Genomic DNA, 54,811 nt, shown 5'->3' with positions numbered 1-54,811 from the left:
GGCGCTGACCGAGCCCGTGATCGCCACCCTCACCCAGCTGGCCACCACCACCGACATCGACCCATCCGTCCGGGCGCAGGCGGGATCCGCGCTGGCCTCCGGAGAGGCGCTGACCGAGCCCGTGATCGCCGCCCTCACCCAGCTGGCCACCACCACCGACATCGACCCATCCGTCCGGGCGCAGGCGGGATCCGCGCTGGCCTCCGGAGGGGCGCTGACCGCGCCGGTGATCGCCACCCTCACCCAGCTGGCCACCAGCGACACGGAGTGGTTTGCACGGCGAGACGCCGTGCGTGCTCTCAAAGCCGCCCCGCCCCTTCAACACCTCCAGAACGTATTGTTTTCATTGCTTAACGACAGCGACAATGATGTACGACGTGAAGCGGGACGCGTTTTGGTCGAAATCTCCCTGCAGCATCCGGAAACTGCTCCCGTCGTGCGTGCAAGGCTCGCTAGTGCGTGTATCGACCCGCATCTGAGCAAGAAGGACGACCACGAGTCACGGCCAGGATGGGACTACGCATACGATGCCCTACAAGACCACATCGACAGGCTGACACAACCGATGAGCGCGAACTAATCTCCGCGCATTGTTCTGCCGCCGACAATGCGCGGCGCATGGCTTTGGGGCGGCAGTGCGACCTGCCGAAAGCAATTCGTGCCGCCCAGTAAGCCTGCCCGGGCGGCGCAAGTTGTGATCAGGGCAGTGTGTTCGGTGGGGGTGCCGAAGCGGGTGCGGGCCGAGCCAGTCGCAGCGCGGTACGAGGTCGACCCGCCGCGCGCGCACCACGTCGGCGCCTTTCTCGCGCTGGAGGACCGTCTGACCGTGGACGCCGGAGTACGCCAACTCCCTGGACTGGCCCGACGCCTCGTGCACGGCGTCACTTATCCGTGGTCGAAGGAGTCGCGCCGCGTAGTCGTGGCTTCGCCCCTTGGTCCTGGGGCTGGAAAAGGTCGAAGGCTGACTCCGGCGGCGTCGCGCTCGTCCGGCGTAGCCTGATGCCCCCACGATCCGCCGCCGTCACCATCCATCCGTCGAGTTGGAAATCCCGTTCGCCTATCAGGTTCTTCATGAGGGTCAACGTGTCGCCCAAGTTCATCAGTTTCTGTCCGCGCGCGGGCTTGATGATGATCTCGATTGTGGTCTTGCCGTTGGTCGTTATGCCGGTGACCCTCGTAGAGCCGGTCGGCTTGATGAACGGCACACGTGCTCGATCACCGAGCCGTCGCGCGAGACGCGAAAGCTGAGCGCGCTGAACCCTGCAGAGTGCACCAAGCGCGAACTGCATTGCGAGGATCGGGCGCTGCCATCGAGCGGCGCAATCCAGCACCGACGCCCATTCCTCCGCGTAGGCCACAGCCTTGTCGCTTTCACCGGCAGCCCACATAAGCGCAGCCCACCGGGTCACGCGAGTGACAGCTCCGTCAGCGCTCGTCATGCGGGACCTCCTTGCGACCGGTGTCCTGGGACCCATCCATCAGCAACATGGTGGCGCTCAGCTGGGCGGACGCGGCGCTCAGCTCGGCATGCATTGCGGCGTCATTGGCTCGACGTGCCCGCTCAGCGAGTGTACGGGCCCGGTAGCCAGCGATCACGATGACGCCGAGCAAGGCGATAGATCCGGCGGTCCATTGCCACGACCCGTATGCCTCGGTGATCACCGTGCTGCTGATGCTCGGCGTGATGGCGTTCTACATCCGGCAGATGTTCCGGATCGGGGAGGTGGACTGACCCGGGGCATCGTGGGATCGCTGGCGTACGACGACGTGCCACTCTGCCGCGTCTGATGGCTGCAGCGTGCACCCGTTGCATCGGGTACTGCAGCGGCGATGGCCAGCCTTCCGAAGAGTGACTTCGCCAGCGCAGTTGAGGCGGAGGGCCCTACCCGACCCAAGATGCCCGTTTCGACGGCGGCGCTCCTCCCCCACCGGCCAGGCCACCGCGTCGAGCTACTTCCCGAGGTCCGTTTGACGGATACGTGTTGCCAACGTTGGCAACACCGCCTACCCTTGACATGTGGCGAAGAAGGACACTGCGGCCGACCTCTTGCGCTCACTCCGTGAGGCACAGGGGCGAAGCCTTCGCGCCGTGGCAGATGAGGTTGGGATTGCCCCCTCTCAACTCTCACGCCTCGAGCGAGGCGAGCGCTCCCACACGAGTCTGGTGGGTCGCAGGCTTGCAGAGTATTACGGAATAAGCCTAGAACTATTGGACCTTTTAGAAGGCCGGATTCCGCCGGACGTAGTGGAGATCCTCATTAATCACCCCGAGGAAATTACCTATCTCCGAGAGAAGTATGGCGATATTCAATCGGGAGATAGTCTTGACGAGCAGCCACCCTTGGACCGAGTTCCTTCAAGATAACGGACTCGGGCCATATCGTCTAAACGATTTCAGGGGAGGAGGTGTTTCCGGTCTGGTTTTCGAGGCAGTGGACAGCAGAACGAACCGCAATGTTGCGCTCAAGGTCCTGATTCCTGGTGCGTCCGGCGTGGACACGCTTGAATTCGAGGACGAAGGCCGCATGTTGGCGAAGCTGACGCGCGCCTCAAATGTAATCGACTACTTCGAATCGGGCGAAGAGATGGTGGTCGTTGACACCGCTCGAGGACTCCCGATGCCTTTCAGGTTCCACGTCCTTGAAGTGGCAAATGGCTGTCTCGAAGAATTTGTAATAAATGACGAATTACGTCAAAGACTGCCCTGGGAAGAAAAGCTTTTGCTCTGGCGTGGCGCGGCAAAAGGAATACACCAGATGCACCTGAACGGATGCGTGCATCGCGACATCAAGAGCAGCAACTGTCTCCTCGTGGTCGGGGCGCAACGCAGAACCGAGTGTAAGATTTCAGACCTTGGCAAATCACGAGACCTGTCTACGCCCGCTCGTCTGCCACGAGAAATGTATCTGGCGAGTCGGGGAGACTTGCGTTTCGCCGCGCCTGAGACCCTTTACTTTCAAGGGCAAGAGACAGAAAAGAGCTTCAAACTAGCTGATCTTTACGGTTTGGGCTCGTTGTTCTACGAACTGGGAACGGGACAGGGCATCACCGCCGTGGCGTTAGGTTACGGGCCTGACGTCTTCAATCGTAACCTAGGGCTCTACCGAGCCGGCAAAAGGATCGAGCTTTCAGGACTGCGTGCTCAGTACTCGGCGGCATTAGCGCTGCTGAGACCTGAGCTACCACCTCAGATTAGGGAACGCGCGATGTCACTGGTAGCGCAACTCTGTGATCCAGTACCAGAAGCGCGCCTTCCACGAGTAGGGTTAGGTCGAAGGCGATCAACGGACAAATCCCTGGAATGGCTGCTTCAACAGTCCGACATCCTAATAAGGTCGTTACAAAACACCCACTCAAAGAGCGCCTCACGTTCGGGAAGGAGATAAGCCATGACGAACTTTGGCAGCACCGTTGATGTAGATTCGACCACACCAGCAACTGTGACAAAAGACAGAGCCGTTCGGCCAAGCCTCCTTCCCAAAAAAGAGTCACAGCTACCCACGGGTGTCGTCAAGAAGCCTCGGCTCGATGACGTCGACGCACACGGACTCGAGGAACGATGGGCTGCGTCAGTCAAGCGCAACTTGACCAAGTCCCTCGCCATCGCAAACGCAAACCCAGACTCAATGATTGCCGCGGCCCGGCTTGCGGAAGCGGCTCTCCTTGCCGGCGCCCGGAACGAAGCAGTCGAAGCCGCCGTCAAGGTATTGACCATCGGTCAAAACCGCACTCACCACGTGGACGCGGATATTCGCATTGAGGTGCCGGCGGCGTACCTAGCCGCCCAGGTGTTGATACGGCTCGATGAAAAATCCGCAGCGGAAGAGCACCTCCGAGGCTACGAATCCGTCCCGGTCCTGGCGCAGCTATATGCAGGAGTTCTGATCGACGGCGCACGTCACGAAGAAGCGCTCGCGATTCTTCACCGCCTAGACGCATCCAAGTTGCCTGGAGTAGCCGGCCTACGCGGCTATGTCTACGCAATTCGGGGAGACTTCCACCGCGCCATCACAGAGCTCCGACTGGCGCAACGAGTCGACCCCAACGACTCAGATGCAGCAGTTAACCTAGCAGTGGCCTTCTGGGGCCTTGGCTCCCCCAGAAAAGCAATACAGGCCGCTCGACGCGCTGTTAGAATTTCGCCCGGGCGTATTTCAGCAGCCGTTACCCTTCTTAGCTACCTCGCACAAACGCGCGACTTCGAAGGTGCAGGAAGGGAGATCAGCAAGTTCCGTGGCATCGGAATCGAAGAGTCGTGGGACCTTCTCACAGTGGAGTCGCTTATCGCGGCGAACACAGGTAAGAGTAAGTCTGCTTTGGCGTTGCTTCGTCGCGCTCGTCAAGTCGCCCAGACGGCGGGCAGCGAAATCGACGCTGCGGCGCTAGAAGGACGGATCGCCGTCTACGAATTTCGCAGCGGCACGATTGATCAGGCGGAAACACTCCAGAAAATCAGGTCTGCCATACGCCGAGCGCCGACACTTCCGCTTCTCGTGGCACTTCTCGCCGATACGTTAGAGAAGAAGTCATCGGGATATGAAGTCGAGCAGGCCTTGGGTAGGATTGATCGCACCATAGATCCATCCATATCACGTGCAATCGACTGCCGACTTGCCTTTGTGAAGGGAGACTTCACCAACGCTTGTAGCCTCGCCCTAGAATGGAGCGAGCAAGAGCCGCTAAACGAGCGGGCTGCCCGCCTTTCGGCTTTGTGGGATGGCGGCTTGAATGAGCAATGGCAGAAGTCAGCTGAGCGCACGGTAAGCCTATTGAAAAAGATTGGACCGAGTCCGTCTCTAGTAAACGCTGCCGCGTATTCACTAGCTTTGGCCGGACGCGGACGGGAAGCACTTCCTATTCTCGCGACAATCGCAGAGCCCGACTACGTTCTCATGGCGACAGCGGGACTTGTTGAGATTTCGATCGGGAACCTACAGGCGGGCTTCGATCTTTACCGGCGCGCAGCAAACCAGGCTGACACCCAAAAGAGCGCTCCCAGCCTGCGCCTTCTGATGACGCTCCACCAAGCCATGGGCCTTCGGCGCTTGCGGATCGAGGATTCTAGCTGTGGACTAGTAAGAGCCTCAGCCCTACCTCCGGTCGACCTTCCAAGTGACTGGCAAGACGATTCGGAACTCCGATTTTTGGCCGAGATTGCACGTCGCCACAAATGGCGATGGCCTGTAATGGTCGACTAAGACAGATGCCTTGGCTTACACGAGGGCGCGTCGACGCGATTCCGGTCGGATATCTCCCACAGTCGTCATAGCAGACCGCCCCCGCGCCCAGGGTCCAGCCTGTCTGGCTTCGGGAGAGCTTTATGTCTCGAATGTCTCGTCCGGACGTGTCGGGCCCCAGTTGATGCGTTGCGGATCGGGGTCAGTTGATCCGTGACAGCTCCGGCTAGCAATCTCGTCAGTTGTGCACCGGGTTGGCGGCTGGGCTGTCCGTCAGCTTCTGGTGTTTGTCGGGATTGTGGCTGTAGCCGGTGACTGTTGTGTGCGGGTGTGGTGGGGATCGGGGCGGTGTCGGCTGGGTGGGGTGGTTGTGGTGGTTGATGTGGTGGCGTTGGCGGCTGCGGCGGTGCCGTCGGCGGTGACGGCGTTCGGGTCGTCGGTGTTGTCGAAGGCGACGGAGTCGTCGGCGGATGCGACGGTGCGGTTGGGTGGCAGTGTGTTGCGGCGGGTGCTGGGTCGGCGGGAGTCGGCAGCGGCGGTGCAGCAGGCGGTCGATGAGTTGGTGCAGGCGCCGGGTGATGGTGAGCGGGTGACGGTGTTGAAGGCGGAGTTGCGGCGGGCGTTGCAGGCCGATCCGCAGTTGGCCGCTGATGTGGAGGCGATGCTGGGGCAGGCGGGTGTGTCGATCGTGGTGTCCGGTGATCGGGCGGTGGGGGCGCACACGATCTCCGGGATCGTGCAGACCGGCGATCACGGTCAGGCCACCCAGATACCTCCCAACCCGCCCGATCCGCCGGTGAGCGGACCGGACCCCGCCGCATTCGGGCCGGTGACGACGGCGGCTGGCGAGCGGTCGGCGGCGTGGGGTAGTAGCTCGGGGATTGTGCAGACCGGATCGTGATAGGTCCTTTAGGTCCTTTAGGTCCTTTAGGGACCGGTGAGAACTTTCTCTACATCTTCAAGGCGCGGCTTCGGGGATCGACGCCTTGCCGCTTCGCTCACGGCGTCGACCCCGGCCGCGCACGTCGCTACGGCAGATACGACGAAGCCCCGGTCAAACGCCTTGCGCGGCTGGCCGGGGCTTAATTCAGGGGAGTCGCCGCTTTTCCTCTTCGGTAAACGGGCGGGGCTTGCCTACCCAGCGGTCAGCGATCTTTCCGGTTCGTAAGGCACGAAGGTCTTCCGGGTCTAGATCATCGACCATGACGACATGCGTCCGGTGCCAACGCTCGTAGCGCCGACGCGCTCGCCTATTCTCTGCTGCGTCGTCCGACTCCGGATCCTCGTAGGCTTGGCGACTAAGCCTCTTTTCAACCTCGGCGTACTCCTCATCGCTCATAGACGCCTGAGTTTTAATTGGCGGACCAGCGAAGACGACTTGCCCGCTACCCAGCTCAAGATAGACGCCGTAGACGGTCTGGAAGACGCGATGGTCGCGGAGAACTCCGTTAAGGAAGCCCGTCATTTGTTCCTTCTCATGCAGCACAACGATCTCTTCGCCAGCCTCAAGCCGCCTCGGCAAAAGATCACCCCATGGGCTAGCGGCCGGCGGGGGTTCGAATTCGAACGATGTACCAAGGCATAACTCGACGACGTAGCGACTCCTGCTGATCGTGACGGCCGCTCGCCCGCTATTCCTGACAAAGATGGCGTTGACTGGCTCCCAGTCGTGCTTCTGGTCTGGGGCGCCCACCTCGGGCTGCTTCTTTTTTGTGGACGTCCTCTTGGGTGTTTTGCGCCTCTCCCACGGATCGTTCTCAATCCGCATGATCTTGGTACGCCCGTCCTGAAAGTACACGTGGAGAGTTCCATTCTCGTCCACGAAGCCCTGGCCAAGTTCAGCTCGGATCTCAGCCGCGCTCTTTCGGAATGATCTAGCCGCCCAGGTAATCGACCATACAAGTCCGAGCAGCGTGAGAGATACGCCGATGATCGAGAAGGTCAGTTGTACCCCAGACATGAGGTTCAATGTATCTGTCTGTCGCACCCATTGACACTCCACGCGACGGTCACGTCGCGAGGCGGGCGCCCGCATCCCCGACGCCCGCAAACTTCGCCTCCGGCGGGCAGGATCTCCGACCCTGCACCCGGCGATGAAGCCTCCGGCAGGGCGCTCGGGGAAGAGGCCTCCCGTCACGCGCCTGAGGCAATCAGACCGCGTCGCCGGTGGCAAGCGGTGGAGCGTTGCTTGCCACCGGCGACGCGGCCCGATTGGGCTACGCCCGCGCGACGGGAAGCCTCCTAGCCCCTCCGCGTGAAAGTCAGATACACCCGCACCTCGCCGGAATAGCTGCCCGGGTGCGTGCTCGCCCGGCAGATCGTTTCGCTGCCGAGACTCTGCGCGAGGCACTGCTGAAGCTGGCCCCTCTGAACGGCCACCACATCGGCCGGACCGACGAGGCGAACCGCCAGGAGTGGACGGATACGGCTGGCCACGACGAAGTTCCCCTCTCGGGAGAAACCTGGGAGACGATCTTGGAAGTTGTACCCGACGACACTGGGCTAGACCAATGGTGACCCACGCTGCTACCAGGCAAAGTAGGCGAACGCCCATGTCAGAGAGCCAGCCTGACCTAGTTGACACGGAAGAGGTCGCCGGTTCGCGGTCGTTGGCCGACGTTTGGGCGGCCGCTTGGAGATCCTTCCTGGGCCGTCTGTGGGCCGTCCGGGCCGTTGCTGGGCCGTCAAACGGCGACCAGCATTGACCAACGTCGACCAGTACTGGCGTTCGAACTACCAGCTCAAGGGCCATGAACAGCACCCTGAGTAGGAGGCGGACGAACGAGTCGGCCTGTACGCCGGATGGAGTTGCCGAGTTCCCGAGTCGGCGACCCAGTCAGGAGCTGCGTCGGATTGACGGCTCTCCGCTAGTTCTCTGCCTACGCCATGTTGATAATTCACCGACAGTTGCGGGAGGTAGGCGTCATGTCAGAGGTCATCATCGTCCAATTCGAAAAGCACGACGAAGAGTTGACAGCAGCGATCCGGGAGGCCTTCGGCGAGCAGGCCGAATTCATCGAGGCGAAACGGTTCGACGCCGGCTTCGGGGAGTATGTACAGGCACTGCTACCAGTAGTGCCGGCGGTGGCGCCGCTCCTAGTCGCGTACTTCACCCGGATCCGCGAGCCCAAGGCACCGAAACGAGTGATCGTCACTAGCACCGGCGACATGACCATTGAGGGCTTCAACCGCGCGGACGTCGAGAAGCTGATCGACAAGACGCGTGAGGAGTAGGGCACGAGATGGACATCGGCCGATATCTCCAGATGACGACCACCCTGGACCCAGGCTGGGAGCAGATCCCGCCCGACCCACTCCTCGAGTGGCTGGCCGCGAACCTGGCCATGGAGATCCAGGTGGTGCCGGTGTCTACGTACGACGCCAGCCACCAGAGCCTCGCCCTTTCGGGTCAGGAGTACATCGTTTGGGACGTCGCGCTCGACCAGACGGTCCTCGCTGTCCTAGGGGGCGTTCAGTACGCCGAGGGTGCGGACACCACCGCGGCGCGGGCGACCGCCAGCCGCCACCTGCGCCGGGTGCTCTTCATCTACCTGTCGCGCAAGCTCCGGCGGTACGAGCACACCGCGGCGGCCTTCGGGCGGCTCGCCGCGGAGGAGCCGCCGATCTCCGGCCTCCCGGTGTTCGCCGAGCAGGTAGTCGGCGAGATCTACGACATGCAGCGGATGCTGATGTTCTTCCACGAGGCCGCGCACGCCTTGTTCCGGGCCCGGCCGCTGTTGCGCGAGACGACCGTGATGAGGACCGAGCAGCTAATGGCCGGCGTCGGCGGGCTGCTGACCCCGGATGAAATCGCTGCCCACCACCCCGAGTTCGCCGAGGAGGCTTCCGCCGAGCAGAGACGCCGCTTTATCGAGGAGTTGGCCTGCGACTACCAGGGCTTCGGCCTGACCTCGTTGGCGATTCCGTTGGCGCCCGGCCTTCCCCGCCGAAGCTGGCAGGACAGCATCGGCATCCTGTACGGCGCGAGCGCCGCGCTCGCCACCATCGAGCGCGGCCTCAAGCTGGCCACCAGCAAGTGGGCCGCGTTCGCTCGGGCCACCGGGGACGGCCGGGAGATCGTGAACGACGCGGTGGTCCTGCCCGACTATCTGACCGAGCGGCCGGCGTTCACAGTGCGCCGGTGGAACGGGCTCCTCGCCCTTCAAGCGGTGCTGAAGGCGCTCGGCGCCGAATTGCATGTGGACGCATACGCCTGGCAGGACTACATCCTAGCGAAGTGCGCGGTTGTCGACGAGGCCGTCGAGCGTTACCTAATCGGCGGCTTAAACGAACTGGCTTCGCTCGAGTTTCTGGCGAAGGTATTCAGCCGCGCCCACCTCCACCGCTCGGGTTAGGGCTACTCGAGGTCGATGAGCTGCTCAGCCTCCGGCGGCCCTGCCGGGGGGCGGCCTGCGGCCGGCTCTTGAGGGTCGAGCCTCCGGCGGGCGCTCTGGGAAGCGCCTTCCCGCCACGCGGCTGCGGCGACGGCCCAGGCTTGCGTCGTCGAGTGACTGCAACGCGCGGCCGAGCGCGATCATGTTGTCGGTGCGGAAGAGTGGCGGGTTGGCGACCCGTAAGGTTCGCATTGCCCGATATGTAGGGCTGGCAGAGTAGCGCGATACCTGGAACCTCACCATGCCGATTCGGCATTGCCATCAGATGGGACTGTTGCAGCGGGCCGGTCGTTTCGACTTCAGGCCCCCGCTCCCTCAGGAGCGCACTCTTCCGCGAACAACGCGCTGTACACTCACGCTCCGTCACTGTGCGTGATTGAGGTTACTTGTCCCCAGCGAGGTTAGAGCCTTGCCGGCTCACCGACCCTGAAGATCAGTTAGCCGCGCGGGATGACCTCTCACTAATTTCTGTCTCGGTGTTAGCCGCGCCGAGAAGTCTTTGTGCTGTGCGTTGCGAAATGCCGAGACGGTCGGCGAGGGCGGCACTGAGACCTCGCCGACCGCGGCCGGCGGTGTGCGCCTTGGCGAGGAGGTCTGCGGCGGCCTCGAGCCGCGGGTCGCCTGCGTAGGGGTGTGGTTTGTGGGGGCCGGTCGTGCCGGGCGTGCGTCCAGTGGATTGGCGGCCGGTGCGGGCGTCGGCGAGGTCCCAAACGGTGCGCCGATACCAGCGTCGCCGTTTGCGTCCGTCGGAGAGGATTTCGATGTCGTCCGCGCGCTCGTTCAGCTCGTCAGGAAGGTTGCGGTACGAGCGGTATCCGAAGATCTTCGCTGCTTCTCCGGAGCCAACCAGCTCGTTCGGGTCGCCGCTGCGGTCGACTTCGGTTAGCTCGGCCAGCTTCGCGGCCTGGTGGGCCGCATGGAAGGTCTCGATCTCGTCCAGCCAGAACCATTCATGGCCGGATTCGTCGGTGAAGCCGTCCGGGATACCGAACTGGACGCGGTGGCGCAGCCAGTGGGAGACCGTGGTCAGAGCTACTCCGGTGTGCTCGGCGATGCCGTCCCGATCGAGGGCGGCGCGGTTGTCGACGTTGCGGCGGGCCACGACGGTGATTCTCGCGCGCCTGGGCGGGCGGCGGTATACGTGGCGACAGGGATCGGCGCAGGGTAGATCGGGAGACACGAAACGGCTCCGGCGAACCTCCATCTCGTGGAGGCCCCACCGGAGCCGCTTCGTCCTTCATACGGGCGATGTGCTGGCTCGGCCTTGGCGTGGTGTACCTGGGTTCGGCAGGTGGTATGCCGGATAGTCCGAGCCGGTCAAGGCGGGGTGCTGTTGGGTGCCCCGGGGACAACGGGCGGGACCGGGGCGGTGGCGACGATCGGGCCGACGAAGGCGGGGATGGGCAGGGGCATACCGTCCGCAGGCTTGAAACCGATTCGGTCGAGGGAGACTGTGGCGCAGACGATCGTGCGGGTGCCGAGGCTGAGGGCCTCTTTGCCTGTGAGCACGACGTTGATGCGTAGGCCGTGGGTGTGGACGACGCGGAGTTCGACCTTGCCGTCGGGTAATGGCCGGACCGGCATGAAGTCCTCGACGGTGGCCCGTATCGCTAGCGAGGCCTGTACCGCACGTTCGATCGCGGCGTGCTGGCGTCCCGCCGAGCGCTGCCAATCTTGCGCCGCGTTGTTCAGCAGAACTTGCTCCTCGTAATTGTCTTCGTGCTGCGCGGCCACGTGGTTCGCCGTCGCGTTACGCCAGGCTTCACAGAGGTAGTCGATCATCCTCATCAGCTCGTCGGATGTCATGGTGGGCGCCTCCTCCCGAACGGGCCCGGGGTGATTCGCGTCGGGGTAGGCCGAGGCCGGCGCCGTGACGGCGACTCGGTCCGGCGCCGAGGTTGCAGTCCCCGGCGAGGTGCGGTGGCGGCCTTCACGGTCGGTGCTCATCAGTCGGCGTTCTGGCTGAGGGCGCGGGACTTTGTGTCTGTGCCCGGCGGGACCGGTCCGACGGCGAGGGCATCGTACTGATTCGACATGTCCGCTTGGTTCCTTTCGTGCACGATGTCGGGCGGGCGGGTTCCCGCCCGATAGCCCGGCAGAAGCCCGTCAGTAACAATGGTTCCTACCTACACGGCGGGTTCAAGGCGCTCTACCGGAGTCGGTCGAGGTTTCTGCGGCGAATCTGGGGGCCCGTGATGCCACCGGCGCCGCCCGCCCTGGGATGCCGGGTGCTGGACCCGTCTGCAGCCGGTACGCGGCGTGCGCGGATGTCCTGCAGCGCACGACGGAACGCGGCAAATCGGGGTCGGATGGGTGACCCCGGCGGGCTGTGCCCTGGGCCGGGGCCGATCGGGTGCCGGGCCGTCCGGCAGATCGGGTCCCGGCGGCGGGTCGGCGACCGGCGGGCCATGACGCGGCCGTGCCGGTGCCTGGTGCCGCACGGTCCGCTCGGCGGTCGCGTTAGGACGGCGGGTTGTCACCGACGTCACGGGTGTGGCGGACATCGGTGATGACGATCGCCGGGTTGTCGGCCAGCAGGAGGGCGCGGGCGGTGTCCCATTGCGCCGCGCTCATCCTGCGGGCGATGGGGTCGAGTGCGGCAGCGTGCATGACCGCGAGTTGGATTCCCGCGCAGTCCCGGCTGTCAAAGACCGCGAGGGTTTCGCCTCCGGCGACGACATATACCCAGTGGTCGGTAGCTGGTTGTGACGCTGGGTCGGCTACCGGTTCGGCGGGTTGTGCGCCGTGCAGACCGATGACCGGGCACAGCGGTGTGCCGTCGAGGTGGGACGCGCCCGGCGTGGGCGCGAACCCACGCAGTGGCCATTCGTCCGGTGGCACCGGGCGTGTGGTCTCGTCGCAGACCGGGCAGCGCAGACCCGTTCTGGCGGATTGGCGGGGTGGGGTGGTCATTGGGTTTCCTCTCGACCGGTGGGCATACGGGACCGGGGCCGGGCATAGTGCCCGGCCCCGGCGGGGTGGGATGGGTATCAGGCGGTGGCCTGTTGCGATGGCGGGTTACTGGCCTTGCAGGCGGGTCATCAACGCGAGGACAGCCTCGCTCGGGTCCGGGGCGCTGGTGCTCACGGCGTACATCGCCGGTGCCTCGCGGGTCATGACCAGGACATCGGCCCGAGCCAGCTTGTCCATGGCGTTGGCGCACGCGCCGGGGCTGCGGCCAAGTCCGAGCCCGACAGTCCCCGGGGTGAGTTCGTGGTCGGGGCCGAGATTGCGCATGAATGCCTCGACCATGTTCTTCAGCTCACCCGGGGCGAGCCGGGTGGACCCGTCACCGTTCACCCGGCTCCCGGCGCTGGTCGTGGTCGCCGGTACGGCGGTGCGCGGGAACGCGCGTGTGGTGGTGCGCACGCGCCTGACCTGCCCGCACGTCTCGCAGACGCCGTGAGCCGGGGCGCTACCCGGGTCGACGGTGATCAGGTCGGCCTCGGGGACACCGATCCACAGCTCGGCGTCGTTCTCGTCGATTGGCAGCCGGTAGGCCGCCCCAGCGATCTCCATCGCGACGAGGACCTTCTCGGCCGCCGCGATGGTCAGGCCGCTGATGCTGATGGCGTCGTCGGCGGTGATCCCGGCCGGGTTGTCGGCCAGCACCTCCGCCATGAGCAGGACCTTCAGGTCCGTCCGGCGCGGGCGAACCGGCTCATCCGCGACCGAATCCGCGTCCACGGCGACCTTGTCGGCCGTGTCGGGGTCGTTGTCGGCGGGCGCGTCCGGCTCGGCGGTGGCCGGGATCGGGTGCCAGAGCTCGCCGTTCTTGGTTCCGTCGCCGGGGGTGCGCCGAACGGTGCCAGCGGTCGCCATGGCGGTCAGCGCCTTGGTGATGACGGGCAGGCTGCGACCGGTCGCCTCGGCGACGTCGCGGGTGGTGATGCCGTCCGGGTGGGCGGTCAGGATCGCGGCGACGGCCTCGGCGGCGGTCGCGGCGGTGGTTTCGGTCATGGTGCAGATACCTCCGGAAAAGGGAATGGGAATAGCGTCATCGCAAATGCGGTCGGCTATTGTGTGGCTGGGCGATTTCATCGCTCACATCCATGGACGCTCTGCGCGCGCCGAATGTCAACCCGCTATTCCAAGACTCTTTCCGGCTGGTCATTGAACACCCGACCCTATTTCCTAAGCCGATCCAGTACCCAGCGCGACAGCGCATTTGGTGGCCCTGCTGTGGCGCGTCGCGGCCGATGCGGCCGCCCTGGCAGGTTGGGTCTAGGTAGGCGTGCCGGACCCGGCATGCGGCGTCCGGGAACCTTCACGGGTCTGCGAGAATCACCTCCGCGCCGGTTGAGTCGCCGAGGACTATCGGAATACCTCGACCCCGCCGGCGAATCAAGCCGGCAAAAGTGTGAAGAATCACTTTCCCGGATTACAGGGAAACGCCTTTTCCGGCCATGAATGGGATCGGGTCGGTGGCGTTGCTTTCGGTGGCTGGGTAGTTCTCGTGGATCTCGTAGTGCAAATGGGGGCCGGATGAATTGCCGGAGGTGCCGACGTAGCCGAGTGGCTGCCCGGTTGCCACGATCTGGCCGACGGTGACGAGCGGGCGGCGGATCATGTGGCAGTAGCGCGACTCGATGTTGCCCGCGTGCCGGACTTCGGCGTACCAGCCGCACCCGCCGAGGCCCGGGTACCCGTCGGTGTCGCACGGCATCACCGTCGCGAACGGGGCATCCCACGAGTGTCCGGCGATGTTGCAGCGCACCCGTACTACCGTCCCGGCGGACGCGGCGCGGATCACGGTTCCCCGGGCGGCGATGAGGTCGACGCCGTCATGGCCGGGCCGGGCAGCGGTCCGGAACCCGGAACCGACGGTGCCGACCACCGGCCGCGTCCACCCCGCCGAACTCACCACCACCGGACCGCAGCCCGTACGACACCTGATCCCTTCCCCGGCGAGGCTTCCGGACATCGCTTGCACAGTCCCGGCAGCAGCACCGGCGATCAGCACGATCAGCGCCGCGAACCCGATCGTGATGCCAGTGGCTAGCCGCGCCACCGGGCACCACCTCCCACCGAGGCCAGATTGGCGAGCCGGACCCGGCCGCCGTCGTACCCGGCGACCCACCACACCGGTCCCGCCAGGTCTCCCGTGTCGGCAACAGCGGTCGCGACGATGAGCGCGTCCGGCAGCCCGTTTCGGGTCAGGTGCGCGTGCAGGTGGGTCTCGCGGGCGGTCGTGGGCAGCCAGAACAGCACCGGGTAGGCCCGGGCCGGTGGCAGGGCGGCGTATCCGGCGAGTTTGCCCGTGACCCGGGTCAGGGTTTCGGTGCCGAGGTCGGCCTCCAGCCAGAACGGCACCGTGTACCCGCCGGTGGTCAAGATGCCGTGCCCGTCGGGCCGCACGATGGCCCCGACCGCGTCCCGGCAGCGGGCCTCGTTCCACCACCGGGCCAGCCGTGTGCCGGGGTCGGCTCGGGTGTGCCGGGTCAGCGAGGTGAAGAACCCGTTGACGGTCAGCAGGTGGGTCAGGGTGGGGGACATGGCGAGCCGGGCGGTGGCGTCGCGCACAGCCGACGGGCGCGGGAGGGGATTGCCGCGTGCGGCGGCGATGAGGGCCGCGCCGACCGGGCCGAGGGTCCATCGCCAGGATTGCGAGCCGGGACGCTGGTAGTGGCGGAACCGGTCGAGGATGTCTCGCTCGTGCAGGGTGTTGAGCCGGTTGCGAGCTCGGCCGACCGACCCGAAGGCGAGATCGACCAGTTGCTCGGTAGTGAAGGTTTTGTGCTGGTCGAGCAGCTCGAGCAGGTGCCGGTCGCGTGGAGTGATACGAGTGAGCTCGCCGGCCACGACCGACGCCGTCAGCCGGCCGCCGCCGCGGGCAGCAGCAGTGGCAGCAGCTGGATTGATATCTCCTATCAGTCGGTTCCGGTCCACGATCGCTCCCCGCCGTCGTCGAGCTGGGTGAATGACGTGTCCAGGGGCGAGTGTTCAGGCGAGTCCTGGTCCTCGTAGGACCACTCGCTGGAGTTCTCGTACCATGGCTCGTGAGATGTCTCGCGTGACCACTCGCCGAGACCGGCGAACGCGTTGGGCCCGACCAGCGGCACCCCAGGTGCGGGTAGCTCGGCGCCGCCGTCGGTGCTGGTATCGGCCGCGACGGTTGCGGTGGCTAGTAACCGCTGGCGCTCGGGGATGGGCAGGCCGGTGAGGTCGCGGGCGGCTTGGCGCAGCCGGGCGGCTCGGCCCTTCACGATCGGCGGTGGCGGCAGCAACTCGGCGGTGACTGGCGGCATGGTGCGGCCGCCCGCGATCGGGCGCAATACGGTCTCGTAGCCGCCGAGCCGGATCAGGTCACCATCGTCCAGGTAAGGGCGCAGGTGGCGGGCCTGGTCGATGGCGTCGCGTGGGGCGAGCGCGAGGTACACCTTGTTGCGGGCGTTGGCGTCGATCGCCTGCACCATGTCGGCGGACAGCTGGCCGAGGTACTGGTGGGCCAGCACCCACGAGACGTGCAGGCCGCGGGACTCGGCGAGGGCGTCGTCGATGCCGATCGGCAGGTGCAGGAAGTTGTGGCACTCGTCGAGCACCACCATGGCGTCAGCGCGCTCATGCTCGGGGACGCGGGCCCGGGCGGTCGTGGCCTGCCACAGCCCGGCCAGCAGCAGCGATCCGATCAGGCGGGCACCGTCCTCACCCAGCACCCCTTTCGGGAGCCTTGCCAGCAACACGCCGCCGTCGAGGATCTCGGTGAAGGAAAACGTGGTGGCCGGCACCCCGAACAGCGACCTGGCCAGGGGGTGCGCGAGGACGAGCCGCAGCCGGGACAGCAGCGGCGCGACCAGCCCGGCGCGCTGCCCGGCCGGCAGCGCGTCGAAACCTTCCCAGAACTGCGCCAGGGTGTTTCCCTCCCACGGGTGCAGCCGCCGGGTGACAGCCTCGACCCGCGCGGCGCGCCACCTCGAGTCCGACAGCAGCCGTGGCAACTGCGGGAGGGTGGAGCCTGGCAGGTGGGCGAGGGTGAGCAGCCCGTGGTAACAGATGTCGGCGGTCCGATGGCCCCACCAGCGGGCCCACACCTTCGCCATGACGGCGGTGACGTTGGCGGCCACGTCGTGGGGGGTGCCGCCGTGCACGGCCGGGTCGAGCAGGTTGATCGCCGCAGGCGCCCGCTGCTCGTCCGGGTCGATGAGCACCAGCCGGTCACCGGCCTCGGCGGGCAGCCGGTCGAGCAGGTCACGGATCAGGTCGCCCTTGGCCGGGTCGAACGCGGCCACACCGCGCCCGGCCCGCACGTCGTCGAGGATCAGCCGCATCAGCAGGGTCGTCTTGCCGCTGCCGGTCGGCCCGAGACAGTGCAGATGGAACCGGCAGTCCGGCAGCGCGATCCCGATCCGGACGCGAGGCCCAGTGTTGGCGACGCCGATCACCTTGCCGCCCAACCCATGCCGCTGATCGACCGGCACCAGAACGTGCCGCTGCCCCGGCCGGGCCCGGGTTGTCTCGCCGGTCACGAGGCACTCCACACGGTGGTTCCACCCTCTCCGGAACTCGCGGGCGCCGAAGTGGTGCTGTCGTGCTCGAGTGTCGGGCCTGCACGAAAAATGTCGCGGCCGCCGGGCCGCCGCCGCGACGCGGCCGCGGGAAGCCCGTAGAGCGCCGGTTCGGCCGGGAGCCCAGCCAGCGCAGCGACCTCGGTGACCGCCGCGAGGCTCATCCGGGCGGGCGGAACCCACCGCTGGGCGGCGGCGGTCGCGCCGTGGCGGAGCCGCCGGCGGGTGAAGTGCGCGGACAGCAGGCCGAACCCGCCGGTGACGGCGGCGGCAGCCGAGCGGGCAGCGGCCTTGGTCGGGCCGGTCGCGGTGGCGTAGACCGCGATCGTGAAATGCGGTCCCGCCTGGTACTTGTCGCGTGTCTGCCGGGCCAGCTCCGCCTCGGCCGGGCCCGTCCGCCGTGGACGGCTCGCCGATCCGGGCAGCAGCAGGTCGAGAGCGCCGAGCAGCACTCGCAGCATGGCGTGGGTAAGCCCGCGCACCGGGCCACGTCCGTGGGCGCGGCCGGGCTGCGTGGCGGCCCGGCTCAGGACGCGCAGCCGGGCGGCCGGGGCACGACTGACGTGCACCTGCAGGAGCCCGCTGCCGGTGCGACCTGCGGTGGCGAGGCCGTCGTACACCGCCCGCAATGGGTCCTCGCCACCCACCGCCTGTTCCCAAGGGCGAGGGTGCGGTGGCGGAACGTCCTCGACCAGCGGTAGCCAATCCGGCCGGGTGGGCCGCACCATCACGGTGGTCGCGGTCTCGCGGACCGTGATCGCAGGAGGCCGGGTCTCCTCGACACGGACGCCCGGCCAGGCGGACTCGAGGATCCGGCGCACGGCCGTCGGGTTGACCCCCGGTGAGATCCACAGACCGCAGCGCATCGCATGTGTTCCGGCCTGGACCTCCCAAACCAGCCGCTGCGGGCGCACCGTCCAGGCTCGCGGTGCCTGCAGGGTGGTGGCGAGAAGCTTCCACAGTCCCACGGTCGCGGCCGGGGTAGCGGAGACCGGCGGGGTCAGCTGCAGCCAGCGGGCCCGCCGCGCGCGGGAACGCCACACCGGCCGCCGCCACACCCGCCAGGCGGTGGTCAGCACGGCGAGGACAGCGACCGCGGCGAGCAGCAGCGGACACCATTCGTGGGCAACCTGGCCGATAGCCGCCGGTATCGCCGACACCCACGAGCCGCATTCCAGTTTCCCGATGACCGAGTCCGGAACCCCGCCCCGGCCTGGTACACAGCTCGCCAGACTCGGAGGTGAACCGGGCGGCGGCCCGGCGATCAGGTCGGCGATCGTCTTGTCAGCGAGACTCATGGGGATTCCCCACATGGCCGGGAGCCGGACCAGTAATGACGAGGGCATGCTCGGCGTCGGAGGCGAGGCTGTGAAACGCCACCCGCGACGTGCCGGCGACCAGCAGCGCGTCGCCGCGCCCGCTGGACAGCAGGAACGTGCGTTCGCCGTCGGTGAGGCCGAACGCCTCGGTGATGGCATCGATGATCTGCGGCGCCTGCCGCAGCAGGACCTGCGTGGCCGCATTGGACACGACCGCGCGGCCGACCTCGGTGGACAGCACGTCGTCGGCGTCCTGGCTGATCACGGTCAGGCCGAGCCAATACTTGCGGGCCGACTTCGCCAGCCGGAACAGAAACCTGGCGGCGAGCCCGGCCCGCAGCAGCAGCCACGCCTCGTCCACCACGACCAGCCGCCGCCGCGGCGTTCCGGTCTGCCCGCCGGTGCTGACCGTGCGCCAGATCGCGTCGAGGATCAGCAACGTGCCGACCGGCTTCAACTCCTCCGGCAGGTTCTTGATCGCGTACACCACCAGATGCCCGTCCGCCGTCACGCTGGTCGGGCCGTCGAACAGACCCTTGAAACTGCCCGCGACATACGGGTAGAGGCGGGCGGCGAGAACCCGGCCGGCGTCGCCCGTCTCGTCCAGGGCTGCCGCGAGGTCGGCCAGCAGCGGCGCCGTACGCCGCCAGGTACGCGGGTCGGTGGTAATGCCCTTCGCCCGGTAGGCCGCCAGCACCGCGACGTCGAGGGCGGCGGCCTCCTCCGGCGACAGGCCGGCACCACCGGTGAGCACGGTGACGAACGTCTGCATAAACAGCGCCCGCCGCACGAGCGCGTCGTCCCCGTCCCCGCGGGCCAGATCGAGCGGGTTGATCCGCACCCCGGGGACGCCGGGCCGGATGACCGTCCCGCCGACCGCCGCGGCGAGCGTGACGTACTCGTCCTCGGGGTCGATGACGAACGCCTCGACCCCGAGATAAAGGTTGCGCAGCAGGTCCAGCTTCGCCAGGTACGACTTGCCCTCCCCGGAGCGGGCGAGGATGACCGCGTTGTAGTTCGGCTGGGCCCACCGATCCCACACCAGCACGCCTGGGGAGTACAGGTTCAGCCCGTACAGCACGCCCATCCCGCTATCCGCGGCGGAGTCCGGCAGATCGGGGCTGGTGAACGGGAACGCGGCGCTGAGCGCGTCGGTGTCGAACACCCGCTTCAGGCCGAGCAGGTCGACCGCCAGCGGCAGCACGGTGATCCAGCCCTGCAACTGCCGCCAGGTCGCGGGAACGACATCCAAAAGCAACGACGCGGCCAGGGCCCGGACCTCGGCGACCCGGTCGGCCAGCTCGGCCGGGCTGTCCGCGTGTACCGCCAGGTACAGGCCGAGCCGAAACAGCCGTGCCTCACCGCGGGCGACCCGGCCGGCGAGGTCGGCCGCGTCCGTCGCGGCCGCATCCAGCTCCGGATCGCCGAGGCGGCCCGAGGCCGCGTCGTGCCGGCGGGACGCCTCGAACCGGCCACGCTGCTTACGCAGCCGCTGCGCCGCGACCACCGGCGCGACGGGCTCGATGTGCAGTGACACGTCCACCCGGCCCGGGTACGCCAGCAGCGGCTCGAGCCAGCCGGGACCGACCTCGGCCGGATACCCCGTCACCGCCAGGGTCGCGCAATAGCCGTCCCCGACCCGCACCGATCGCCGCTCGACCTCGACCGCGTCCAGAGAGCCCCATACCGGCGTCCCCTCTCCGGGGACGGCGCCGCCACGGTGTCGGGTCCACATGGTCACCACTGCTCGCTTTCGTTGGAGCGAGTCCCCGGCGGCCACGCCGCCGGGGCCGGGTTCGCGGACGGGTGGAGCGCGTCGGCCAGGGTCGCGGCTGCCTCGGCCGGGTCGAGGACCCGCGCGGCGACCTCGCAGCCCGCCAGCGCCCGGACCGCCTCGGCGGCCTGATGCGACGTGGGTCCTGGGCCGCGTCTGCTGCGCACCGCGACGGTGACCTGCCGATGCAACAACTGCCGCGAGGCGGCGAGCTCGGTCAGGAACTGGGCGTGCGCGCGGGCCGCCGCCTCCAGCGCGGGATGCGGCTGCCCGCTGGCCTCGGTCAGCAGCCGCCCGGCCAGCTGGGTCAGGTCGACCCGGTGTGCTCGTACCAGAATCTGCGCCGGCCCGTCGAGGCTGTGCAGCCACCGCGCGAAGGCCGCCACCAGCCCGTTCTGTTCGGCCGCCGTGCGCAGCCCGAACGCCACCGTGGACGCCCTGACCAGGCCGGTCGTGCCGTCCGGGCCGAGGTCGATCAGCCCATCTGCGGTGATGCCCCGGGCGGGCAGCCGCAGCGGTGCCGGGATGGGCAGCCGGTCACCCGGCCCGGCCGTGGTGGACACCCACCCCGGGGCCGAGGTGATCGGCTCACCGGCCGGGACGAGCCTGTGCGGGGCGCGGCGGTACCGCAGCGCGGCGAGCAGCCACCCATCCAGGCTGGTCCCTTCCCGGCGGCCGACCGCCACGAAGAACGCCAGCCCGGCGACCGGCACCGCGACCACGAGGTACACCAGCGGCGGCACCACCGACGCCACGGCCGACCACGCGGCATACAGCACCAGACCCGAGACGGCCAGGATGATCAACTGCCGCCAGGTCAAGCCGAACACGACCCGATCGGGCCGCTCGACGTCCGCCGGAATCCGGGCCCGCAGCGGAGCCTCATCGCGGTAACGGCTCATCACTCGCCTCCTCGGGGACGACGCCGTACCGGTGCGGGCGCAGCCGCCGGTGCGGAACGGAAGGTCACGGCGGCGCTGCCGCGAGGCGGCCGGGCCAACGGTGGCGATGCGGAGGACATGGGGGACGACGCCGCAGCCGGCGCCGAGGAGAACACCGGCGCCGCCGGTGCGGACCGCGCGTGCGGCGGACCTGCCGCGGGAGGGCCGGACGCGGAGGTTGCCGCAGGCCCAGGTGCTGATGCCGAGCTCGTCGCCGGGCGTTCAGGATGGCTGAACACGGGCGGGGCGGCAGGTCCCGCAGCACGGCGGGTGGCCGATGGGCTCGCGGGGTGGGAGAACCGCACGGCCGGTGCCCGGCCCGCCGGGGCGGGGTCTGGGGTCTCCGGCGGTGACGGGTGGCTGAACGTCGGCGGCCCGGCGGCGCCAGCCGGGACGGCCAACGGCGTCTGCGGTCTCGGAGCGTGGCTGAATCGCACCGGCGCAACCAGGGACGACGGGCGGGGACGGCGAGGAAGCGTGGGGACGACCGAGCCGGGCGTTGCTGCGGGTCCGGCGCTGGTCGGCCGGCGTCCCGCCGGGGCGGCCCGCGTCCTGCCTCGACTGGCCGCCAGCCCGGCGGCAGCGCCCAGGACCTGAAAGAGCAGATGCGCCTGCAGGAGCTGGCCGACCAGGCCGCGCCCGTGGCTACGCAGGCCAAGCGGCGCGAGCACGAACTGCCTCGTCAGCCCGGGCAGCCGGATGAGCAGCCAAAGCATCGTGACGCATATCAGCACGCCCAGCAGCCCGCCCGCCGTGGCGGGCATACCGAACATCACCAGGCCGGCCGGGGTGAGGAACACCTTCACCGTGACCAGCACGACCACGCCCTGGCCGACCTGAAGGCCGAGGCACGCGCCCAGGGCACGCCACCACGTGTACGCGAGGCCTTCGGTCTGCGGCGTGGCGTGGAACAGCAAGGCCAGCGGGGCGATGCCGAGCAGAAGCACGAGCACCGCGGTCCGCAGCACGAACGTGATCACGACGACCACGCCGAGCACAATCACCGCCAGCACCAGCAGCGCGAGCAGAATGTTCGGGGAGGCACCGGCCAACGGCTGGTCGAGGATGCTGAGGATGGCGCTGGCTGCCTTAGGCCCGTCCACGCCCTGCCCGACGATGGCGGCTGTCAACGCGTTGGCGACCTCGATGGCCTTGCCGCACACGATGAGGCTGACGTTGGACAGCACCGCCGCTGCGACGAGCCGGGGCGCGATCTCCTTGAATCCGTACTGGCTCAGCGTCTCGTGAGAGGCGACGATGAATGCCCCGGCGAGCAGGAACAGCACATAAACGCCGTTGGCCGCGACCAGCACCGTCGTCCAGAACGTCTTCACCTGCGGGTTCGTCGTCAAATCCGGCGCGGACAGCACGGTCCTGGCCAGAGCGTCCATCACTGGCCGCAGCCCGGTCCGGGCGACCCACAGCAGAAAGTCGCTGATCGCCACGCGGATGTGCCCGGAGATGTCGAACAAGCCCGGGTCCTTGTCCTCGCCGTTGGGCTGGGACGACGAGGCTGAAGGCGCGGTAGCGCCTCGGGACAACGGGACGGATGGTCCCGTCCCGGCGGGCAGGGACGAGAGGTTCGGGGACGGCGTGGCCCGGGACGGGGACGATGCGGCAGGAGTGGGCGCCACGGCTGGGGACGGCCCCGCCCACGCCGATCCGCCGAGGGCAAGACCGGCGATCAGGGCCGCGCCGAGGACGATCAGCACCACGCCCCCGGCGTGACGCGACGGCCGTGTCGGGCGGGTCTTCATGCGACCCACTTCGAGATGATGGTCAGCAGCAGCGGGGTCAGTAGCGCTCCGGCAAAGCCGATGGCGGCGTTGCGCAGCGTGCGTTTGCCTTTCTCTACCTCGTCGGGCTCGCCGCTGGTCCAGCGCAGGAATCCGATCGTCAGGCACAGGCTCGCCCAGGCGAACAGGAGACCCATCAGCCACGCGCGGACGTTGTTGAAGACCTGGGCGACGGAATCCACCGCCAGCACCATCGAGCCAGGTTCGGCGGCGAAAGCCGCGCGCGGCGGCGCACCGAGCACCAGCAGCACCGCGGCAGCAGGCAAGACCGAGCGGACAGTACGGACCCGAACGCGGCTGGCCGATGAGCAGTGGAACACCGCCGCGAGCCGGTGTAGATGGCGACAGTTCATGAGACGTGAGCACCTCCGGGCGCTCCGGCTCCACGCCCACGGGGGCATGGAGCCAGGCAAAGCAGGCAAGAGATGCGGTGACCTGCGGCGACCGGCGCGAAGGCCGTCCTCCTCACGAGGGATGGCGAGCCGTTGCGGAGTTGTCAGCGCCGTCGGAGTGGCCGGTCCCGTGATTACCGATTGCGGGAGAACCCCGCATTCAGAGATGCCGACTTCGGCTCCTGTTTGGACAGCAACCCATGAACTCACAGGTCAGCGACATGGCCATTCGGGAGCCAGGGTCATCGTGGCTTCGCGGATCACGGCGGCGTCCCCGTCGTCGAGCTCACCGGCCTTCAGCGCCGTGACCAGGCGCCGCTCCGCGCGTTCGCGTTCCTTGGCCACCGCCCAGTAGCCGCGCCCGGCACGCGCGGCGTAGCCGGCCAATGACTCCCCCTCAAGGCGAGTGACGCCGATCAGCTCAGCCTCGGCGGCGGTGATCACTCCTGCCGCGACGGCACGGGCGAGCACGAAGTCCTCGTGGCCGTCGGCCGCCACGGCCGACGGGCTCGCCTGCAGCGTCGGGCCGCGGGTATCCGAGGCCCGCAGGGCTGCCCTGGCGGCGGTGTGGGTAACAGTGAGGAGCCGCTGCGCCACCCGGGGTTCCGGCAGTTTCACCGTGCCCAGCGCTGCGACGAACGCGGTCAGCAACTCGGCCTGGGCATCCCCCGAATAGCGGCGCAGCCGATAGGCGGCCCGCCGCAAGCCCGGCAACGCCACACCGACCGCGCCGACCGTCCACGCCGGTCCGCCGGTGCGGGCTCGCTCGATCAGCAACCGCCACGACCGGTCACTCGCGGCATAGCCGCACGAAGGGTGCATCAGCAGGGCCGCCAGCTCCGACAAGACGATGATCCGAGGCGGCAGACCGCCACCCAATACGGCACCGTCGACCGACAACGGATCCGGACCGACGGTCAGCAACTCAAATGCGGACGCCGCGACCTCGAAGGGCTGCTCGCCCCGCACCACGGCCGGCGCCTGCTGGCCCATGACAGACGCGACCGTACGAACAGAATCGGTCATGAGGATTCCCCCGGAGTGTGGGTGATGAATGCCGCTGGCTCGTCGGCCAACCGGCGCTTACGGCATCCATCACGCCAGCCCGGTGGAACAGTTCTTGAACACGGCAATCTCGTTCAAGGTGCGACGCTGTCTGGCTCTTTGTCAGCGCCTCGGTAGCGGGGACACCGCGAGGGTGCACCGGGGCCTGTTCAACGTTGGTCAGGATCTTGTTCAAGCCGAGGGTCACCGGTGCACGCCGCTGTCAGCGCAGCCGCGCACGGGTGGACGTGTTCAACACGCTGAGCTGCACGTTCAACCGTTTGCGTTCATGTTTCTAGGGGCGGCAAACGCGGCGTACAGAGTTCGACATCGTCCTGCGTTTGTCCAAACCGTCACCTGGTTTTGCTTCCCCCCTGTGTCAGCGTTGTCGGCAGACATGGCCTACCCACCATGCCGCAGATCGACCCCACCTATGGGAGCCCGCATCAGGCGCCCGTCGCGCTGTTCTTGCGCCCGGCGCACAGGCGAGGCCACCGCGATCCCAACCATGAGGCCCTTGCCGACTGGTACGGCCTGCACCCCGTTCACGTCGCCACACTGATCGCCCACTACACCAGGGAGGGTGACCGTGTGCTCGACATCGACGGGCACCCAACCATCGCTGCGGCCACCCGGCACCTCAACCGCCAGCTCGCTGTGCTCAGCACCGATGACGGCCGAACCATCGACGCAACAGGGCAACTTGAGACGGCCATGCCCGTCGTGCGGCTCGTCCTGACCACCCTGCCCCGCCTAGGCATCGACAGCGACGACGTACACGCGCTGAGCCGCGCGTTCGGCTCGTGGCGCAGACTGCTACGCCCTGGCGGATTCATGATCACCCTGCTGGCCGACGGTCCCGGACGCGGCACGATCGGCCGCCGCTCGACGGTCATCGCAGCTGCCCGCGCTGCGGGCCTGCTCTATCACCAGCACATCCCGGGGCTGCTCGTCGCGATGCCGGAGGTCGAGCCGCGCGCCGAGCCGCACGTCATCGTCAGTCCGCCATTGCTTGCCGGAAGGCACATGCGCATCCATCGGGACCTGTTGGCCTTCGCCTCGACCGAACCGGAGGGCGGCGATGCCTGAGCTCACGCCGGCCGAACCCGTCCAACTCGGCGCGACGAGCACCGAAGGCGCCTCCGACATTCCGGGCTCGGTGTGGCTGACCGGGCAGAGTCACTCCCGCCAACTGCGCAAAGGCCGATACGTCGCAGAGTCGATCGCCCATCCGGGAAAGATGCTCCCCACGATCGCCCGGTACGTCATCAACACCTATTCCCGGCCAGGTGATCTTGTAGCGGACCCGATGGCCGGCATCGGCACCACCGTGGTCGAGGCCATGCACCTTGGCCGGCACGGCGTCGGCATCGAGTTCGAGGCCCGGTGGGCTGCGCTGGCCGCTGCCAACGTCACGCTCGCCGCCCAGTCCGGCGCCACCGGAACCGGCGAGGTCTACACCGGTGACTCGCGACAGCTCCCGACATTGCTGCCGCCACGCGTCCGCGGGCAGGTCGCTCTCGTGGTCACCTCGCCGCCGTATGGGTCGTCCACTCACGGCCGTGCCGTCACGCCCGGTGCCCAGCGAGGCAAGGTCCGCAAGATCAATCACAGTTACGGCAGTGCCGCGAACCTTGCCTACCAAGGGCAAGACGAACTCGCCGAAGGTTTCACCGACATCCTCGCCGGATGCGTGGCGATCCTGCGCCCCGGCGGACGCGTGGTCGTCACCACCCGGCCCTACCGGCTGCACGGGGAACTCGTCGACATCCCCGGCATGGTCGTCGCTGCGGGCGCGGCGGCCGGGCTGGATCTGATCGAGGAATGCGTCGCTCTGTTGGCCGGCATCCGCAACGGCGTACTCGTGCCGAGAGTCTCCTTCTTCCAGCGCAAGAACGTGCGAGTCGCCGTCGCCGCCGGCGACCCGCAGTGGATAGTGCAGCACGAGGACGTGATCGTCTTCCGGGCCAGGACAAGTCCCGCGAGTTCGGGCCAGCCTCGTGGTTGACCAGGAGACCCCCGCAAGCGCGCTACAGCTGTATACCGCCGAACAGGCCGCGGAGTTGCTCCAGGTCAGCCCGTCCTGGCTGCGCCGGAAGGCCACGGCCCGCGCCATCGCGTGCACCTTCGTGGGCAAACACCTGAGGTTCTCCACCGACGACCTGAAATCGATCATTACCGCCGGGGCGGCCGGCACCGCGTCCCAGCAGCGCAGACGTTGATCGGGTGGTCGTTCGGGCCGTACGGCCTTGACCAGCCCTGACACGGGGAGCGTCCATGGTGGTCCGGCCGCCTACGACAGCGGCCGGACCACACCACTACCCACCGAAAGGAAACAGCAGAATGGCCTGGGCCGAAAAACGCGGCGACATGTGGCGCGTCCGATTCCGCAACCCCGACGGCAGCGTCGGCACCGACAGCAGCCACCCCACCAAAACCGCTGCCACCGCCCGCGCGAACGCCATCGAAACCGACCAGGACCGCAACGTGTTCATCAACCCTGACCACGGCAAGATCACCCTCGCTGCCTGGGTCGACGAATGGCTCGACGCCCACGACGTCAGCCCCACCACCTACGAGCGCTACCGCTCCCACCTCGACATCCACATCCTGCCCCGCTTCGGCGACACCCCGCTGAGCGACATCACCCGCATGGCTGTCAAACGCTGGGTCAAAGACCTCGGCCGCACCCGCGCCGACTCCACCGTCGCCAGCATCCTCACCCTGTTCTCCATGGTCATGGGCGAAGCGGTCGAAGAACGCCGCATCGCCCTCAACCCCTGCCGGAAACTCCGCGGATCGACTCCCCACCGCCCGGAACGGCCGTGGGCCACGGCAGCCCAGGTCAACGAAATCGCCGCCCGGCTCAGCCCTGCCAACGAGGCACTGGTGATCACCGCCGCATACACCGGCATGCGCTGGGGCGAACTCGCCGGACTTCGCCGACCGAACTGCAAGCTCGACGATGGCCGCATCTTCATCGACCCCGACACCGGAGCCCTGCACGAAGTCGGCGGCAAGCTCGACCTCGGCAGCCCGAAGACGCCGGCCGCTGCTCGCGACATACTGCTACCCAAGTTCCTGATCGACCTGCTCCGCACGCACCTCAACAGCCACCACCACGAACACGTCTTCACCGGGCGCGACGGCGGCCTGCACCGCCGTTCCAGCTTCCACCGCCGTCACTGGCATCCCGCCGTCGAGGGCGACCCGGACGACGGCATCCCCACGATCATCCAAGGGCTGCACTTCCACGACCTGCGCCACAGCCACAAAACCTGGCTCATCGAGGACGGCGTCCCCGAAGCCGCCCAAGCCAAACGACTCGGTCACCGCCTTCCCGGCGTCCGCGGGATCTACAGCCACGTCAGCGCCGCCGTCGAACAGCGACTCGTTGAGGGCCTGCAGACCCGCTGGGAGCAGAACCGCTCCCCCTCCCGACGTGACAACCGTGGGAACTAGGAAGTGCTCACCAGGGAGCAGGACAATCGGAAAACGGAAGTTGTCACCCCCGGGGAGCGACCGATGCTCCCAAAATGCTCCCACTGTAACGACCAGAACGGCAGAGTCCCATTACCAGATGATCGGTAACGGGCCCAGGAACTGCTGATATAGATGGTGGGCGATACTGGGATCGAACCAGTGACCTCTTCCGTGTCAAGGAAGCGCGCTCCCGCTGCGCCAATCGCCCTTGGCTTTCGCCGAGGTGGAGACGGGATTTGAACCCGTGTACACGGCTTTGCAGGCCGTTGCCTCGCCTCTCGGCCACTCCACCGAGTCAGCCCCGCACCATAACCTGTGAAGGCCTCTCCGAGCGGACGACGGGATTCGAACCCGCGACCCTCACCTTGGCAAGGTGATGCGCTACCAGCTGCGCTACGTCCGCTTGTCTCCCGGGGGGCTTGCACTCCCCGGCGACGGATGAAACCTTAGCCTGTCGTCCGCGGCCTTGCCAAACCGGGGTGCCTCGGCGCGTCGCGGCGAGGGCGGGAGTGGGTTATCCACAGGCTGGAAAACTGTCGAGCGGGGCAAGTGCCCGGCGGTGTTGGATTGGGCCATGAACTTCCGGCAGATCACGGCGGCGGAGCGCACCGCGACGATGTTTCCCCTGCAGGCGTACGCGTTCATGCCCTCGCCATGGTCGGCGGAGGAAGAGGAGAAGTATCGCCGGCGGATGCGGTTCTACGAGACGGCCGTGACGCTGGTCGCCGAGGAGGACGGGCAGACGCTGGCGGGTGTGGCGGCGTTCCGCATGCGGCAGAACGTTCGCGGGCTCGTGCACGACATGGCCGGGGTGGCCTCGGTGTCGTCGCATCCGGCGGCGCGGCGGCGAGGGCTGGTGCGGGAGCTGATGCACCGGCTGCTGCGGCAGACGCGGGACGAGGGCTGCGCGGTGAGCGTGCTCTACCCGTTCCGGCCGAGCTTCTACGCCCGTTTCGGTTTTGTCGGGATTCCGCGGCATCGCACGGCGGCGTTCGCGCCCGAGGGGCTGGGCCATCTGCTGCGGGCCGAGCTGCCCGGTGAGGTCGAGCGGGTGCCGATGGCCGAGGGCTTCGACGCGTGGGACGGGCTGCAGCGACGCCTGCTCACCGAGCGACACGGGTTCGCGGTCTTCGATGCGGTGCGGGCGGCCGAGTTCCGCGACGACCGGTACTGGGTGGCGGTGGCCCGGGTCGACGGCGAGGTGGTGGGCGCGGTTCGCTACCGGGTGGATCGCCATGGCGGGGAACTGGCCGCGGGCCACCTGCACTGCACCGGGTCGCTGGGGCGGGCACTGCTGCTGCAGTTCTTCGCGCGGCACGTCGACCAGGTGTCGCGGGTCGTCGTGCAGATCAGCACCGACGAGGTGCCCGAGCTCTGGGGCACCGACCTGACCGTGACCGCCGAGGGCCGAGTCGACTTCCCGACACGCGGCGGGCCGATGGCGCGCGTGCTCGACATGGAGGCGCTGGCCGGCACCCCGGTCGGGCCGGGCGCGATCACGATCGAGATCCCGGACGACGAGCTGATCGGCGGCGTCTGGCGCCTGGAGTCGGTCGGCGGCGACCTCACGGTGGCCAAGGCCACCACACCGTCGGTCACTCTGAGCGTCGGGGGTTTCAGCGGTTTGCTGTACGGGGTGCTGGACCCGATCGAGGTCGCGGCGCGCGGCCTGGGTGCGGTCCCGGCCGAGGCGGTACCGGCGTTGGCCTCGATGTTCCCGCGCGCGATGCCGTATGTGGTCGCGGACTTCTGAGGGGCAGGGGGTGATCTAGGCGTTCTGAAGAGCTTGCTGGACTGCCGGGTCCGGGGGAGACAGGACCGCGGGCGGGCGATTGCGGATGGCGTCCCAGGCGGCCTTGCCGCCGGCGAAGTAGTCGCGGACGGACTTCTCGACCAGCAGCGTGGTCGGGCAATGGCAGCGGGAGACCACACCCTCGGCGTCTATGCCCACGTGGCGGCACAGGGTCACGGCGCGGGAGACGTGGTAGGACTGCGTGACCACCAGGGCGCGGGTGACGCCGTAGACGTCGCGGGCGCGGATGCAGGTGTCGTAGGTGTCGAGGCCGTACGGGTCGGTGACTATGCGGCGGGCGTCGACGCCCAGCCTGGTCAGGTAGGCGGCCATCGCGGTGGGCTCGTCGCCGGAGCCGCCGTTGCTGTCGCCGGAGACCAGCACGACGCGGGCCTTGCCGGCCTTGACCAGGGCGGCGGCGGTCTCGAGGCGGCCGGCCAGGCGCGGTGACGGCGTGCCGTCGACGGTCACCTCGGTGCCGAGGACGATCGCCACGTCGGCGGAGGGCGCGTCGGCCTCGGCGTGCACGTGACCGTGCGCGGAGATCTCCGTCCAGCCCCAGGGTGCGCTGATGACGAGCAGCGCCACGAGCATGGCGGCGGCGGCGATCAGCAGTACGCGGCGGCGCCGCCGGACGAGCCTCATGATCCCGCGAGCCTAACCATCCGCCGCCAGCGCCCGGCCGCACGGGAAAGTGGCACGGGCCGCGGGAGCGGCGAAGAGGGGGCGCAGGGCTGCGAGGGCGGCGAAGAGGGGGCGCAGGGCCGCGAGGGCACGGCGGAGAGTGGGCGCGGCGGGCGCGGCGAAAAGTCGGCGCGGCGGCCCGCGCGGGCGAGTGGCTCAGTCGGATGGGCGGCGGGATTCCGGAGCCGGGACCGGGGCTGCGGCAGGCGACGGGGCCTGGGCTGCGGAGGGCGCCGGTACCGGACGATCTCCGAGCAGCGCGGCGCCCAACGGCGTAATCGTATGGAGCACAGCCTTCCCGGCGCGGCTCGTGTGGATCAGGCGGGCCTCGCGCAGAACAGCCGTGTGCTGGCTGACCGAGGCCGCGCTCACGCCCACACGCCGGGCCAGCTCCGAGGTGGTACTGCCGTCGCCGATCGACTCCAGGACCGAGGTTCGGGTCTGGCCGATCAGTGCTGCCACCGAGCCGCCGTTCGCCGCGGGGCCGGCCGCCCAGAAGGCCGCCGGATCGCGCTCGACCGGGTAGACCAGCACGGGTGGGAGTAACGGGTCACGCAGCACGTCGGGAGCGCCCCACGAGAAGTAGGACGGGACCAGGATCAGGCCGCGGCCGCCCAGCTCGATCGTCTGCTCGAACGGGGTGTCGACCTCCAGCACCGGCGAGCTCCACTGCATCATCGGGCGGAAGCTCTCCAACAGGCCCTCGGCGCCCTGGTCGAGCAAGGCCCGGGCTCGGCGGGCGCGGTCGGCCTCGACGTGGGCCTGTGCCTCCGACCAGTACGGCGCTACGGCCACCTCGTAGTGGGAGCGCATCGCCCCGGCCACCCGCTCGAGCACCGGCCGGTCGCCCTCGGCCAGCCGCCGCATCCACCACGGCGTGGGCTCGCCGAGCCGGGCCAGCTCGGTCATGTCCTGCCGCAGGCGGGTCGCCGGCGTCGAGAGCAGGGCCTCGATCGCGTACGGGAGACCGAGCCGGCCCTCCGCGGGCGTGAGAAAGTCGGGATAGTAGGCGCCGCGCACGAGCGGAAGCAGGATGTCGAGGTCGGACCGCCGGGAGTTGCGCACGACCTGTTCGCGCCACGGGCCGAAGATCGGCGTCTGGCCGGGACGCATCAGCCGGAACACGCTGAAAACGGTCTCCCACATCGGGTCCGGTTCGCCGGCCATGCGGACACGGCCGATGTCTTCCGGCGTGAAGATGACGCGCAGCAGGGTCGGCCTCCGGATTACCTTGCAGTGGAGCAAGGAAGTTTATCCGGGCATGGCGATACCACCCACCCGCACAAAGTGGGCCGAACCACCATTAATGGGCGCGGCCGCGCATAAAGCGCCGCGAATAAGCGCCACGAATAACGGGCACCGACGCGGCCGCGCCCGTCGAGCCGCCGCCGCACGCGCCCCCGCTGGGACGATCCCCCGTCGTTCCAACCGCCACGGCGGCCTGCGCGCCCGGTGGCCGGCTCGACCCGTCGACCATCGCCGCAGGACCCCATGACGCTCAAGACGTTTAACGCCTCGCTGAATAGTAAGGACTCTTTCCGGTCCGGTTCGTGCCTCGCACACAGTCAATGTCCGAAAAGCTCAAAGACCAAAACGTCACACCGTGATTCCGTACGGGGTGGGAATGCGCCGCACCGTAAGCGCCGGCTCGTGGTATCCGTCCGATTTCTGGCGCTTCGGGAGCGCCACCTCCCGGTGCGCCAGCGGCTTGTACGGCACCTGCGACAGCAGATGCGTGATCACGTTGAGCCGCCCGCGCTTCTTGTCGTCGGTGTTCGCCACGAACCACGGCGCCCAGGCCGTGTCGGTGGTCCGGAACATCTCGTCCCGCGCCCGCGAGTAGTCGTACCAGCGGCTGTACGACTTGAGGTCCATGTCGGACAGCTTCCAGTACTTGCGCGGGTCGTTGATGCGGCTCTCCAGCCGCCGCGTCTGCTCGTCCGCGCTGACCTCGAGCCAGTACTTGACCAGGATCACCCCGGACTCGACGATCGCCCGCTCGACCTCGGGCACCTGCCGCAGGAACTGGTCGGACTGCTCGGGCGTGCAGAAGCCCAGCACCCGCTCGACCCCAGCCCGGTTGTACCAGCTCCGGTCGAAGATCACGACGTCCCCGGCACCGGGCAGGTGCGGGATGTACCGCTGGATGTACATCTGGGACTTCTCGCGGTCGGTCGGCGCCGACAGTGCGACCACCCGGAACGTGCGCGGGCTGACCCGCTCGGTGATCGCCTTGATCGTCCCGCCCTTGCCGGCCGTGTCCCGGCCCTCGAACACGATGCACACCTTGGCGCCGGTCTTCTTGATCCACTCCTGCATCGCGACGAGCTCACCGTGGAGCCGGCGCAGTTCGTGCTGGTACTCCTTCTCCTTCATCCGAGGGAGAGGCTGCGACGCGTCCGGGGTGGCTTCCAGAACCTTGTGCTTCGCCATCACGACACGGTGGCACGGGACGCGCCCGCCCGGAGTCACCCCCCGCGGATGGTTCACCGGCGGCATCATGGGGTGCGTGTCGACCGCCATGACCTACGCCGAGTTCGCCGTGCGCGAAGCCCATGACGTCTCCCCGGCGTACGAAAGCCTCTCGATTGCGGTGTCTCGCGACCGCGACCTGCTCGCCCGGCTGGAGACCCTCCCACCCGCGAAGCGTCAGCCGAACCTGTTGTTCGCGGCCGTCCGGTTCCTGGACGGCCCGGTCACCGACCCGGGCGCCTTCCTCGAGTTCACGGCGGGGCGCTGGCCCGAGGTCGAGGCCGAGATGCGGACGCGGGCCACGCAGACCAACGAGGTCGGCCGGTGCGCGCTGCTGCTGCCCGTGCTCGCCGACCTGCCCCAGCCGATCGCGCTGCTGGAGATCGGCGCCTCGGCCGGCCTCAACCTCTTCCCGGATCACTATTCCTATCGGTACGGCGACACCCGGCTGGGCACGGGCGAGCCGGTGCTGGACTGTGCGCTCGAGGGCCGCGAGCCGCCGCGCCGGCTGCCCGAGGTGGTGTGGCGCGCCGGTCTCGATCTCCACCCGCGCGACATCACCGACCCAGCCGACCGGCGCTGGCTGGAGTCGCTGATCTGGCCGGAGCACGCCCATCGCCGCGAACGGCTCCGGGCCGCCGCGCGGGTGGCCGCCGCCGATCCGCCCCTGCTGCTGCGCGGCGACCTGGTCGATGACCTTCCGGCCCTGGCCGAGCGTGCGCCCCGGGACGCCACGCTGGTCGTGTTCCACACGTCGGTCCTCTATCAGGTGCCGGCTCCGCGCCAAGAGGCCTTCCTTCATCTCGTACGGGGGATGCCTGGTCATTGGATCTCGGTGGAGAGCCCGACCGTGATCGAGTACGAGAACCTCCCGAGCCCTCCCGACAAGACGCTCTTCAACATCCTGGCGCTCGACGGCCGGCCGCTCGCCTGGTGCCGCCCGCACGGCCAGGGGATGCTCTGGTTCTAGCCGCCGCCCGCCCTATCGTGGTGGTATGCCCAGCCGTTTCGGTGCCGACCGCGAGTGGGGCGAGCGCGCCGCCCGCCCCCTGCGCCTGGTTGCCGGGCGTGACGCGCGGCCGACCGCGGACGAGTTGGCCACGCTGCGTGACGGGCTGATGCGGCGGGACGAGACCGCCGCCGCGCTCGTGAAGGCCGTGCGAACCAAGGATCTGCACCGGGCGCTCGCCGCGGGTGCGGACGCCGACGTGCCGCAACCGGTGCGGGATTTCTTCGACACCGTACGGGATCGGCCGTCGTGGGTGGACGATCGACTGCTCGCGCGGGGCGCCTCGGCCTGCCGCGCTTTCGGCATGGACGCCGGCCTCGTGCTGGCCTACGGTTCACTCCTCGGCGGGTATCGCACCGCCGCGGCCCTCGAGCCTCTCGTGCGCACCGGGCGACTCACGGGCGGGGAGACGCTGCGCCGGATCCGCGAGACGTCGGTCTGGTGGCGGGCGGTCACGGCTCCGGGCGGCTTGGCGCCCGACGGCGAGGGATTCCGGCTGACTCTGCACGTACGGGTGATGCACGCGCTGGTCAATGCCAAGCTCGAGGCCGACCCGTCCTGGGAGTGGGACAAGCGCGGCGTGCCCGTGAATCAATACGACCTAGCGAGCACGCTCGGCATCTTCAGCACCAGCTTCCTGCTTCACTTGCGCCTTTTGGGCGTACGCGTGACACGCGCCGACGCACGCGCGGTGATGCACCTCTGGTCCTACGTCGGCTGGCTGATGGGCGTGGACGACGACTGGCTCCCGCACACCGAGTCCCGGGGCCGCCGCCTGCTCTATCACTTCCTCGCCTACGACCCGCCACCCGACCAGAACAGCGTCGACCTGGCCCGGGCCCTGATCCACATGAACGACGACGTGGCCCGATCGCGCTGGCGGCGGGTTTATGAGCGGGAGAGGGCGCTCTCGGTCAGCACCTGGCTGCTCGGCCGGCGGGCGATGCACGACCTCGGCCTGCCCGCCCGCCCACCGTGGTACGGCCTCGCTCGGGTCGCCGCCAACCTCGTGGTCAGCCAGGGCCTCGGCCGCTTGCCGGGCGGGCGTTCGCTGCTCCTGGCCCGCGGCGAACGTCAGGCGCGTGCCCAGTTCGCCCGCTGGGGCCAAGAACTGCCGTAGCCCTCGGTGCGGCCGTGCCCGCGTGCCGCTTCGGTCGCGGCGCGCTTCCCCGAGCCGACAAGGGCCTTGGTCACCGGTGTGGTGCCTCAGCTGGTGAAGCTGCCGCTGCGGGCGCGTTCGGCCTCCATCAGGAGGATCTCCTCGGTCCCGGAGAGCACCACGTCGCCGTCCGGCTCGAAGTCGAGGCCGGGGTCGCGCCCTTCGTAGTCGACCGCGTTGAGCATGACCTTGATCGCGTTGATCCGGGCGCGCCGCTTGTCACCGGACCGGACGATCACCCACGGGGCGCTGGCGGTGCTCGTCCGCTTGAGCATCTCGTACTTGCGGGTGGTGAACTCGTCCCAGCGGTCTTGCGCCTGCATGTCGATCTCGCTGAACTTCCATTGCCGCAGCGGGTCGTCGAGCCGGCGCGCGAACCGCCGGCGCTGTTCCTCCCGGGTGACGCTGAAGTAGAGCTTGACCAGGATGGTGCCCTGCCGCACGAGGTCCTTCTCGAACCCGGTGACGCCGAGCATGAAGTGTTGGTACTCCTGGTCGGTGCAGAAGCCGAACACCGGCTCGACCATCGCGCGGTTGTACCAGCTGCGGTCGAACAGCACGATCTCCCCGCCCGCGGGCAGCTGGGCCACATACCGCTGGAAATACCACTCCGAGCGCTGGTCCTCGGTGGGCTTGCCGAGCGCGACCACCCGATAGTGCTTCTCGTTCATGTACCGGGTGGCCCGCCGGATGGTTCCGCCCTTGCCCGCCGCGTCTCGTCCTTCGAACAGCACGATCATCCGCATGCGATGGGCCTCGAGGTGCTTCTGCAGCTTGAGAAGCTCCACCTGCCAGGGACGTAGCTCCTTCTCGGCCCGCAACTTGCGAGCGACCCTTCGGTGGTCGTGCTTGAGCGCCTCGAGTTCTCGGTGAGCTTGCTGGTACGCCTCGTCGAGGTCCGGGACCGACGTCGCCGCGGTCACCGGCTGAGCCTCGGGGGCTCGGCCGTTTCGGGTGGCCGGCGACGGAAGTTCCACCAGCGGCATGGGCGCCTCCCTCGTTGCGTGTGGCGCTCCGGTATCACCCTGCCCTCACGGCACCTTGTCGTCGTCATCCGCGGCGGAGGATCCCCGGCGAAGGACCATGCGAGCCCGGCCGGACGGGTCCGGACGGTTACCTGATCGAGGGATTTGCGGTCTGCGGCGGTTGTGGATGTTTTGTGACGCCAAACGCCTGCACATCCGCCGATCCCGTGACCAAGGCTTCAGCCTGCATGCCGGCCGGGACGGCATGCTGCGGTTGGCGGGCGACATCTGCCTGTTCAGGTACCTCGGCGTCGAGACGGCTGCGGTGGCGGCCGCCAAGGTCCGCAACCCGGAGCGCAACGTTCCCGGGCGACCGTGCTCGGCACGCTGGCGGCCTCCGTGGTCTATCTGTTGTCGATGGTCGCGGTCTTCGGCTCGGTGCCCACGACGGAGCTGGCCAAGGACGAGAACAAGGCCTCGTACTCGGTGGCCGCGGACGTCATGGTCGGCGGCGGGTCCTGGGCCGGGAAGCTGGTGGCGATCGCCGTGATCATCTCGGGCATCGGCACGCTCAACGGCTGGATCATGATCGGCGCCGAGATGCCGCTGGCCGCCGCGCACGACGGCCTGTTCCCGGCCGCGTTCGGGCGGCTTTCGAGCCGTGGGGTTCCGGCCGTGGGGATCATCGCCTCGGCCGTGCTGGGCAGCATCGCCATGGCGGTCAGCTTCATGGGCACCAGTGGCGCCGCGGTCTTCAACCGCCGCGAGCTGCATACGGCGCGCTTCGCCCGGGACGTCATAGTTGCCGGCGTTTCGCTGATCTTCTCGGTCCTGTTCATCTGGTACTCGCGCAACACCGGTCAGGACAACTGGTATCAGGTGTGGGGCCCGTTCCTCCTGGCCGGTTTCGCCATGCTCATCGGCATCCCGGTCTACCTGCACATGCGTACCCGCATGACCGAGCCTCCGCTCGTCCAGGTGGTACTGGGCAACCTCGTCGTGTTCGTCGTCGTATGGCTGGCGAACATGGGGTCTGGCGTACCCGTCGGTCGATCGGTGATGCCCCGCCGAGGATGAGGCGTAGCCGCGGTGGCTGGACAAGCCTGGCGGTAGGTCGAGAAGGAGGACCGATGTTGTTGGTGCCAAGGCAGTTGCGGCGTTCCGGTATGACCGGCAATGTCCCGTATTACGGTGGCCGACTCTCGCCGGCGCAGGCCTACGCGGCATCCCATCCGTCCCACGTGCAGCCGCGGCCGGCCGCGACACCGAGGGCGGACCCGCTCCCGGCATTGCAACAGCTGCTCGACACGGGCGTGATCACCGCTGAGGAGTTTCAGGACTTGCGGGCGCGGGTGAATCGATGATGGGGCCGGTGCAGGTGCTGGTCGTCGGGTTCGACCACCCGGCATTCTCCGGCGAGATCCTCGCCGAGTTCACCCGGCTCCGACAGGCTGGAATTGTCCGCCTGGTCGACCTGCTCCTCGTCTCGCGCGCCGGGGACGGCACGGTCGAGACGCTGGCCGCGCCGGCCGGCGCGGACGCAGGACTTGGCGGACTGGCGGCCAGGCTTCTCGGTCGAGCCGAAGGTGAGGACGAAGCCGACGACATCACAGCCGGTGTCTCGACGTGGTCCGTGGCCGATGCCGTGCCACCCGGGTCCGTCGCCGCTGTCGCCCTGATCGAGCACACCTGGGCCGGGCCCCTGAACGCGGCGATCCAGAAGGCCGGTGGTGCCGCGCTGGACGAGACCTGGCTGGCGCCCGACGACCTTGCGATGCTCGAGGGCCTGATAAACCAGCGCGAACCGGGGAGGAGCTGAGATGACGACGAAGGCCGCATTTTCCGACGAGGAGTGCGCTCAGTCCTCGAGGGTCCCACGAGCGCCGGCATGATCGTGGTGACGGCGGCCCACGGCGGGATGTTCCGCGAGACGATCGCCATGTCGAAGGCCTTCGCCGAGGCGCGTTCCGAGCACGGCCAAAGCGAGCTGCTCGACGAGATCGTGGCGGCGAAGCCCAAGGCCGATCACACCAGGTATCGCACTCCCCAAGAACTCCGGGACAACGGCCTCCGGCACCTGAGTACCGCAGTGGCGCTGCTGGAGAGCAAGGCCACGACCGAGGAGGTCGAGGGGTATCGGCGCTTCGTGCTCACCCTGGCCAACAAGGTCGCGGCCGCGCACCGGGAGGACGGACAGAGCGTGAGCCCCGCCGAGGCCGAGGCGATCGATCAGATAGCGGCCGCGCTTGGCACGACAAACGCTTAAGCTCGTAACCAGTTCCGGTTAGCGCGGACATACCCAGCTTGGCGGCTGCCGTGGCCGGGCTCGGTCTGCCGTTCGTGACCCGTCGACCTGGCCCGGCGGGTGGACGGGACCTGGCGGGTGGTCGAGCTCGGCGACGGACAGGGCAGCGATAGGCCGGCAACGACCCCAGTCGAAGACCTGATCTCCACGACGCTATCGACCCGAAATTCACGCGCCATCGGTTCGGTGCCCGGATCCGCGATCGATCGACGCATCACGACGGCGGGAAGCCGTCGTGCGGGCGACCGCGAGCGGCATTCTCGAGCGCCGACCTCCCGGCTGAGGTTCACCGCGGCGACCTGCGCGAAGACGATGGAGGCCCGCGCGGGCCCGGGGGTGCTCCCCGAAATGGCTGTCGGCGCTGGCTGCCGGTGGGTGCATTCAACGGGCGTGAACAGCGTTGAACGGTCATCAACCGACGTCACGTGCCAAAGGCTGACCTGCTCAAACGACGTTTCAGCAGGTCAGCGCTGTTGTCCGGGCAAGCCGTCGAGCAGAACCTGCCGGGCGATGGCCGCGTCCTGGACGGTCGGCCGCTTCCGTGCGGACATGCCCCGACGGTAGCCGCGCCCCGATGCCGCGACCAGGCCCGTCCGACGCCGTAAGCCACGACCACCCACCCGACGAAACGCTGCGTCACCACGACCCGCCCGCGCCTTATCAGCGGCATGACCGTGCATTGCCGTGGCAGCTTGGCGGCTCCTAGGGCCGATGTGAGTGCGAAAATCTTCCGATGCGGTGTCGGATCACACTGCCTCTGTTCGTAGAGATGTTGGAGGGCGACGCGGAGGCGGAGCCGGTAGAAGGAGGAGACATGACCGAATACCTCATTGCCTTCAACGGCGAGTGGGTACCCGACCTCGAGGAGGAAGATTTCCGTGCGGCGTCCCAAGCTGTCCGTGCGCTGCGGGCAGAAATGACGGCCGCCGGAGTGCTCGTCTTCCTGGGAGGCCTGGATGACGAAGCCCCTGTCTTCAGCGTCGATGCGTCGAGCGGTACGCCTTTGTTCACTGATGGGCCCTACGCCGAGACCAAGGAACACCTCGGCGGATTCACCGTCGTGGACGTGGCCGACGAGGAGGCAGCGAGGGTGTGGGCGGGAAAGATCGCGACAGCTTGCGGTTGGCCGCAGGAGGTCCGACGTTTCCAGAAACCTGGTGGCGCTACCCCGTGACCGGCTGAACGGCTGTCGTTGGTTCGGGTGTGTCGGGAGCGAAGCGTCGTACGCCGATGGTGGATCGGATGGGCATTGCGGCGGCGCGGCGGGCGGCGGTTCTTATTCTGCCAACTATGGTCCACCGATAGGCCCTGACGTGGGCAAACGTGAATCGGCTGTTGGCAGTGCACGAACCAGCCTCAACCGGATATGCGGTGAGCTGGGGAAACATAGCTGGCCTTGTCCTGCGTTCAGGGTATGCGCATGACCGGGGCTGTGCGGTTCGCGCGTGGATGGGCAGGCTTCAGCCCGCTGGCGAGCCCGACGGCGTCCGTCATCCGCGTGCCGCGGGCGCTGGGTCGCCTTGGCCGGTCACCCGTCGTGGGTCTTGGCCAGGCCGCGGCAGACGTCGGGCTCGGGTACGCCGGCGCGGTGGGCGGCCATGCGGACGTAGGCGATTGCGGTGTAGGCGGCGTAGCGCCAGAAGTCGTCTGTCTGCCAGTAGGCGACCTCGTCCAGCAGGTCGACCTCAACTCCGCCGTGCCGAGCCGCGGCGGCGAGAACGGCGAACTGCAGCTTGGGCCGGTCTCGACCGGTGACCTCGCAGTCGGGCAGGAACCGCTCCCGGAAACCGGCCAGCTCGACGGGACGAGCCCGATCGACGGCGGCCCAGTCGAGCGCCTCGGCGGCCAGACGTGTCAGGACCTCGCCCGGGAAGGTGTCGTTGCGTGGATGCAGCGGCGCCAACCGGTTGAGGATCTCGGCAATTCCGGCGTCATGCTCCAAGCCGTCGAGCAGAACCGGGCGATGGCCGTGTCCTGGACTGTCGGCCCCCCTCCCGTGCGGACATGCCCCGACGGTAGCCCACGCAGCCTCGAGACCTGGCCCGCCTTCGATGCCCTGGTGCAGCGGCAACGCATTCGGGCCTCGCTTCCTGACCGAAGGGCTCACCGCGGGCGCGTCCAGGGCTGACCTGTGCCGTGCGGTTCTTCGGGTGGTGGTCGCACTGGCCACCCGGACTCAGTGAGCGCCTGCATGTCGATGCAGCCCGGCCGTGAACCTCGTCTCCGACACCAGGGCCGTCGTTGCCACGTGGTCCAGCGGTTTGCCGAAGAGATAGCCCTGGCCGAGGCGGCAGCCGCAGTCCAGCAAGGCCCGCCGCTGCCGGTCCGACTCGATTCCCTCGGCGATGACGTCCCGTCGCACCGTCCGCCCCAACTGGACGATGGCCCGGGCGAGGTCCGATCGATCGCTGTGCTCGTCCAGGTCGTCGACGAATGACTTATCCATCTTGATCGTGTCGATCGGGAACTGGCGCAGGGCGAGCAGCGACGAGAACCCGGTTCCGAAATCATCGATCGCCAGCCCGACGCCCAGGTCCTTGAGGCGCTGCAACTGATGGCAGACCTGCGTCAGGTCTAGCGCCTGGTGCGATTCGGTGATCTCCAGGACCAGCCGGGATGCCGCGAGCCCTGTCTCGCGGAGCACGTCGGCCACCGATTTCGCCACGTCGCCGCGAAGCTGCCGGGTCGAGACGTTGACGTGAACGGTCAGTTCCGGAAGCCCGGCGGGTGTCCGCTGCTGGTTCCATTCGAATGCGGAACGGCAGGCTTGGCGCAACACCCGATGACCGATCGGGATGATCATCTCGGTGTCCTCGGCTGCCGGGATGAACTCCATCGGAGTGACCATCCCGCGCGTCGGGTGCCGCCAGCGAACCAACGCTTCCAGCCCGACCAGTTTCCCGTCGGCAAGGGTGCATATCGGCTGGTAGTAGACGACGAACTCGTCGCGTTCCAATGCCCGGCGAAGTTCCGTCGCCAGGTTCACGGTCTTCTCGAACGCTTCCTGCATTTCCGGCCGGAAGACCTCATATCGTCCCTTGCCTGTGCGTTTAGCGTGATACATCGCAAGATCTGCATCCCGTATGAGCGCGTCGGCATCCGGCGAGGTGGGGTCGCTCAACGAGATGCCCACGCTCGCGCCGATGAAGACCTCCTGCCCGGTCAGATCGAACGGCCGGCTTATCTGGTCGAGAACCCGTTCGGCGACGGCGATCACCTCGTGGTCGGTTTCGAAATCGGCCAAGAGGACCGCGAACTCGTCACCGCCCAGCCTGGCCACAGTGTCCGTGTTGCGGACACACGCCCGCAATCGGGCACCGACCTCGGCCAGCACCGCATCGCCGGCGGCATGGCCGAGCGAATCGTTGACGAGCTTGAATCCGTCCAGGTCGACGAATAACAGGCCGAGCCGATCGCCCGCACAGCCGGCGACGGACAGGCCACGTTGCAGCTGCTCCACGAACGGACTACGGCTCACGAGCCCGGTGACCTGATCGTGGTGAGCCTTGTTGAGCGCCTGGAACGTCTTCGCGTCCGTGACGGCGAGGCTGGCGTGTTCGGCGAAAGCGTGCAGGATGTCCCGGTCCCGCTTCTCGTACTCGCGCTCCCCGCCGTGCGCGGCCACCGCAAGGGCGCCGACGACCGTGCCGCTGTCGTGCACCGGTACAGCCATGCTGACTTCACCCGGGCCAGCGACCGTCGACAACTGGTCCTCGACGACGGCCCGCCCCACCGTCCCGGCCTCGGCCAGCGTGGCCCGAGACAGTCGCCGTGCGGTCTGCTGAAGGAGGCCGACTTCCGATTTCAGCACAAGCATGTCGGGTTCCTCGCTGTCCAGGAGCCACAGCGTCACGCCGTCCCGGCCGAGCAGGTCGTGGGCACCAGCGGTGATCATGTCCAGGACGCGGGGCAGCGAGGTCCGGCGGGCGATGGCGCGCTGGATTCCAGACAGGTGCTCCAGGAGGCGTTGGCGCTCGCTCAGCGAATCGACGAGTTCCCTGTTGAGTGCCGCCTGGCGGCGCTCGGCGGCCAGGCTCTGCACCATGTGGACATGCAGTTCCAACACTCTTGCCATGCCGCGTACGAGGCTCGCCTCTTCGACGGTGAAGCCGTCCGGGCCGGCGCGCGCCACCACCAGGTATTCGGGTGGCTCGGTGCCGCTGGGCGCGAAGATCGCCCGGCATGGGCCACAACCGGGCACGTCCACCGTGGCCCGCTCACCGGAAACGACCGCCGACAATTCTCGCGCCGGTGCCTGACCCGCCGGGAACCCCACGGCGGCGGCTACCGCGCCGCCGCGCAACACCGCGACCATTTCGGCGTCCAGAGCCCGGGCCGCGCTCGTCGAGGCGAGGCGGTAGGCGTTCGGCGCATCCGAGGCCTCGGACAGCGCGCCGAGAAATTCCGCGAGTTGTTGTACGACCAGGGCAGCCGCGATGTCGTACATGTGCGATCAGCCGACGGCCAACACGACGAGGGTTTGGTGGTGCAGCCCGTTGACGCCGCGAATGCGGGCGATCTCACCCCACGTGTAGAACCCGATGAAGGGCAAGCCGGCCGCCTGACGAGCCATCAAGCTGACCTCTTCGGCCACCCGATCGCCGGTGGGACTCTGGCTGAGGATGTCCTGCCGGATGCCGCAGTCGAAGGCGAGGAAACCCAGCGGGGACCGGCCGCCGAGCGCCTCGACGGCGGCCGGCCAGGCACGGTCGACCGTTTCGATAGTGCTGTCCGCGTCCGAGTCCAGCGGCCAGACCACGCCACCCTCCGGGACGTCGCCGACGCACATGAGCGAGCCCTCGTCGAGGTCAACGTCGTCGGTGACGAAGCGGACCTCCTCCGTCGCCCGCCGCAGGACGCACAGCGGCCGCAGCCGGGAGAACGCGACGAACGCCTTCTTGTCGTGGTAGGCCTCGGCCGGCGCGCCCAGCCGGTCCAGGTAGGCGTGCACCGCCGGCCGGTTGTCGAGCGTATAGATGCGGCCCTTGCGGCTGCGAGTCACCACCATGGGCTCCCCGACCTCCTGGAAACCGTGCCGCATCGCCACTCCGAACGGCCCGTCAGAAGTGATTGCTGCACCTACGACCGCGTCGGTGAGAACCTCGCCGTCGTACATATGGAAGGTGTCGGCATTAACGCCGCTGTCGGAGACAACGGCCGTACCCGCGGCACCGCCCACCAGCACTACGCCGGCCCCCAGCATCTCGTAGACTCCGCCGATGATTTCGTCCTGATCCTGGACGAGGCCGTCGGTCAGCAGCAGCATGAACTGGTTCGTGTCGTCCATCCCGGCGAAGGCCGAGCGGGCCACCTCGTTGCCGCCCTCGCGCGGCGCCGTCCGGGTTCCGGTCGCGGCGCTGGTCCGCACGGTGAAGCCAGAGCCGCCGAACGCGGCGACTGCTACCACACCCATGCCGGGGCCCTCGACGCCTATCTCGGCGCCGGAGGAACAGCCGATCAGCGGAACCCCCGCGGCGACCTCCTTGATGCCGGCGAGCACCGCGTGCGGGTCCAGCCGAATCGAGCAGAACACGACCAACAGCCGAGGGTCCGGGCCGGCCAGCGCGCGCGAGGCCGCCACGGCACCGGCACGGTGCGGATCGGTCTCAGAGCTGGTCCCGACCTTGAACCACCGGGTGCTCTGTGCCGTGTGTGTGCCGAGGCCGTGATCCATGTGCATCCCATCGACAGCTAGCCGGTCGATCTTAGAAGAACGAGCTGGCTCGGCGGAAGCAGGGACCGGCCCCGATCGCGGAGCCGTCGAGATCTACCAATTGCCGGTCGAGAATCGGCCGTACTCTATCGGGCGCGCCTGGATACTCAAACATAACTGCGTCCATCGCGCGCATTCTCATCGGCATGTCTCGTTTACGGCTGCCCGATGGCATAGGGGCGTGCGAAGCATTCTGGGGTACCCCAGTAGCCCGGCGGTCGACGTCCGGGGACATCTGGGCGTCGGTCTTACCGCATTGTGTCGGTGGGTCCTTGAACTGGCGGGTGGCGTCGGGTGTCAGGGTGTGGTGAGGCGTCCGATCATGGAGTGCGCCGCAGCGGTGACCAGGGTGCGGTCGTAGCTGACGACGAATTCGAATTGGCGGTCGGCGTCGGTGCCGGTATCGCCGAGGTCGCGGGCCATCAGGGCTGCGGCGGTGTGGGCGCCGAGTACCAGGACGGTCCACTCGCTGGCCAGCGGGTCCTGGATCGGTAGGTTGCCGCCGCGCACGCCGGGAGCGGGTTCGGAGGGCATGTCCACGCCCAAGGCGGCAACGAATGGTAGGTGGGCGGCGAGTTCGGTGAACCGGCGGTTCGTGGATGGGCGGAAGAACTGGACATGTTCGAAGGCGGCGAACAGCACCGGGGGGACCGTGGCTTGCAAGGCCATCAATTCCAGGGTTTTCGACAATGGGACGAGTAGATGCTTGGGTGCGTGGCGGATGTGTTTGCCGGCGCCGACCAGTTCGTAGGGTGTGGCGCGCAGGGCGGCGCCGATCGGGTGGGCGGTGAAGCGTTCGGGCCGGAAAGTTGCGGGTGGGATTCGGCGTTCGCCGCGGCTCCATAGCCAGCCTTGGCCGAGGGTGGCGCCCAGCACGAGGGCGCGGGTCAGGTCGCCAGGAGTTTCGATGCCTTCGGCGACGACTTCGGCACCGGCTTGTTCGGCATAGGCGCGGACCGCTCCGGCGACGGTGATGGTGGCGGGGTCTTTGACGGTGCGCAGCAGTTGCAGGTCGAGCTTGACGATCTCTGGGCGTAGCAGCGGGATGAAGGCCAGGGATTCGGGATGGACCCCGACGTCGTCCAAGGCGATGGCGCAGCCGGCGGCGCGCAGGTGTTCGGCGCCGGTCAGAATGCCGGCTAGGTCGTCGGCCAGCGCTCGCTCGGTGATCTCGACGACCACCTGAACGTGCGCGGCACGAGTGGTGAGCGCGTCGCGGACGACATCCAGGTGTCGAGTCAGCGTGGTGGGCTCGAGGTTGACGAACAACGTCACCGGACGGCCTTGCGAGAGCGATGCCGCATCGGCCAGTGACGCTTGTAGCGCGGCGTATTCCAGTTCAGCGAGCCGGCCGGTCGCGCGAGCAGCATCCAGCAGGGCCATCGGCGACCGCAGGCCGGTGTCTTCGGGTCCGCGCAGTAACGCCTCGAAGGCCAGCACTGCCCCGGAGTCCAGGTCGACGAAAGGCTGGTAGACGCAGTACAGGCCACCGTCGCGCAGCAGATGGTCCAGGCTCACACCGGCCGCAGTTGCCGACGCGTGACGTGTGTCCATAACTACCCTGTCGGCAATCCTGCCGCTCCGCTGAGCTGCTCAGTTCGCCAACGACCTTCTCGCCGGCGGAGCATGAGCCATCATGGCGTCGTAAACGCTCTGTTCGAATCGCCTGTGCCGCTTCTCTTGCAGCGGCCCCACCAGCAACGACAGAGTCGCCCTGGCCCGAGCCCTGCACGGCTACCTACACCTGGCAGTTCTTCAAGGTCAGCGCAGTAGCGCCACCGGTGTTGTGCGACTCCCGGTCGGGCGGGAGATACCTTTCAGCCTGGCTTCGCGCACCTCTGCGGTACGCGTCAAGACCTGTGTGGATAGGAGCCCGCACCAACCCAGCGGTGATAGGCGTCTATGTCGACGTTGCCGCCACACACGATGGTCACCACGTGTCGGCCGGCGAAGCGGTCACGGTCTTCGAGGATCGCCGCGATGCCGAGCGCGGCCGACGGTTCAACGACGAGGCCGGCGTGGTCGAGGAGCATCCGCATGCCAGCAATGATTGACGCCTCCTGGACCAGGACGGCATCGTCGGCGACCAGGAGGAGGTCGTCCAGGACGGCCGGGATGGGGCGCCGGCCGGCGACGCCGTCAGCGATGGTGTCAGTCGAGTCGGTGGTGACGACGCCCCGCGTGCGCCACGAGAGCGTCATCGCCGGTGCGCCCAGCGGCTGGACGCAGATCACCTCGACTTCGGGCGCCAGGGCCTTGACCATATGCCCGACGCCGGTGGCCAGCGCCCCGCCGCCGAGGGCGATCAGGACGGCGTCGAACGACGGCGCGGTGTCCAGCAGCTCCAAGCCGATGGTCGCCGCGCCTTCGCAGGTCTCGACGTCCAGGCTGTCTTCGACCAGCCGGATGCCGTCGTACCGTGCGATGGCCGCCGCCCGCTCACGAGCCATCTCGAAGTCGCCGTCCACCAACTCCAACCTGGCGCCCAACGCGCGGATGCGATCGAGCTTGGCCGCCGGCGCAAAGCGGGATGCCACAACGGTGATGTCGAGCCCTTGGCCGCGACCGGACCACGCGAGGGCATGACCCAGGTTGCCCGCGCTGGCACACACCGCGGCTCGCGAGCCGTTCCCGGCGAGCAGGCTCACGACCACCTCGGTGCCGCGGGCCTTGAAGCTACGGACCGGGTTCACCGTTTCGAGCTTGATGCTCACCGCACACCCGAGGCCGGGTTCGAGCGCCTCACAGCGATACAGCGGGGTGTCGAGGAAAACCGGGTCGATCAGCCGGCGAGCCGCCCGGATCCGGGCGGTGTCGAGACGGGTCTCTTGCACGTCACAACGACGTACCGCCGCCGGCGCTGAGCCATCTTGGTGAACGCCCCGCGACCGGTCGTTTTCCGGTGTGCTATCCATACGATTCCTTTCCTTCCCTGTGGTGCGTACGCCCACTCCCGTGGGTGTACGCGGCTTGTTGGAAAGGGGTCAGTTCTCGCGTGTCCAGGCGGGTGTGATCCGCACCCGGCGAAGTCGCCAGCCCGCCGGCGTCCGTACCACGGTGCAGATCTGCCGCAGGCCGCCGGTGAAGTGGGGCGCTTGGCCGTCACGGTAGTAGTACACCAGCGAGTTTGCCGAGGCTGCCGCCTGGTCGCCGTCGATGTCCACCAGCAGGTCGGTGGTCGTGTGCTGGGCGTGCTGCCCCTCGACCTCACCCTGCCGCATAAAGCCGACGACCTTTTCGATGCCGCGGAGCTCACCCCCGCGCGGCGACTGCACCACCACATCGTCGGCGAAAACGGCGTCCGCATCCTCCCACCGCTCCTCATCGAGCAGGCGCGCGAAGCGGGCGAACAGGTCGGCGATCTCGATACGGTCGGCGATCAGCGCATCCGTGGACATGACGTCCTCTTTCCTTGGTGGTTGTTTGTGGTGCCAACCACGTGCAGATTCGTTGGCTGACCAACGCTGCAGGCTGGCTGCCGTGGGCTGTTCCGCAAGGTCAAGCGTCCTTCGCCGCGCGGGCGTATCTCACGAGGCGCTCGGCCTGGACTCCGGCCGCGGCGCGGGTGGTGTCGTCGACCGGGGCGGTGCCGCCCTGATCAAAGTGCGAGGTGCCGTAGGGGTTGCCGTCGCTGAACTTGGCCGGATCGGTGTAGCCGGGTGGAACGATGATTCCGCCGAAATGGTGGAAGGTGTGGGAGAGGGCGAGCAGCGTGGACTCGTGCCCGCCGTGTCCGGTTCCGGCAGAGGTGAAGCCGCTGTAGGCCTTGCCGGCCAGCAGACCCTGTTGCCAAACGGGTCCGAGGGTGTCGAGGAACTGCTTGAGCTGCGCGGCGATGTTGCCGAAGCGGGTCGGTGAGCCGATGAGCACTCCGTCGGCCCAGACGATGTCGTCCGCCTCGGCGACGGGGATGTCGGCGGTCGCGGTGAGGTTGGCCGACCACGCGGGGTTGGCGTCGATCGCGGCCCGTGGAGCCAGTTCGGCCACCTTGCGGAGCCTGACGTGGGCGTCGGTCTTCTCCGCGGTCTCGGCCATCACTCGGGCGATCTCGGCGATCGTGCCGGTGGAGGAGTAGTAGATGACGGCGATGTTGACGGGCTTGTCCATGATCCGTGCTTTCTGAAGATCGGTGAGTTTCAGAGCGTGTCGAGGTGGAGATGGTCATCCTCCTCATTACAGTAGTGAATCTTTCAGCACTGAACTAGTGTCTGGACGATACCCGATTGATATTTCAGTACGCAACTGTTCGGCGTGATAGCTTCTGAAGGTGTGACCGAGACGCGGTGGCTCAACGACGATGAGCAGCGAAGCTGGCGGACGTTCGGCCTGGCCACTCGGCTGCTGTTCGACCGGCTCGACCGGGACCTGCAGGAGGCGGTCGGGATGCCGCCGACCTACTACGAGCTGCTCGTCCTACTGTCAGAAGCTCCGGACCGAACAATGCGTATGAGCGAACTGGCGCACTGGACTCATTCCAAACCGAGCCGTATCACGCATGCGATCAACAAGCTGAAACAGGCCGGCTGGGTGCGGCGGGAGAATCTCGCCTCCGACCGGCGCGGCTGGATCGCCGTTCTCACCGACGAAGGACAGGCCGCGCTCGAGATCGCCGCTCCCCTGCATGTGGAGAGCGTCCGCGCCCATCTGATCGACAGGCTTTCTCCCGAGCAGGTCCGGCAACTCGGCGACATCAGCGAGGCCCTGCTCGAACATCTCATCCCGGCCGAGCCCGACGACCTTTGACCGAACCGGTCAGCCGTCCGGCTCCGCGACGGTGTGTCGTTCGGGGTGGTTGAAGTTCAAGGTCATTCGTTGACCGCGCCAGGCGGGGTCAGCTGGATGCCGGCCCGGAAGCGTAAGTGGATGTCCGGGTCGTCCGGGTGCGCAAGTCGGTGTTCCAGCTCGGTGCGCCCGGCGTCGGTGAGTTCGAACACCTGGCGAGCTGGGCCGTCCGAGCTGGGCGCGGGGGTACTGGTCACCAGCCCCTTGCGTCGCAGGCGTTCAAGAGCCGGATGCAAGGAGCCATCGCTGACCGGCCGGACGTGTCCCACCAGCTTGGTGATGCGCTTGCGCAGCTCGTAGGCGTGCATGGGCGTCTCTGCCAGGAAGCCGAGGATGGCGAGTTCGGGGATGGCTCCTACCTCCCGGTGCGAATCCGGCTGGCGGGTCGGGCGGGACAGCACTCCGAACGCCGCGATGGCCACCGTCACGATCCCGGCGGCCGCTAGCTGGGGCAGGGACAGACGTTCGCTCAGCACAATCGTACCCAGCAGCATGGCGACCACCGGCGCCGTGAACGACACCAGTGACGCCTGGACCGCGCTCACCCGTTGGACCAGGGCCGTGTTGGCGAGCCAGCCCAGCCCTGAGCACAAAACGCCCAGTGCCAGGACGGCCGCCCAAGGGCCAGGCTCCCACCGGACAGCGGACAGATGTCTCGCGGCGAACGGTGCGGTGATGACGACCGCGACCGTCATCTGGGCGCAGGTGAGGGTGAACGCGTCGACGTCTCGCAGCCGGAACCGAACGAGCAGATTACCTGCGGCGTAACTCATCGCGGCGGCCAGCGGAAGGGCCGCCCACAGCATCGAACCGTGAGCGCCGTTGTCGGCGGTCATGAACGCGGTTCCGCACAATGCCACGACCAGACACGCCGTCCGTCGCGCACCAAGGTGCTCGGTGGGGAACAGGAGAGGGCTGCCCATGGCAATCCACATCGGGGTCGTGGCCAGCAGCAACGATGTCAGGCCGGTCGGCATGTGGTGTTCACCAACGGTAATGAGGATCGATGGCAGCGCGGCACTGCACAGCCCTACCAACAGGACGTCGACCGGTCTGGCCGACAGCAGCCGGGCCAGTGCGCTGAACGCCTGGGTGGAGCCACGACGCGCCCATGTGATGGCGAGCAGAGTGGCGGCGGCGAGCGCGAACCGCGCTCCCGTCAGCACGTCGGCCGGCAGGGTGCGCGCAGCGATCGAGATGAGCACGAATGGAACACCCAGGGCCAGCGTCACTGACAACCCCAGCGCGCCGTTCGACGAAAGTCGTATCACCCGTGGATGCCGCCGTCCTGGTTGAGCACCTGGTGAAGTCGCTCCGCGGTCGCGCGCGGGCGGAATCTGTATCCGTTGTGCCCGCCGGGGAAGGTCTCGTAGGGGGTCCCCAATTCCTCGGCGAGCAACCGGGCGCACTTGTGCGGCCAGATGTGGCTCGAGTTCTCACCGACAGCGGGCACGACACGGGCGGGTGAGCCCTTGAGCTGGGTCATGTCGAACGTCTGAGCCCGTATGGCCGGAAAGTCGTACGTGAAGAGGAACGCCACGTTCGACAGGTGTTCCGGCCCCGGACTGCGCATCTCGACGTCCGGCTCACGGTCGGCGGGGTCGATGTCGATGGCCTTCCCGAACCTGCGCAGAGCGGGGCCGGCGCCCTCCGCCTTGAACGTCTCCTCGGTTGCGAGGAAATCCTGGATGGCGACAGCCCGCTCGGGCTCCGGCAACAGCTGAAGGGTGGGCGGTTCGTGCGCGACGACCGCGCCGACCTGCCCGGGGTGCCTGATGGTCAGCTCGAGCGCGATCGCCGCGCCGACGCTGCTGCCGTAGACGTAGGCGGGTTCCGTGGTCAGAGCGGAGAGCAGGCGGGAGGCGTCGTCGGCATGCGTGGCCAGCGTCAGTTCGGACTCGTCGGTGGTGCTTCCCGACAGGCCACGGCGGTCGTAGGTGAGGACGGTGTACCGATCGGCGAGTCGGGTGGCGAGAGCTTCGTTCACGGAGGCGTCCCCAAAACCTCCGGCGATGAGCAGCAGCAGGGGGCCCGAGCCACGCACGAATTGGTGCAGCCGCGCACCGGGCACTTCCAGCACAGATTCCTTCATTGTCTGATCACCGTTCTCCTCGGTCAGGCCGTTGACGGCCACACCGGGACTGTGCCTTCGTTGCCGGCGACTCAGGAACGGAGCGGTTTCCCTAGGATCGACGGTCCGAGGGTGCGTTCCACGAACGGAGATACCGTTACGGTCCATGGGGATGCACCGCGACGACCTCGCCGATTTCCTGCGCCGGTCCCGAGAGCGGCTGAGTCCACGGGACGTCGGGCTGATCGAGGGGCCGAGGCGGCGTACGCCGGGACTGCGCCGCGAGGAGGTCGCGGCGCTCGCCGCGATGTCGACCGACTATTACATGCGGCTCGAGCAGGCCAGGAGCCCGCAGCCCTCGGTTCAGATGCTGGCCGCTCTTACGCGCGCGCTGCGACTGACCGCCGACGAGCGGGACCACCTGTACCTGCTCGCCGGGCACCGCCCGCCGGAGGGTGCGCGGGCCGGGGAGTACCTGCGGCCGAGCATGCTGTACCTCCTCGACCGGCTGGACAGCGTTCCGGTCCAGGTCCTGAGCGATCTGGGCGACCTGCTGGCGCAGAACGACATGGCGAAGGCGTTGTTCGGGTGCGTGTGCACGGTGGCCAAGGAGGACCGCAACATCGTGCTGCGCTGGTTCACCGAGCCGGACGTACGGAGCCGCTTCGCGGCCGAGGAGCACGAGGAACACGCCCGGCAGTTGGTCGCCGACCTGCGCGCCGCGGTGGCCCACCGCGGGGACGACGCCGAATCTCGCACACTTCTCAGTCGGCTCCGTGCGGCCAGCGCCGAGTTCGCGTCGCTGTGGGACCGGCACGAGGTCGCGGTGCGCAGGTCTCACCCGTACGGACTCATGCATCCCGAGCTCGGCAGGATCGAGTTCGACTGCGAGGTGCTGGTGACGCCCGCGGCGGACCAACGACTGCGGGTCTTCACCCCACCTCCCGGTGGAACCGAGGCGCTGAACATGCTGCGCGTGCTCGGCCCACAGCACCGGCACGACACCGCCGCGACGCGCACGTCCGTGAATGAATGACGCGCTTGGCGCTCCCGGACAAGCCGACCTTGGGGCGTAAGCTCCGCCGGCCCGCCGCTCCGATGTCGTCAGGAAGCGTGAGGGTGAGCAGTCCGGCCGCCTCCAGCACTTTCATCGTCACGAGTACAGGGTTATCTCGGTACTGGGTCGACGCGGCAGCTCGCAGCACGCTGGCGAGCTTCGACCTCGCGTACAACCTCATGCGGGCGAAGCCCGTCGAAAGAGTATGACGCGACGGGAAATTGGATGAGCGATACATCCGACGCCGGATACCTCGACTACGTCAACGGACGCGTGGTCGCCTTGCGCCGAATGGCCTTCCTGCTGTGCGGCAACCCGGATCAGGCCGACGACCTGGTCCAGGAAACCATCACGAAGCTGTACGCCCGCTGGCCGCGCATCTCGCAGGCCGACAACGTCGATGCCTACGTGCACACGATGATCGTGCGTGCCTTCCTGGACGAGAAACGCCGCGGCTGGTGGCGGGTCGGGCTGTTCGCCTCCGCGCCGGAGCGCCCGGCCCTGCCGCCGCGCCCGGTCGAGGAACAGGCGACGTTGCGCGCTGCCCTCGCCCAGGTCCCCGCCCGCCAGCAAGCCGTACTCGTACTGCGTTTTCTCTGCGACCTGCCGGTCGCCGAGGTGGCCCGGATCCTCGGCTGCACGGACGGCACCGTCAAGAGCCAGACCTCGCACGGCCTCAAACGGCTGCGCCAGATCCTCGACGAGCCCGTGCCCGCCATCGACAGCCCCGACGGAGGCGCCCGATGAACGACGACGACTACGGCAGACGACTGCTGCGACCGCTGGTCACCGAACCGCCCGCCGCGACCCGCATCAACGTCGCCGAGGCGATGCGCCGGGGCCGGCGCGCGCGACGTATCCGGGCCGGGGCGATCATCTCCGGGCTGACCGCCGTGATCGCGGCCGCCGCCACCGGCAGCGCTCTTGCCCTGACCGCGCCGGCCACCAAGCCGAAGCCTGATCTGCCCACCGACCCGGCGATTCCCGCGGCCTGCACCGCGATCCGGCTGCCGATCGGCGGCGCCGCCGCGGCGGCCACGGTCACCGGCGGCGACCCGAGCGGCGCCTACCTGGTCGGCTCCACCAACCCGTCCGCCGGGAAGACGAGGGCAGTCCTGGTGTGGCACGACGGCAAACTTGTCGCCCGCGTGTCCCCAGGCGGCCGTTCCCCGATGATGTCCGACATCAATGCGTCGGGTGTTGCGGTCGGTTCCACCACGGAGTCGCCTTTCCTTCCCTACGTGTACCGCAACGGCCGGGTCAGCCGGTTGCCGGGCGTGGGCACGGCGCAAGCCATCAACGATGACGGGATGATCGCCGGTACGCGTGAGTCCGGCCGGGACATTCCGGTGCGCTGGGCCGGCCCTGACGCCCAGCCCGAGGTCATGAAGCTGCCCCCCGGCACGCTGGGCGGGAGAGCCATCGACATTGCCGAGGACGGCACCATCGCGGTCCGGCTCTCGACGAGGACCTACATCGAGCAGACGTACCTTTGGTTCCCCGACGGGACGAGCCGGCCGATCGAGGCGCCCAAGGCCGGCAAGGGACAGGCCACTCGGTTCTGGTCCGCATACTTCCGCTTCGGCTGGCTCTACGGCGACGTGGCGACGTTCGCGCCGGCCGGGACTGCCTCGTCCGGACCGTCCGCCGAAGAGTCTGCAGGGAATCCCAACCTGCCCGAAGGGCCCTACTCGTGGGACACCTCCGCCTACCGCTACCACGTAGCCAGCGGAACCTGGCAGAAGCTGCCCCAGGGCGCGGAGTCCGGGCTGACCGTGCCGGTCATAACGCTGGAGGCGTACATCGGCAGGCAGATCTTCACGTTCCCCGAGCCCGTCGGGGAACGTGCCGATGACGCTTTCCAAATCGCCATCGTCAGCGACGATGGCCGGACCGCGGGCGGGAGCAGCCTCAGTAAGCGGGCCGACCCCGCCCATCAAGATGAGCCCGTCATGTGGCGCTGCAACTAGACGAGTAAGTCCCAACTTGGGTTAGTGGTCGTAGGCGATCAATGACCTGGTCAAAGGTTGTCCGGTAGCGCGGTTGTGCCAGATCGCGGCGGTCATGGCGAGTAGGCGTTGAGCGATGCGGGCGCCGACGCCTTCGATACTGCGGCCGCCGTGCAGTTCGAGGTCGAGCTGGCCTTTCAACGTGTCGTTGACCGACTCGATCAGCTGGCGGATGGGTTTGAGCAGGTGCTCGCCAGGGTGTGGGGTTCGGTTGCGGTAAGACGGGCGCAGCAGCCGGATCCCGCGGTCGGTCAGCCACCGGTCGAGTTCAGCGGAGACGTAGCCCTTGTCCGCGATGATCAGTTGCCCATGCCGGCCGGACAGCAGGGCGGGGTCGTCTTCCAGGGCGGCAGTCAGGATGTGGCGTTCGTCGGTCTTCGGGGTTGCCAGGGTCCAGGCGATCGGGAGCCCGGACGGTGTGCAGATCAGGTGCAGGCGCAGGCCCCAGAAGAAGCGCGAGTGTGACGAGCAGTAGCCGTAACCGGCCCAGCCGGCCAGGTCCGAACGTTTGGCGGTGGGCCGGGATCGGCCGCACTCGACGGGGGTGGAGTCGGTGACCCAGACGTCGTCGTGCCACAGATCGGTGTCCGCTGCGAGCAGGCGGATCACCTGCTTGAGCAAGGGTAGAGCGCCACGCAGACGTTTGTTGTAGCCCGACTGGCTGGGCAGGTACGGGAATGCACCTGGTAGATGGGCGGGCAGCAACCGCAGCCAGCGGGCCTCGGAGCGGATACCGAGCAAGGCTTGGGCAACCGCGATGGTCAGCAGTTCAGCGTCGGAGAGCTTCGGTGGACGCCCAGCGCGGCGAGGCCGTACGAGCCAGTCGTCGATCTTCACGTACAGTGCGGTGAGAAGGGTGTTGATGTCTGTCGTCACAAACAGATCATCGACACCCTTCTCCTACACAGGTGTAAATAGCATCCGCCTACTAGTCGTCCGCCTAGCCGAGTTAGGACTTACTCGTCTAG

52 protein-coding genes, 3 tRNA genes and 1 pseudogene are annotated in these 54,811 nt (G+C 68.0%); 24 read left to right on the top strand and 32 right to left on the bottom strand.

Annotated features, from left to right (window positions below):
• A partial coding sequence (locus A3CQ_RS0141360) for a HEAT repeat domain-containing protein (RefSeq protein ID WP_026206781.1) occupies positions 1 to 580 on the top strand: 580 nt, incomplete at its 5' end.
• Positions 581 to 881: 301 nt separating this feature from the next.
• Here A3CQ_RS0141360 and A3CQ_RS61410 read toward each other — a convergent pair.
• Positions 882 to 1,439 carry a hypothetical protein gene (locus A3CQ_RS61410; protein WP_157296947.1) on the bottom strand — a complete coding sequence of 186 codons (558 nt, stop codon included), beginning with the start codon at positions 1,437 to 1,439 and terminating at the stop codon, positions 882 to 884.
• Between the two features lie 158 nt (positions 1,440 to 1,597).
• Between A3CQ_RS61410 and A3CQ_RS63830 the strand changes: the two genes are divergently transcribed.
• The 5 genes from A3CQ_RS63830 (at position 1,598) to A3CQ_RS55890 (ending at position 6,078) form a co-directional block, all read left to right on the top strand.
• Complete coding sequence (locus tag A3CQ_RS63830) at positions 1,598 to 1,732, top strand: hypothetical protein (RefSeq protein WP_020516849.1); 135 nt, start codon at positions 1,598 to 1,600, stop codon at positions 1,730 to 1,732.
• A 285-nt stretch (positions 1,733 to 2,017) separates the two neighbouring features.
• Complete coding sequence (locus A3CQ_RS64140) at positions 2,018 to 2,365, top strand: helix-turn-helix domain-containing protein (protein ID WP_020516848.1); 348 nt, start codon at positions 2,018 to 2,020, stop codon at positions 2,363 to 2,365.
• Entirely contained in the window at positions 2,325 to 3,386 is a 1,062-nt protein-coding gene (locus A3CQ_RS59780) for a protein kinase domain-containing protein (RefSeq protein WP_169516356.1), read from the top strand. The genes A3CQ_RS64140 and A3CQ_RS59780 overlap by 41 nt, the downstream gene beginning before the upstream one ends.
• Before the next feature lie 3 nt (positions 3,387 to 3,389).
• Positions 3,390 to 5,198: a tetratricopeptide repeat protein gene (locus tag A3CQ_RS61405; protein WP_157296943.1), complete on the top strand. Its 1,809-nt coding sequence runs from the start codon at positions 3,390 to 3,392 to the stop codon at positions 5,196 to 5,198.
• A 352-nt stretch (positions 5,199 to 5,550) separates the two neighbouring features.
• Entirely contained in the window at positions 5,551 to 6,078 is a 528-nt protein-coding gene (locus tag A3CQ_RS55890) for a hypothetical protein (RefSeq protein WP_157296941.1), read from the top strand.
• 186 nt (positions 6,079 to 6,264) lie between these two features.
• On the opposite strand, the gene A3CQ_RS61400 is transcribed toward A3CQ_RS55890, so the two are convergent.
• Positions 6,265 to 7,137: a hypothetical protein gene (locus A3CQ_RS61400; RefSeq protein ID WP_157296939.1), complete on the bottom strand. Its 873-nt coding sequence runs from the start codon at positions 7,135 to 7,137 to the stop codon at positions 6,265 to 6,267.
• Positions 7,138 to 8,102: 965 nt separating this feature from the next.
• Between A3CQ_RS61400 and A3CQ_RS0141325 the strand changes: the two genes are divergently transcribed.
• Positions 8,103 to 8,411 carry a hypothetical protein gene (locus A3CQ_RS0141325; RefSeq protein WP_040433952.1) on the top strand — a complete coding sequence of 103 codons (309 nt, stop codon included), beginning with the start codon at positions 8,103 to 8,105 and terminating at the stop codon, positions 8,409 to 8,411.
• Between the two features lie 110 nt (positions 8,412 to 8,521).
• Complete coding sequence (locus A3CQ_RS0141320) at positions 8,522 to 9,532, top strand: hypothetical protein (RefSeq protein WP_157296937.1); 1,011 nt, start codon at positions 8,522 to 8,524, stop codon at positions 9,530 to 9,532.
• A gap of 472 nt (positions 9,533 to 10,004) precedes the next feature.
• On the opposite strand, the gene A3CQ_RS55880 is transcribed toward A3CQ_RS0141320, so the two are convergent.
• From A3CQ_RS55880 to A3CQ_RS0141255, 13 genes and pseudogenes are all read right to left on the bottom strand, one after another.
• Positions 10,005 to 10,682 carry a hypothetical protein gene (locus A3CQ_RS55880; RefSeq protein WP_085944371.1) on the bottom strand — a complete coding sequence of 226 codons (678 nt, stop codon included), beginning with the start codon at positions 10,680 to 10,682 and terminating at the stop codon, positions 10,005 to 10,007.
• Positions 10,683 to 10,888: 206 nt separating this feature from the next.
• Positions 10,889 to 11,377: a hypothetical protein gene (locus A3CQ_RS58215; RefSeq protein WP_157296935.1), complete on the bottom strand. Its 489-nt coding sequence runs from the start codon at positions 11,375 to 11,377 to the stop codon at positions 10,889 to 10,891.
• 654 nt (positions 11,378 to 12,031) lie between these two features.
• Positions 12,032 to 12,181: a hypothetical protein gene (locus A3CQ_RS63350; protein ID WP_245577584.1), complete on the bottom strand. Its 150-nt coding sequence runs from the start codon at positions 12,179 to 12,181 to the stop codon at positions 12,032 to 12,034.
• A 408-nt stretch (positions 12,182 to 12,589) separates the two neighbouring features.
• Positions 12,590 to 13,531: a MarR family transcriptional regulator gene (locus A3CQ_RS0141300; protein ID WP_020516839.1), complete on the bottom strand. Its 942-nt coding sequence runs from the start codon at positions 13,529 to 13,531 to the stop codon at positions 12,590 to 12,592.
• A 421-nt stretch (positions 13,532 to 13,952) separates the two neighbouring features.
• Positions 13,953 to 14,432 (bottom strand): annotated as a pseudogene (locus A3CQ_RS55870) (M23 family metallopeptidase); the annotation flags it as partial.
• Between the two features lie 137 nt (positions 14,433 to 14,569).
• Positions 14,570 to 15,373 carry a replication-relaxation family protein gene (locus tag A3CQ_RS0141290; RefSeq protein WP_020516837.1) on the bottom strand — a complete coding sequence of 268 codons (804 nt, stop codon included), beginning with the start codon at positions 15,371 to 15,373 and terminating at the stop codon, positions 14,570 to 14,572.
• Between the two features lie 68 nt (positions 15,374 to 15,441).
• Positions 15,442 to 17,037: a type IV secretory system conjugative DNA transfer family protein gene (locus A3CQ_RS0141285; RefSeq protein ID WP_026206780.1), complete on the bottom strand. Its 1,596-nt coding sequence runs from the start codon at positions 17,035 to 17,037 to the stop codon at positions 15,442 to 15,444.
• Complete coding sequence (locus A3CQ_RS0141280) at positions 17,034 to 18,374, bottom strand: hypothetical protein (RefSeq protein ID WP_157296933.1); 1,341 nt, start codon at positions 18,372 to 18,374, stop codon at positions 17,034 to 17,036. The genes A3CQ_RS0141285 and A3CQ_RS0141280 overlap by 4 nt, the downstream gene beginning before the upstream one ends.
• Positions 18,361 to 20,130, bottom strand: coding sequence for a VirB4 family type IV secretion system protein (locus A3CQ_RS55865; RefSeq protein WP_040433951.1), 1,770 nt, complete (start codon positions 20,128 to 20,130; stop codon positions 18,361 to 18,363). Before A3CQ_RS55865 ends, A3CQ_RS0141280 begins: the two co-directional genes overlap by 14 nt.
• A 2-nt stretch (positions 20,131 to 20,132) precedes the next feature.
• Complete coding sequence (locus A3CQ_RS0141270; RefSeq protein WP_020516835.1) at positions 20,133 to 21,071, bottom strand: PrgI family protein; 939 nt, start codon at positions 21,069 to 21,071, stop codon at positions 20,133 to 20,135.
• Positions 21,071 to 22,582, bottom strand: a complete 1,512-nt coding sequence (locus A3CQ_RS0141265) for a TrbL/VirB6 family protein (protein ID WP_020516834.1) — start codon at positions 22,580 to 22,582, stop codon at positions 21,071 to 21,073. Before A3CQ_RS0141265 ends, A3CQ_RS0141270 begins: the two co-directional genes overlap by 1 nt.
• Before the next feature lie 281 nt (positions 22,583 to 22,863).
• Positions 22,864 to 23,157, bottom strand: a complete 294-nt coding sequence (locus tag A3CQ_RS0141260) for a pilin (protein WP_020516833.1) — start codon at positions 23,155 to 23,157, stop codon at positions 22,864 to 22,866.
• Positions 23,158 to 23,511: 354 nt separating this feature from the next.
• Positions 23,512 to 24,324, bottom strand: coding sequence for a hypothetical protein (locus A3CQ_RS0141255; RefSeq protein WP_026206777.1), 813 nt, complete (start codon positions 24,322 to 24,324; stop codon positions 23,512 to 23,514).
• A 429-nt stretch (positions 24,325 to 24,753) separates the two neighbouring features.
• On the opposite strand from A3CQ_RS0141255, the gene A3CQ_RS0141250 reads away from it, so the two are divergent.
• The 4 genes from A3CQ_RS0141250 to A3CQ_RS0141235 all read left to right on the top strand — a co-directional run bounded on the left by A3CQ_RS0141250 (position 24,754) and on the right by A3CQ_RS0141235 (position 27,804).
• Complete coding sequence (locus A3CQ_RS0141250; RefSeq protein ID WP_020516831.1) at positions 24,754 to 25,431, top strand: hypothetical protein; 678 nt, start codon at positions 24,754 to 24,756, stop codon at positions 25,429 to 25,431.
• Positions 25,424 to 26,350, top strand: a complete 927-nt coding sequence (locus A3CQ_RS0141245; RefSeq protein WP_020516830.1) for a TRM11 family SAM-dependent methyltransferase — start codon at positions 25,424 to 25,426, stop codon at positions 26,348 to 26,350. Before A3CQ_RS0141250 ends, A3CQ_RS0141245 begins: the two co-directional genes overlap by 8 nt.
• Positions 26,343 to 26,564, top strand: a complete 222-nt coding sequence (locus tag A3CQ_RS0141240; RefSeq protein WP_020516829.1) for a helix-turn-helix domain-containing protein — start codon at positions 26,343 to 26,345, stop codon at positions 26,562 to 26,564. The genes A3CQ_RS0141245 and A3CQ_RS0141240 overlap by 8 nt, the downstream gene beginning before the upstream one ends.
• Before the next feature lie 121 nt (positions 26,565 to 26,685).
• On the top strand, positions 26,686 to 27,804 hold the full coding sequence (locus A3CQ_RS0141235) for a tyrosine-type recombinase/integrase (RefSeq protein WP_020516828.1): 1,119 nt from the start codon (positions 26,686 to 26,688) through the stop codon (positions 27,802 to 27,804).
• A gap of 154 nt (positions 27,805 to 27,958) precedes the next feature.
• Here the strand turns inward: A3CQ_RS0141235 and A3CQ_RS0141230 are convergent.
• The 3 genes from A3CQ_RS0141230 to A3CQ_RS0141220 all read right to left on the bottom strand — a co-directional run bounded on the left by A3CQ_RS0141230 (position 27,959) and on the right by A3CQ_RS0141220 (position 28,228).
• A tRNA-Val gene (locus A3CQ_RS0141230) sits at positions 27,959 to 28,033 on the bottom strand.
• 13 nt (positions 28,034 to 28,046) lie between these two features.
• Positions 28,047 to 28,117, bottom strand: a tRNA-Cys gene (locus A3CQ_RS0141225).
• A gap of 38 nt (positions 28,118 to 28,155) precedes the next feature.
• Positions 28,156 to 28,228: transfer RNA gene (locus A3CQ_RS0141220), tRNA-Gly, on the bottom strand.
• 171 nt (positions 28,229 to 28,399) lie between these two features.
• On the opposite strand from A3CQ_RS0141220, the gene A3CQ_RS0141215 reads away from it, so the two are divergent.
• Entirely contained in the window at positions 28,400 to 29,578 is a 1,179-nt protein-coding gene (locus A3CQ_RS0141215; protein ID WP_020516827.1) for a GNAT family N-acetyltransferase, read from the top strand.
• Positions 29,579 to 29,593: 15 nt separating this feature from the next.
• Here the strand turns inward: A3CQ_RS0141215 and A3CQ_RS0141210 are convergent, their stop codons facing one another.
• From A3CQ_RS0141210 to ppk2 (A3CQ_RS0141200), 3 genes are all read right to left on the bottom strand, one after another.
• A complete protein-coding gene (locus A3CQ_RS0141210; RefSeq protein ID WP_020516826.1) occupies positions 29,594 to 30,262 on the bottom strand; it encodes a SanA/YdcF family protein in 669 nt (222 codons plus the stop codon).
• Between the two features lie 195 nt (positions 30,263 to 30,457).
• On the bottom strand, positions 30,458 to 31,468 hold the full coding sequence (locus A3CQ_RS0141205; RefSeq protein WP_245577582.1) for an ArsR/SmtB family transcription factor: 1,011 nt from the start codon (positions 31,466 to 31,468) through the stop codon (positions 30,458 to 30,460).
• Between the two features lie 429 nt (positions 31,469 to 31,897).
• Positions 31,898 to 32,734 carry a polyphosphate kinase 2 gene (gene ppk2, locus A3CQ_RS0141200; RefSeq protein ID WP_040433959.1) on the bottom strand — a complete coding sequence of 279 codons (837 nt, stop codon included), beginning with the start codon at positions 32,732 to 32,734 and terminating at the stop codon, positions 31,898 to 31,900.
• 67 nt (positions 32,735 to 32,801) lie between these two features.
• Between ppk2 (A3CQ_RS0141200) and A3CQ_RS0141195 the strand changes: the two genes are divergently transcribed.
• Together A3CQ_RS0141195 and A3CQ_RS0141190 are read left to right on the top strand one after the other, a co-directional pair.
• Positions 32,802 to 33,743 (top strand): DUF2332 domain-containing protein, encoded by a 942-nt coding sequence (locus tag A3CQ_RS0141195; protein WP_085944370.1) that lies wholly within the window; start codon positions 32,802 to 32,804, stop codon positions 33,741 to 33,743.
• Between the two features lie 25 nt (positions 33,744 to 33,768).
• Complete coding sequence (locus tag A3CQ_RS0141190) at positions 33,769 to 34,902, top strand: oxygenase MpaB family protein (RefSeq protein ID WP_020516822.1); 1,134 nt, start codon at positions 33,769 to 33,771, stop codon at positions 34,900 to 34,902.
• Positions 34,903 to 34,988: 86 nt separating this feature from the next.
• On the opposite strand, the gene ppk2 (A3CQ_RS0141185) is transcribed toward A3CQ_RS0141190, so the two are convergent.
• The gene (gene ppk2 / locus A3CQ_RS0141185) at positions 34,989 to 35,927 is read right to left on the bottom strand and encodes a polyphosphate kinase 2 (protein WP_020516821.1); all 939 of its coding nucleotides are present in this window, start codon (positions 35,925 to 35,927) and stop codon (positions 34,989 to 34,991) included.
• A 354-nt stretch (positions 35,928 to 36,281) separates the two neighbouring features.
• Between ppk2 (A3CQ_RS0141185) and A3CQ_RS55860 the strand changes: the two genes are divergently transcribed.
• The 5 genes from A3CQ_RS55860 to A3CQ_RS0141160 all read left to right on the top strand — a co-directional run bounded on the left by A3CQ_RS55860 (position 36,282) and on the right by A3CQ_RS0141160 (position 39,385).
• The gene (locus tag A3CQ_RS55860) at positions 36,282 to 36,983 is read left to right on the top strand and encodes an amino acid permease (protein ID WP_020516820.1); all 702 of its coding nucleotides are present in this window, start codon (positions 36,282 to 36,284) and stop codon (positions 36,981 to 36,983) included.
• A gap of 286 nt (positions 36,984 to 37,269) precedes the next feature.
• Positions 37,270 to 37,725 carry a DUF6325 family protein gene (locus tag A3CQ_RS0141170; protein ID WP_020516818.1) on the top strand — a complete coding sequence of 152 codons (456 nt, stop codon included), beginning with the start codon at positions 37,270 to 37,272 and terminating at the stop codon, positions 37,723 to 37,725.
• A gap of 69 nt (positions 37,726 to 37,794) precedes the next feature.
• Entirely contained in the window at positions 37,795 to 38,172 is a 378-nt protein-coding gene (locus tag A3CQ_RS0141165; RefSeq protein WP_026206774.1) for a hypothetical protein, read from the top strand.
• A 99-nt stretch (positions 38,173 to 38,271) separates the two neighbouring features.
• Positions 38,272 to 38,775, top strand: a complete 504-nt coding sequence (locus A3CQ_RS64135; protein ID WP_369076497.1) for a hypothetical protein — start codon at positions 38,272 to 38,274, stop codon at positions 38,773 to 38,775.
• 250 nt (positions 38,776 to 39,025) lie between these two features.
• Positions 39,026 to 39,385, top strand: coding sequence for a YciI family protein (locus A3CQ_RS0141160; RefSeq protein ID WP_026206773.1), 360 nt, complete (start codon positions 39,026 to 39,028; stop codon positions 39,383 to 39,385).
• A gap of 354 nt (positions 39,386 to 39,739) precedes the next feature.
• On the opposite strand, the gene A3CQ_RS0141155 is transcribed toward A3CQ_RS0141160, so the two are convergent.
• The 7 genes from A3CQ_RS0141155 to A3CQ_RS0141125 form a co-directional block, all read right to left on the bottom strand.
• On the bottom strand, positions 39,740 to 40,153 hold the full coding sequence (locus A3CQ_RS0141155; RefSeq protein WP_020516815.1) for a hypothetical protein: 414 nt from the start codon (positions 40,151 to 40,153) through the stop codon (positions 39,740 to 39,742).
• A 234-nt stretch (positions 40,154 to 40,387) separates the two neighbouring features.
• A complete protein-coding gene (locus A3CQ_RS55855; RefSeq protein WP_020516814.1) occupies positions 40,388 to 42,658 on the bottom strand; it encodes a putative bifunctional diguanylate cyclase/phosphodiesterase in 2,271 nt (756 codons plus the stop codon).
• A gap of 6 nt (positions 42,659 to 42,664) precedes the next feature.
• Positions 42,665 to 43,792 carry an FIST signal transduction protein gene (locus tag A3CQ_RS55850; protein WP_169516355.1) on the bottom strand — a complete coding sequence of 376 codons (1,128 nt, stop codon included), beginning with the start codon at positions 43,790 to 43,792 and terminating at the stop codon, positions 42,665 to 42,667.
• Between the two features lie 429 nt (positions 43,793 to 44,221).
• On the bottom strand, positions 44,222 to 45,442 hold the full coding sequence (locus A3CQ_RS55845; protein ID WP_020516812.1) for a sensor domain-containing phosphodiesterase: 1,221 nt from the start codon (positions 45,440 to 45,442) through the stop codon (positions 44,222 to 44,224).
• Between the two features lie 332 nt (positions 45,443 to 45,774).
• The gene (locus A3CQ_RS0141135; RefSeq protein WP_020516811.1) at positions 45,775 to 46,758 is read right to left on the bottom strand and encodes a threonine ammonia-lyase; all 984 of its coding nucleotides are present in this window, start codon (positions 46,756 to 46,758) and stop codon (positions 45,775 to 45,777) included.
• 150 nt (positions 46,759 to 46,908) lie between these two features.
• Positions 46,909 to 47,322 (bottom strand): nuclear transport factor 2 family protein, encoded by a 414-nt coding sequence (locus A3CQ_RS0141130; protein ID WP_020516810.1) that lies wholly within the window; start codon positions 47,320 to 47,322, stop codon positions 46,909 to 46,911.
• A 100-nt stretch (positions 47,323 to 47,422) separates the two neighbouring features.
• On the bottom strand, positions 47,423 to 48,031 hold the full coding sequence (locus A3CQ_RS0141125; protein WP_020516809.1) for a flavodoxin family protein: 609 nt from the start codon (positions 48,029 to 48,031) through the stop codon (positions 47,423 to 47,425).
• Between the two features lie 162 nt (positions 48,032 to 48,193).
• Between A3CQ_RS0141125 and A3CQ_RS0141120 the strand changes: the two genes are divergently transcribed.
• The gene (locus A3CQ_RS0141120) at positions 48,194 to 48,667 is read left to right on the top strand and encodes a MarR family winged helix-turn-helix transcriptional regulator (RefSeq protein ID WP_020516808.1); all 474 of its coding nucleotides are present in this window, start codon (positions 48,194 to 48,196) and stop codon (positions 48,665 to 48,667) included.
• Between the two features lie 62 nt (positions 48,668 to 48,729).
• Here A3CQ_RS0141120 and A3CQ_RS0141115 read toward each other — a convergent pair whose 3' ends face one another.
• Together A3CQ_RS0141115 and A3CQ_RS0141110 are read right to left on the bottom strand one after the other, a co-directional pair.
• Complete coding sequence (locus A3CQ_RS0141115) at positions 48,730 to 49,938, bottom strand: EamA family transporter (protein ID WP_020516807.1); 1,209 nt, start codon at positions 49,936 to 49,938, stop codon at positions 48,730 to 48,732.
• A 35-nt stretch (positions 49,939 to 49,973) separates the two neighbouring features.
• A complete protein-coding gene (locus tag A3CQ_RS0141110; protein WP_020516806.1) occupies positions 49,974 to 50,840 on the bottom strand; it encodes an alpha/beta fold hydrolase in 867 nt (288 codons plus the stop codon).
• A 103-nt stretch (positions 50,841 to 50,943) separates the two neighbouring features.
• Between A3CQ_RS0141110 and A3CQ_RS0141105 the strand changes: the two genes are divergently transcribed.
• From A3CQ_RS0141105 to A3CQ_RS0141095, 3 genes are all read left to right on the top strand, one after another.
• Positions 50,944 to 51,813, top strand: coding sequence for a helix-turn-helix transcriptional regulator (locus A3CQ_RS0141105; RefSeq protein ID WP_020516805.1), 870 nt, complete (start codon positions 50,944 to 50,946; stop codon positions 51,811 to 51,813).
• A gap of 246 nt (positions 51,814 to 52,059) precedes the next feature.
• Positions 52,060 to 52,581, top strand: coding sequence for a SigE family RNA polymerase sigma factor (locus A3CQ_RS0141100; protein WP_020516804.1), 522 nt, complete (start codon positions 52,060 to 52,062; stop codon positions 52,579 to 52,581).
• Entirely contained in the window at positions 52,578 to 53,804 is a 1,227-nt protein-coding gene (locus tag A3CQ_RS0141095) for a hypothetical protein (RefSeq protein WP_020516803.1), read from the top strand. Before A3CQ_RS0141100 ends, A3CQ_RS0141095 begins: the two co-directional genes overlap by 4 nt.
• A gap of 21 nt (positions 53,805 to 53,825) precedes the next feature.
• On the opposite strand, the gene A3CQ_RS0141090 is transcribed toward A3CQ_RS0141095, so the two are convergent.
• A complete protein-coding gene (locus A3CQ_RS0141090; protein ID WP_020510166.1) occupies positions 53,826 to 54,719 on the bottom strand; it encodes an IS982 family transposase in 894 nt (297 codons plus the stop codon).
• Positions 54,720 to 54,811: the final 92 nt, after the last annotated feature.

The organism is Paractinoplanes globisporus DSM 43857, assembly GCF_000379645.1.
In the GTDB taxonomy this organism is placed as follows: Bacteria; Actinomycetota; Actinomycetes; order Mycobacteriales; family Micromonosporaceae; genus Actinoplanes; species Actinoplanes globisporus.
This window is presented reverse-complemented; position numbering and strand designations above follow the sequence as displayed.

Excerpts from the sequence above, each read along its gene's own strand:
- A3CQ_RS61410 (WP_157296947.1), bottom strand. The coding sequence starts at position 1,439 with ATGACGAGCGCTGACGGAGCTGTCACTCGCGTGACCCGGTGGGCTGCG.
- A3CQ_RS63830 (WP_020516849.1), top strand. The coding sequence starts at position 1,598 with ATGACGCCGAGCAAGGCGATAGATCCGGCGGTCCATTGCCACGACCCG.
- A3CQ_RS61405 (WP_157296943.1), top strand. The coding sequence starts at position 3,390 with ATGACGAACTTTGGCAGCACCGTTGATGTAGATTCGACCACACCAGCA.
- A3CQ_RS61400 (WP_157296939.1), bottom strand. The coding sequence starts at position 7,137 with ATGTCTGGGGTACAACTGACCTTCTCGATCATCGGCGTATCTCTCACG.
- A3CQ_RS0141325 (WP_040433952.1), top strand. The coding sequence starts at position 8,103 with ATGTCAGAGGTCATCATCGTCCAATTCGAAAAGCACGACGAAGAGTTG.
- A3CQ_RS0141320 (WP_157296937.1), top strand. The coding sequence starts at position 8,522 with ATGGAGATCCAGGTGGTGCCGGTGTCTACGTACGACGCCAGCCACCAG.
- A3CQ_RS58215 (WP_157296935.1), bottom strand. The coding sequence starts at position 11,377 with ATGACATCCGACGAGCTGATGAGGATGATCGACTACCTCTGTGAAGCC.
- A3CQ_RS63350 (WP_245577584.1), bottom strand. The coding sequence starts at position 12,181 with ATGCACGCTGCCGCACTCGACCCCATCGCCCGCAGGATGAGCGCGGCG.
- A3CQ_RS0141300 (WP_020516839.1), bottom strand. The coding sequence starts at position 13,531 with ATGACCGAAACCACCGCCGCGACCGCCGCCGAGGCCGTCGCCGCGATC.
- A3CQ_RS0141280 (WP_157296933.1), bottom strand. The coding sequence starts at position 18,374 with ATGAGTCTCGCTGACAAGACGATCGCCGACCTGATCGCCGGGCCGCCG.
- A3CQ_RS55865 (WP_040433951.1), bottom strand. The coding sequence starts at position 20,130 with ATGTGGACCCGACACCGTGGCGGCGCCGTCCCCGGAGAGGGGACGCCG.
- A3CQ_RS0141270 (WP_020516835.1), bottom strand. The coding sequence starts at position 21,071 with ATGAGCCGTTACCGCGATGAGGCTCCGCTGCGGGCCCGGATTCCGGCG.
- A3CQ_RS0141255 (WP_026206777.1), bottom strand. The coding sequence starts at position 24,324 with ATGACCGATTCTGTTCGTACGGTCGCGTCTGTCATGGGCCAGCAGGCG.
- A3CQ_RS0141250 (WP_020516831.1), top strand. The coding sequence starts at position 24,754 with ATGCCGCAGATCGACCCCACCTATGGGAGCCCGCATCAGGCGCCCGTC.
- A3CQ_RS0141245 (WP_020516830.1), top strand. The coding sequence starts at position 25,424 with ATGCCTGAGCTCACGCCGGCCGAACCCGTCCAACTCGGCGCGACGAGC.
- A3CQ_RS0141235 (WP_020516828.1), top strand. The coding sequence starts at position 26,686 with ATGGCCTGGGCCGAAAAACGCGGCGACATGTGGCGCGTCCGATTCCGC.
- A3CQ_RS0141215 (WP_020516827.1), top strand. The coding sequence starts at position 28,400 with ATGAACTTCCGGCAGATCACGGCGGCGGAGCGCACCGCGACGATGTTT.
- A3CQ_RS0141210 (WP_020516826.1), bottom strand. The coding sequence starts at position 30,262 with ATGAGGCTCGTCCGGCGGCGCCGCCGCGTACTGCTGATCGCCGCCGCC.
- A3CQ_RS0141205 (WP_245577582.1), bottom strand. The coding sequence starts at position 31,468 with ATGGCCGGCGAACCGGACCCGATGTGGGAGACCGTTTTCAGCGTGTTC.
- ppk2 (WP_040433959.1), bottom strand. The coding sequence starts at position 32,734 with ATGGCGAAGCACAAGGTTCTGGAAGCCACCCCGGACGCGTCGCAGCCT.
- A3CQ_RS0141195 (WP_085944370.1), top strand. The coding sequence starts at position 32,802 with ATGGGGTGCGTGTCGACCGCCATGACCTACGCCGAGTTCGCCGTGCGC.
- A3CQ_RS0141190 (WP_020516822.1), top strand. The coding sequence starts at position 33,769 with ATGCCCAGCCGTTTCGGTGCCGACCGCGAGTGGGGCGAGCGCGCCGCC.
- ppk2 (WP_020516821.1), bottom strand. The coding sequence starts at position 35,927 with ATGCCGCTGGTGGAACTTCCGTCGCCGGCCACCCGAAACGGCCGAGCC.
- A3CQ_RS0141170 (WP_020516818.1), top strand. The coding sequence starts at position 37,270 with ATGGGGCCGGTGCAGGTGCTGGTCGTCGGGTTCGACCACCCGGCATTC.
- A3CQ_RS0141165 (WP_026206774.1), top strand. The coding sequence starts at position 37,795 with ATGATCGTGGTGACGGCGGCCCACGGCGGGATGTTCCGCGAGACGATC.
- A3CQ_RS0141160 (WP_026206773.1), top strand. The coding sequence starts at position 39,026 with ATGACCGAATACCTCATTGCCTTCAACGGCGAGTGGGTACCCGACCTC.
- A3CQ_RS55855 (WP_020516814.1), bottom strand. The coding sequence starts at position 42,658 with ATGTACGACATCGCGGCTGCCCTGGTCGTACAACAACTCGCGGAATTT.
- A3CQ_RS0141130 (WP_020516810.1), bottom strand. The coding sequence starts at position 47,322 with ATGTCCACGGATGCGCTGATCGCCGACCGTATCGAGATCGCCGACCTG.
- A3CQ_RS0141125 (WP_020516809.1), bottom strand. The coding sequence starts at position 48,031 with ATGGACAAGCCCGTCAACATCGCCGTCATCTACTACTCCTCCACCGGC.
- A3CQ_RS0141105 (WP_020516805.1), top strand. The coding sequence starts at position 50,944 with ATGGGGATGCACCGCGACGACCTCGCCGATTTCCTGCGCCGGTCCCGA.
- A3CQ_RS0141100 (WP_020516804.1), top strand. The coding sequence starts at position 52,060 with ATGAGCGATACATCCGACGCCGGATACCTCGACTACGTCAACGGACGC.
- A3CQ_RS0141095 (WP_020516803.1), top strand. The coding sequence starts at position 52,578 with ATGAACGACGACGACTACGGCAGACGACTGCTGCGACCGCTGGTCACC.